The 57,671-nt window shown below is 37.6% G+C and carries 42 protein-coding genes and 1 tRNA gene (2 of these 43 cut by a window edge); 24 read left to right on the top strand and 19 right to left on the bottom strand.

Going from position 1 to position 57,671, the window contains the following annotated elements; translation table 11 throughout:
• Both LVD47_RS14400 and LVD47_RS14395 read right to left on the bottom strand, forming a co-directional pair.
• Positions 1-322: the beginning of a hypothetical protein gene (locus LVD47_RS14400; RefSeq protein ID WP_236977914.1), read on the bottom strand. It extends 404 nt beyond the left edge of the window; 322 of the gene's 726 nt are visible here — the first part of the coding sequence; the start codon lies at positions 320-322; the stop codon falls past the left edge of the window.
• Between the two features lie 11 nt (positions 323-333).
• The gene (locus tag LVD47_RS14395; RefSeq protein ID WP_236977912.1) at positions 334-2,505 is read right to left on the bottom strand and encodes a trypsin-like peptidase domain-containing protein; all 2,172 of its coding nucleotides are present in this window, start codon (positions 2,503-2,505) and stop codon (positions 334-336) included.
• An 857-nt stretch (positions 2,506-3,362) separates the two neighbouring features.
• Here LVD47_RS14395 and LVD47_RS14390 point away from each other — a divergent pair.
• Positions 3,363-4,298 (top strand): ribose-phosphate pyrophosphokinase, encoded by a 936-nt coding sequence (locus LVD47_RS14390; RefSeq protein ID WP_236977910.1) that lies wholly within the window; start codon positions 3,363-3,365, stop codon positions 4,296-4,298.
• 210 nt (positions 4,299-4,508) lie between these two features.
• Here LVD47_RS14390 and LVD47_RS14385 read toward each other — a convergent pair whose 3' ends face one another.
• Positions 4,509-6,062 (bottom strand): hypothetical protein, encoded by a 1,554-nt coding sequence (locus tag LVD47_RS14385; RefSeq protein ID WP_236977908.1) that lies wholly within the window; start codon positions 6,060-6,062, stop codon positions 4,509-4,511.
• Positions 6,063-6,602: 540 nt separating this feature from the next.
• Between LVD47_RS14385 and LVD47_RS14380 the strand changes: the two genes are divergently transcribed.
• On the top strand, positions 6,603-7,640 hold the full coding sequence (locus LVD47_RS14380; protein WP_236977906.1) for an outer membrane beta-barrel protein: 1,038 nt from the start codon (positions 6,603-6,605) through the stop codon (positions 7,638-7,640).
• A 446-nt stretch (positions 7,641-8,086) separates the two neighbouring features.
• Here the strand turns inward: LVD47_RS14380 and rpsU are convergent, their stop codons facing one another.
• The 4 genes from rpsU to LVD47_RS14360 all read right to left on the bottom strand — a co-directional run bounded on the left by rpsU (position 8,087) and on the right by LVD47_RS14360 (position 9,853).
• Positions 8,087-8,278: a 30S ribosomal protein S21 gene (gene rpsU, locus LVD47_RS14375; protein WP_236977896.1), complete on the bottom strand. Its 192-nt coding sequence runs from the start codon at positions 8,276-8,278 to the stop codon at positions 8,087-8,089.
• A gap of 40 nt (positions 8,279-8,318) precedes the next feature.
• Positions 8,319-8,391, bottom strand: a tRNA-Lys gene (locus LVD47_RS14370).
• A 155-nt stretch (positions 8,392-8,546) separates the two neighbouring features.
• Positions 8,547-9,479: a ribonuclease Z gene (locus LVD47_RS14365; protein WP_236977894.1), complete on the bottom strand. Its 933-nt coding sequence runs from the start codon at positions 9,477-9,479 to the stop codon at positions 8,547-8,549.
• Positions 9,476-9,853, bottom strand: coding sequence for an STAS domain-containing protein (locus LVD47_RS14360; RefSeq protein ID WP_236977892.1), 378 nt, complete (start codon positions 9,851-9,853; stop codon positions 9,476-9,478). The genes LVD47_RS14365 and LVD47_RS14360 overlap by 4 nt, the downstream gene beginning before the upstream one ends.
• A gap of 423 nt (positions 9,854-10,276) precedes the next feature.
• On the opposite strand from LVD47_RS14360, the gene LVD47_RS14355 reads away from it, so the two are divergent.
• From LVD47_RS14355 to LVD47_RS14320, 8 genes are all read left to right on the top strand, one after another.
• Entirely contained in the window at positions 10,277-12,802 is a 2,526-nt protein-coding gene (locus LVD47_RS14355; RefSeq protein ID WP_236977890.1) for an ATP-dependent Clp protease ATP-binding subunit, read from the top strand.
• 115 nt (positions 12,803-12,917) lie between these two features.
• The gene (gene infC, locus LVD47_RS14350) at positions 12,918-13,517 is read left to right on the top strand and encodes a translation initiation factor IF-3 (protein WP_236977888.1); all 600 of its coding nucleotides are present in this window, start codon (positions 12,918-12,920) and stop codon (positions 13,515-13,517) included.
• 76 nt (positions 13,518-13,593) lie between these two features.
• Complete coding sequence (rpmI, locus tag LVD47_RS14345) at positions 13,594-13,791, top strand: 50S ribosomal protein L35 (protein WP_236977873.1); 198 nt, start codon at positions 13,594-13,596, stop codon at positions 13,789-13,791.
• A 72-nt stretch (positions 13,792-13,863) separates the two neighbouring features.
• Entirely contained in the window at positions 13,864-14,208 is a 345-nt protein-coding gene (gene rplT, locus LVD47_RS14340) for a 50S ribosomal protein L20 (RefSeq protein ID WP_236977872.1), read from the top strand.
• Between the two features lie 93 nt (positions 14,209-14,301).
• Complete coding sequence (gene queA / locus LVD47_RS14335; protein ID WP_236977870.1) at positions 14,302-15,366, top strand: tRNA preQ1(34) S-adenosylmethionine ribosyltransferase-isomerase QueA; 1,065 nt, start codon at positions 14,302-14,304, stop codon at positions 15,364-15,366.
• 90 nt (positions 15,367-15,456) lie between these two features.
• Entirely contained in the window at positions 15,457-15,678 is a 222-nt protein-coding gene (locus tag LVD47_RS14330; RefSeq protein WP_236977860.1) for a DUF2795 domain-containing protein, read from the top strand.
• 75 nt (positions 15,679-15,753) lie between these two features.
• Positions 15,754-16,428: a (d)CMP kinase gene (gene cmk, locus LVD47_RS14325; RefSeq protein WP_236977858.1), complete on the top strand. Its 675-nt coding sequence runs from the start codon at positions 15,754-15,756 to the stop codon at positions 16,426-16,428.
• A gap of 17 nt (positions 16,429-16,445) precedes the next feature.
• On the top strand, positions 16,446-16,775 hold the full coding sequence (locus LVD47_RS14320; protein ID WP_236977844.1) for a YegP family protein: 330 nt from the start codon (positions 16,446-16,448) through the stop codon (positions 16,773-16,775).
• A 757-nt stretch (positions 16,776-17,532) separates the two neighbouring features.
• Here the strand turns inward: LVD47_RS14320 and LVD47_RS14315 are convergent.
• The gene (locus LVD47_RS14315; RefSeq protein ID WP_236977842.1) at positions 17,533-19,116 is read right to left on the bottom strand and encodes an FMN-binding glutamate synthase family protein; all 1,584 of its coding nucleotides are present in this window, start codon (positions 19,114-19,116) and stop codon (positions 17,533-17,535) included.
• Positions 19,117-19,379: 263 nt separating this feature from the next.
• Between LVD47_RS14315 and LVD47_RS14310 the strand changes: the two genes are divergently transcribed.
• From LVD47_RS14310 to LVD47_RS14300, 3 genes are all read left to right on the top strand, one after another.
• Positions 19,380-19,589 (top strand): putative signal transducing protein, encoded by a 210-nt coding sequence (locus LVD47_RS14310; protein WP_236977840.1) that lies wholly within the window; start codon positions 19,380-19,382, stop codon positions 19,587-19,589.
• Between the two features lie 419 nt (positions 19,590-20,008).
• Entirely contained in the window at positions 20,009-20,539 is a 531-nt protein-coding gene (gene msrA, locus LVD47_RS14305; protein ID WP_236977838.1) for a peptide-methionine (S)-S-oxide reductase MsrA, read from the top strand.
• On the top strand, positions 20,536-20,943 hold the full coding sequence (locus LVD47_RS14300; RefSeq protein ID WP_236977830.1) for a methionine-R-sulfoxide reductase: 408 nt from the start codon (positions 20,536-20,538) through the stop codon (positions 20,941-20,943). The genes msrA and LVD47_RS14300 overlap by 4 nt, the downstream gene beginning before the upstream one ends.
• An 82-nt stretch (positions 20,944-21,025) precedes the next feature.
• Here the strand turns inward: LVD47_RS14300 and LVD47_RS14295 are convergent, their stop codons facing one another.
• Positions 21,026-22,330 carry an aspartate kinase gene (locus tag LVD47_RS14295; protein WP_236977828.1) on the bottom strand — a complete coding sequence of 435 codons (1,305 nt, stop codon included), beginning with the start codon at positions 22,328-22,330 and terminating at the stop codon, positions 21,026-21,028.
• A gap of 333 nt (positions 22,331-22,663) precedes the next feature.
• On the opposite strand from LVD47_RS14295, the gene LVD47_RS14290 reads away from it, so the two are divergent.
• From LVD47_RS14290 to LVD47_RS14280, 3 genes are all read left to right on the top strand, one after another.
• Complete coding sequence (locus LVD47_RS14290) at positions 22,664-25,174, top strand: PIG-L family deacetylase (RefSeq protein ID WP_236977826.1); 2,511 nt, start codon at positions 22,664-22,666, stop codon at positions 25,172-25,174.
• A 21-nt stretch (positions 25,175-25,195) separates the two neighbouring features.
• Complete coding sequence (locus tag LVD47_RS14285) at positions 25,196-26,881, top strand: sodium:solute symporter family protein (protein WP_369427806.1); 1,686 nt, start codon at positions 25,196-25,198, stop codon at positions 26,879-26,881.
• 110 nt (positions 26,882-26,991) lie between these two features.
• Positions 26,992-27,660, top strand: coding sequence for a response regulator transcription factor (locus tag LVD47_RS14280; RefSeq protein ID WP_236977822.1), 669 nt, complete (start codon positions 26,992-26,994; stop codon positions 27,658-27,660).
• 330 nt (positions 27,661-27,990) lie between these two features.
• On the opposite strand, the gene LVD47_RS14275 is transcribed toward LVD47_RS14280, so the two are convergent.
• Complete coding sequence (locus LVD47_RS14275; protein WP_236977820.1) at positions 27,991-29,259, bottom strand: alginate export family protein; 1,269 nt, start codon at positions 29,257-29,259, stop codon at positions 27,991-27,993.
• 222 nt (positions 29,260-29,481) lie between these two features.
• Between LVD47_RS14275 and LVD47_RS14270 the strand changes: the two genes are divergently transcribed.
• The 3 genes from LVD47_RS14270 to LVD47_RS14260 are packed head-to-tail and all read left to right on the top strand — an operon-like array spanning position 29,482 to position 35,823.
• Positions 29,482-30,813, top strand: a complete 1,332-nt coding sequence (locus LVD47_RS14270) for an MFS transporter (RefSeq protein WP_236977818.1) — start codon at positions 29,482-29,484, stop codon at positions 30,811-30,813.
• Positions 30,814-30,852: 39 nt separating this feature from the next.
• Positions 30,853-34,371, top strand: coding sequence for a nitrate reductase (locus LVD47_RS14265; RefSeq protein WP_236977816.1), 3,519 nt, complete (start codon positions 30,853-30,855; stop codon positions 34,369-34,371).
• A gap of 9 nt (positions 34,372-34,380) precedes the next feature.
• A complete protein-coding gene (locus LVD47_RS14260; RefSeq protein ID WP_236977808.1) occupies positions 34,381-35,823 on the top strand; it encodes a rubredoxin in 1,443 nt (480 codons plus the stop codon).
• A gap of 121 nt (positions 35,824-35,944) precedes the next feature.
• Here the strand turns inward: LVD47_RS14260 and porV are convergent, their stop codons facing one another.
• The 3 genes from porV to LVD47_RS14245 form a co-directional block, all read right to left on the bottom strand.
• On the bottom strand, positions 35,945-37,153 hold the full coding sequence (porV, locus tag LVD47_RS14255) for a type IX secretion system outer membrane channel protein PorV (RefSeq protein ID WP_236977806.1): 1,209 nt from the start codon (positions 37,151-37,153) through the stop codon (positions 35,945-35,947).
• A 153-nt stretch (positions 37,154-37,306) separates the two neighbouring features.
• Positions 37,307-41,065, bottom strand: coding sequence for a type IX secretion system sortase PorU (porU, locus tag LVD47_RS14250; RefSeq protein WP_236977797.1), 3,759 nt, complete (start codon positions 41,063-41,065; stop codon positions 37,307-37,309).
• Positions 41,066-43,042, bottom strand: a complete 1,977-nt coding sequence (locus tag LVD47_RS14245; RefSeq protein ID WP_236977789.1) for a hypothetical protein — start codon at positions 43,040-43,042, stop codon at positions 41,066-41,068.
• 217 nt (positions 43,043-43,259) lie between these two features.
• On the opposite strand from LVD47_RS14245, the gene LVD47_RS14240 reads away from it, so the two are divergent.
• Together LVD47_RS14240 and LVD47_RS14235 are read left to right on the top strand one after the other, a co-directional pair.
• Entirely contained in the window at positions 43,260-44,759 is a 1,500-nt protein-coding gene (locus LVD47_RS14240) for an SUMF1/EgtB/PvdO family nonheme iron enzyme (RefSeq protein WP_236977787.1), read from the top strand.
• 199 nt (positions 44,760-44,958) lie between these two features.
• Complete coding sequence (locus LVD47_RS14235; protein WP_236977779.1) at positions 44,959-46,302, top strand: UDP-N-acetylmuramoyl-tripeptide--D-alanyl-D-alanine ligase; 1,344 nt, start codon at positions 44,959-44,961, stop codon at positions 46,300-46,302.
• On the opposite strand, the gene LVD47_RS14230 is transcribed toward LVD47_RS14235, so the two are convergent.
• Positions 46,283-47,299: a hypothetical protein gene (locus LVD47_RS14230; protein WP_236977777.1), complete on the bottom strand. Its 1,017-nt coding sequence runs from the start codon at positions 47,297-47,299 to the stop codon at positions 46,283-46,285. The genes LVD47_RS14235 and LVD47_RS14230 overlap by 20 nt on opposite strands.
• 115 nt (positions 47,300-47,414) lie before the next feature.
• Here LVD47_RS14230 and LVD47_RS14225 point away from each other — a divergent pair, with 115 nt between their 5' ends.
• Positions 47,415-49,211: an OmpA family protein gene (locus LVD47_RS14225; protein ID WP_236977775.1), complete on the top strand. Its 1,797-nt coding sequence runs from the start codon at positions 47,415-47,417 to the stop codon at positions 49,209-49,211.
• 341 nt (positions 49,212-49,552) lie between these two features.
• Here the strand turns inward: LVD47_RS14225 and LVD47_RS14220 are convergent, their stop codons facing one another.
• The 3 genes from LVD47_RS14220 to nirB form a co-directional block, all read right to left on the bottom strand.
• Positions 49,553-51,409 (bottom strand): sensor histidine kinase, encoded by a 1,857-nt coding sequence (locus LVD47_RS14220; protein ID WP_236977773.1) that lies wholly within the window; start codon positions 51,407-51,409, stop codon positions 49,553-49,555.
• Positions 51,410-51,544: 135 nt separating this feature from the next.
• The gene (gene nirD / locus LVD47_RS14215; protein WP_236977764.1) at positions 51,545-51,922 is read right to left on the bottom strand and encodes a nitrite reductase small subunit NirD; all 378 of its coding nucleotides are present in this window, start codon (positions 51,920-51,922) and stop codon (positions 51,545-51,547) included.
• A gap of 43 nt (positions 51,923-51,965) precedes the next feature.
• Entirely contained in the window at positions 51,966-54,479 is a 2,514-nt protein-coding gene (gene nirB / locus LVD47_RS14210) for a nitrite reductase large subunit NirB (protein ID WP_236977762.1), read from the bottom strand.
• 294 nt (positions 54,480-54,773) lie between these two features.
• On the opposite strand from nirB, the gene LVD47_RS14205 reads away from it, so the two are divergent.
• Together LVD47_RS14205 and LVD47_RS24315 are read left to right on the top strand one after the other, a co-directional pair.
• Positions 54,774-55,031 carry a DUF2683 family protein gene (locus LVD47_RS14205; protein WP_236977748.1) on the top strand — a complete coding sequence of 86 codons (258 nt, stop codon included), beginning with the start codon at positions 54,774-54,776 and terminating at the stop codon, positions 55,029-55,031.
• A 126-nt stretch (positions 55,032-55,157) separates the two neighbouring features.
• Entirely contained in the window at positions 55,158-55,286 is a 129-nt protein-coding gene (locus LVD47_RS24315; protein WP_439652021.1) for a type II toxin-antitoxin system YoeB family toxin, read from the top strand.
• 197 nt (positions 55,287-55,483) lie between these two features.
• Here the strand turns inward: LVD47_RS24315 and LVD47_RS14200 are convergent, their stop codons facing one another.
• Both LVD47_RS14200 and LVD47_RS14195 read right to left on the bottom strand, forming a co-directional pair.
• Positions 55,484-56,347: a DUF4249 family protein gene (locus tag LVD47_RS14200; protein ID WP_236977747.1), complete on the bottom strand. Its 864-nt coding sequence runs from the start codon at positions 56,345-56,347 to the stop codon at positions 55,484-55,486.
• 78 nt (positions 56,348-56,425) lie between these two features.
• Positions 56,426-57,671: the 3' portion of a TonB-dependent receptor gene (locus LVD47_RS14195; RefSeq protein WP_236977745.1), read on the bottom strand. It continues 1,076 nt past the right edge of the window; the window shows 1,246 of its 2,322 coding nt (coding positions 1,077-2,322); its start codon lies beyond the right edge, outside the window; the stop codon is at positions 56,426-56,428.

The raw sequence follows: 57,671 nt of genomic DNA, 5'->3' as shown, positions 1-57,671 counted from the left end.
ATGTACAACTCTCACCCTGCAAATTAAAACAGTGATCCACTAACCTTTCAAAAGTCTGATGTTCCAAAGCATACCCTAAACCCTGACTAATTGAAAAATGGCCAATTTCTAACCACCTCTTTTCCACACGAAGTCCATATTGCCAAGTCCCCCACTTTTCAGGCTGCTCACGCAACAACCGTTCTTCCGCAAAATAGACCCGCTTATCGTGATGCGCCGCAGCAAACTGGGCCGATATCGACACATCGTCCCAAAAGGACTGCCCCTCTGAGGTCATGGACAGTATCATAAAAACCACTATCGATATTATTTGCTTTTTCATGGTTTCCATTTTTACTGCATAATGACGAATCGCTTCCATATTGCATTCCCTTCGTATTCAATCCGCATAAAATACATCCCCGTACCTAAATCGTCGACCGATAAAACCGGTGACGCATTTTCTATTTGACCGAATTCTTTAACCGATCGACCGTTCCGGTCGACTATCGTTACCCGGAATACACCACCGCGATATCCTTTCTTCCAATCAATATGGATTTCGTTCTGCGCTAAGGTAGGGCGAAGTTGCACAGCCAGGTTACTACGATTACCATTCATTAACTCTCTATTCGATTTAGCCTCCTCCTTATCGGCTAATAAGCTACAGTGATCCTCTACTGTCCAGTACGTCTCCTGTTGCAAGCTCCATCCACAGGCATTCCTTGCCCGGATCCGCACGGTCTCCGTAGAAGGCAAAGGATTGGGGTGAGAATAGTCGATCTCCACGTCCGTATAGGGGACAAGGGGACTCCAAACACTTTCTATATACCATGATCCGCTCGCAGATATCAAGTCCCATTCGTATTCTACAATACCATCATCCCCACCTGTGTATACTGTTTCTGCAGAAACTGTCTCGCAAGTTTTTAGTATCTTATTTCCCTGGTAATCCTGTATATCCAATTCCATATAATCGGGTATTCCTATTAATAAAGGTTTGGTAATGACTAAAGGATCGCAACTTGCACCCGTCATGGTAAAGGTCAATGTCGCTTTTCCGTGAGCACTGGCATTTTTCTTCAAAATCGCTGTAGTTCCGGTCCCCGAAGTACTGCTTGAAAACAACCCTGCAGGGGAGACTGACCAGCTTACAGAACTTCCCGGCAAAGGATTGACTAAAGTATAAGTATGATTGTTATTATCACATATCTTATCCACCCCGTTTAAAGCAGGAACACGAATAGTATTGGTGGTCGAGGGATTACCATTGCCTCCCAACCAATTGCTTAACCGATTGTTATTGGCTCCATCACCAGTCCAGGAAATTTCAAATCTGCCAAACGTTGTACTGTCTACCAGTCCGCCTCCATCATCACAACCAATATTATTATCTCCACCTCTCAACTGCCCAATTATCCTCTCATTATCATCCAATAATGCACCCCCAGAAGAACCTGGTTCTACCAATCCATCATCCCATTGCTCGATGTGCCAAAAATTGGTATTGGTAAAAATATCCAACCCGTCGTATTCGTATGAAATTTTTTTAACATCTCCATCTGGATGATGTATTGTTGTCAATTCAGTATCCGGCGGATTTGTCTGCCGATTCCATCCGGCCATAGCCAGGTCTTCGTGTCCCAATACCTCTGAATGAAGTTCAAGCAATGCAAAATCCGTATTGCCCCATGACGCCCTTAAATTTGCTCCACTAAAAGATAACCAGGTAGATGGTTCAACACCTCCACATGTAGGACTTTCATACCCAAATCGAAAAACCCAATTATTCAAATTAGGTGCAGCTGTTACACAATGATTAGCGGTTATCAAATATGGTGTAAGATCCATACATGCATTATTGATCAAAGTGCCAGTGCAATGTTCTGCTGTCCCTACGAAAATTTTACATACCGCATCTTTAATATTATCCCAATCATTGCTTCCTTCACAAGCCACATCATTATTACAATCTTCCGAATCCCCATAATCCCTCACTTCCAACTCCGCTTTCCTGATCCCGTGAATCACATTATCTACCGTAATAGTGAATTCTTCTTTTAATGCTGTAGGCATATACACTGCCACCGTTGCTTCTTCACCAAAGATCTGGTCCGTGGGCAGTATGCCATCGTGCACATGCTTTGGCAAGATTGGCCCCATGACCATATTCCGTGCTTCGCTATACAGCCACATTTCGCTGCCCTCCGGCATATTAACATCCGTAAACTGGAAATTGAGGGCCGCAGCCCTTCGGGAATAAAACCGCATCTTCCACACTGCCGTCCTGCCCTGTTCATACCACTGTCCGTCCTTTTCTGTCAACCCCGCCGGGATCTTGATTCCGAACCGCGGCAATCGCCGTCCCTGTTCCCGGTCTTCTTCCAATACCTTCGCCACATCGACCCGGGGCAAAGTAATAGCCTCCGGCTGCTCTGCCGTATATCCCGGGATCATCTCGCTAATATTCTTTTCAGTGCCCAAAATCGTTGTTCGTACCTGTGCGTGCAATAAAGGAAGACTCATACCAAATAAAAGACACACAACCGCCCCCCCTTGCCATTAAAAATTCGGATAAAAGTTTTTTTGTTCTCATAATTTAAAATTTTTTAAGTTTTATAGAGTTTCGTATAGTAATTAAGAATAATAATTTCTACATAACTTCATGAATAATACGGAAATAATTGCTAAAAAAACTAAACACAAACATCTAATTTTCAATTATTTATATATTTTAATAAAACCATTTATAAAATTCATCCTCTCCGATACGATCTACGTTCGAAAAAATGGATTAGCTTCTTTCTGTATTTTACGACCCGGTCTTTTTTCTGTATTTCCCCGATCCCTTATGCCCTGTCAATCTATTCGTCTTTACCTTCCGATCCGTATTTACCGCATAATCCATCTCCTTACTCCGGCCTTCTCGCACCCGCCGACCGCGTGCTTGCGCTCTGTAGTGCTACAGCACGTAAGACGTGTCGCCTTAGCTTTAGCGGTGACACAAACTTTAGTGTAAGCGGCAGGCTTCCAGCTTTCCGTTCGACGCTGTCAGGTCTTCGGACTTCCTTTACTTCAGTCACTCCAAGTACTTCACGGACTCTAAGTACTTCTTCTCTCCAAGTACTTCATGATCAAGACGTAATAAATCCAACAAAGGTTGGTGGGTATTCCTATTTTTCAAAAAAAAATCAAATTAATCCGTAAATCCAGAGGCTACACTGTAGGAAATTTTTTGGCTCACCAATCCCACTATCCGTAGCTTGTCCTTCCCTGCGCCAGACTCCGGGCTTTGGGCTTCGGACACTTCAAACTAACCAACTTTCCCTATGATTAATGAGATGGAAATACTATTTTTGTTGTAAAATTAATAAATTGGATCAATGGTTGATATAAAGTTGTTCTCGGGACAAAATTCAAAGTATCTTGCAAAAAAAATAGCTGATTTTTACGGACAAAATCTATCGAGGCTAGACATGCAGAAATTCAGTGATGGTGAGATGCATCCCATTATCCAGGAATCTGTACGGGGCGCTTATGTGTTCCTTATACAATCCACTTTTTCACCTCCTGCTAACATTCTTGAACTCTTATTGATGATCGATGCGGCAAAAAGGGCATCGGCGGGATATATTACTGCAGTTATTCCCTATTTTGGATATGCGCGACAAGATCGAAAAGATAAACCCAGAGTTCCCATTTCAGCGAAATTAATTGCCAATTTACTACAAGCGGCAGGTACCAACCGGGTAATGACGATGGATTTTCACGCAGACCAGATTCAGGGGTTTTTCGATATTCCGGTAGATCACCTCAGAAGCGAAGCTATATTCATGCCATATTTGGAAAAATTTGATATGTCCAATATTATCTTTGCTTCCCCAGATGTAGGGGGTGTAAAGAGGGCAAGAAAATATGCTAAAGTATTCAATACTCCTCTTGTCATCTGCGATAAATACAGAATTAAAGCAAATGAAATTGCCGGGATGACGGTAATCGGTGATGTTGAAGGAAAAGATGTGATATTAGTGGATGATATGGCCGATACAGCTGGGACTTTGTGTAGGGCTGCCGACGCCCTTATCGAAAAAGGCGCCAATAATGTAAAAGCCATATGTACGCATCCGGTTCTATCGGGCAAAGCGTACGAAAATATCGAAAATAGCAAACTATCGGAAATGATAGTGACTGATACGATTCCATTAAAGCAGGAATCACCAAAAATTAAGGTCCTGGAAGCCGGCCAGCTTTTTGCACGCGCCATCAGGAATACCCACGAACACAAATCGATTGCAGCTCTTTTCCTGGAAGATGTATGATGAGTGAGTTGGATGTTTAGAATGCTGGTTCGTTAAATTAAATCCGGATTGTGGATCATTATTGGTAAAAAACTAATATTTAGACGTACCTGAATGGGCTAAGTCGAAGTATTTTCTCCATAATTATTTTACAATACACAATTCCAAAAGTATATCGACCTGAAAACCGAAAGGTATTTCTACTTCCCGAACCTCAATTAAATCCAATTCCTAAATAAAGGTACTTCCAGCGTTCCTTCTTTTGATAATTTCTATTGAAGTACCAGTCAATTTACTCTCAGCCCAAATTTTAGCATCCAAATATAAAAGTGCTTTCCCCTGGTACGTGTCCTTGGTATAATGTTCCAGATCTTCAATGAGCTCTTTATACGCTTTCCGGGTCATAGAATGGTTAGGCCGTAATCTCGTTCTGACAAATTTCATCAATATTTCCTGCACTTTATTCTTTTCTTTCATTTTCTCAAAAAAATTGGACGCCGATTTTATTAAATGGGTTAAAAGAGCAAAATTTTCTTGTTCAAAATGACTTAAAATAAATAGCAACCAACTGTAGCACTGAATGTCCTCTCGCAAGTGTTTTACATTCAGGCTGAGAATTTTATTAAGATACTTTATTGCATCTCCAAATTCTTGCCTGGCAAAGTGGGTCCAGGCAAATTTATAATAAAATTGAAGTACTCTATGATTGTCAATATGTCTTTCGTACTCGTCTAGTTTCACCTCTATCTCACGCTTTAGGGATATGCTTTTATCAAATCTACCATTGAGATTTGCAAAATCCAGCTTTGCATAATAGTTGTATAGGAAATAGATAATTTCTGAAGTTTTATTGAAATTTTCTTTTTCGCGTTGGTAAAATAAATCAAACTGATCCAAAGATTTTTCATATTCTACTACCCTATTGAGGTGGAATTGCGCCGTCATTTTGTAGTGCATGCCCCGCATAAACAAATCCGGATTGACTGATTGCATATTATTGAATTCTTCAAACATTTCCACCCATTTGGTGGCGTGTTCCAGACAATTTTCAAAGTCTAAAAGTATATAATGCAACCATACATAGCTTTGATGTAAATATACTTTTTCAAAAAAACTTAAATTTTCATATTCCAGTACAGGGAGGTTTTCTTCAAAATAATCTAACACCGCCTGGCCTTCATCACGGTTTCTGGCATGTCCTCCTTTAATATAAAGGCCATGAATCTTCAATTTCAGATTTGTCAAACCAGAAAGAGATGAAATTACTTTATTCGTTTCGTCTGATTCTTCAATTAATCCTTCGATTTTCCCCTTTATACCCCGGCTCCTGGTAATGTGTTTTTCCTCTATTCGCTTTTCGAATTCAAGTATTTCAAAATGCAAAACATCCTGATGTGATTCTTTTGCAATTCCCTTTACTCTTTCCAGGATTTTGAGGCTCTGCATATACAGTCCTTTTGCATAAAGAATCCTGGCAAAATCCAATTGTTCTCGAATTTCAATATCCAATTCTTTACTTATGTAAATATTACGCAGTGAAGAAAGAATTTGCGTATATAAGTGTCTTTTGAGATTAGACAACTGGGATTTACCAATTCCTTTAGCCTTGTTCATAATAACCTGTTCATCGTAATGTTCGAGGTTATCAAGTATATCGTATAATTGTATGAATTTACTTACTCCTTTATTATGTGATCTTTGGGCAAATAGCTTAAAACTCCTCTTTTCGGACTTATTCATGCTTTTTACCAAACTAAATAATTGTTCCGAATTGGATATAGGCATAACAAATTTATTTTCTCAATCAGTTGATTTTTAGAATATTAGAACACCATTCCGACTGTTTTGGAATAACAGCATCCACTAATTATTCCTTTTTTTACACCAAACGGGGTTCTATTTTAGCTTTCGTAATCAAAAAAGCATAGGGTTTATAGAAACCGTATCTGTAAAAATTAACTAATTTAAATTTTAGAAACCATGAAACCAACTTCGACAATTGAGATAGCTCTCTGTTGGCTCCACTACGTATTCCAAAATTCCGCCCGAAATTTTCTCATCAAATTTTAAAGACTTAAAGATAAGTCTAAATTTTAATCTAGAGGCCAATTTACAAAGTTTTTAGAACAAGATCGTTTTGCGGTCTATGCACATGGAATGGGTTATAGTATATCTCTCTGATTGCATTCCCACATTATAATGTATTGCATTTCTTAAAATAACTTTCTGTCTAAATAACAAAATTTTTAGGCGTGGTATTTATTGTGACTATTAGTCAACATGGTAGGATTCAATAATTAATTCAATAAATTATTCAAATAAACTATGAAAACCTTAAATCTAACTGTATTACTTACTATTATCTACACCTTCAGCTTACAAGCACAGGAAGCAACTTCACTGCCATTTGAAATGTCAGGATCAGTAGACTTATATTATAAATACGATTTTAGTGGGTACGAACCGGAAGATGGGTTCGGTAATATTGGAACAAGTTTTGGCGCACAAAACAATTCCATTTCTATTGGTATGGCCAATCTGATTTTACAAAAAACAACCGGAAAGGCTTCCTTTGTAGCAGACCTCGCTTTCGGTCCAAGGGGTCAATCTGGTTCATTACTTAATGGGTCAGATGGCAACAGTTTCCATATTCAAAACCTTTACGTATCATATGCACTTTCTGAAAAAGTGAGTTTGACCGGGGGTTTTATGGGTACTTTCGTAGGATATGAAGTCATTAGTCCTGTTGATAATTTCAATTATTCGACTTCATATTTATTTACATCCGGTCCGTTTCAAAATGCGGGAATTAAATTAGAATATGAAATTAGTGACGCCTTTGGACTGATGGTAGGATTATTCAATGATTGGAATGTATATCAGGATTTCAATGGCTTAAATGATTTTGGCGCTCAATTAAGAATATCGCCAGTAGAAAACTGGGATGCTTATTTTAATCTAATTACCGGTGAATTTAGTGGTACTGAGTTTGATTTAACTACAACGTATCAAATAACAGACAATTTCTTCGTAGGATTAAATGCCGCTGATTATACGGCTGCAGATAGTGATGCAGGATTCTCAGGAGCTGCTCTGTACCTGCAAGTAGCCACTGCTCCCTGGTTGGACCTGGGAATCAGGGGGGAATTATTCAAAAACAAAGACTTTTCAGATGACGGAGTAGATATTGAAGGAGAAAGAATAACAGCATTAACAATAAGTGCTAATTTAAAAGCAGGTCCCCTGACAATTATACCTGAATTTAGACACGATTTTTCCGACCAGGAAATATTTTATGAATCGGCTTCACAACCTAATGACAAGGCTGCACAATTCTTAGTTGCAGCGGTATACTCTTTCTAAAACATGTTTATAGCAATGGATTTGGAAAAGATATACAAATAAATTTTCTGCTCCCGAAGAAACTACTATTTTTTCGGGAGCAGTTTTTATTAAAGCATATTCCATTTAGAAGAATTTAATTATTAAACAATCTACTATTTGAACAGCAACAGCATTCCATACTTTGAAAAAAAGTAATAGAAAATACTTCAATAAAATTTACCTGACAGAAGATACTACAAAAACGAGTACACTAAAAGAGTTTAAAATAAATAACCCATAGATAAGGGCAACTAACCATTTACTAAACGACTGTGCACCCATAAACTTTATAACCATCCGGAAAATCGATTTATTTTTTTAAAGAAGTATCCATAGCAAGCCCATCCCCATATTTTATACAACAAAAAGAGGCTGAATCTAAAATTAGACTCAGCCTCTTTTCATTTACTCTTTCGTATATCTCCTTACGAATTATTTTGGAGATATTCTTCTTTGTACCGGGCATTAAGCACTTCATTCCTTCTTTCAACAGAAGGCTTTGTAAAATGCTTTCTTTTTCTCAATTCTTTAAGAACACCTACTTGCTGATATTTCCTTTTATATCTTTTCAGCGCCTTATCAATTGAATCGCCATCTTTTACATCGATTACTAACATCTTTTTCTTACCTCTTTAGTTAAATTGATTAGTAAATATGTGATTCCGCTGGGGGTCGAACCCAGGACCCCTTGATTAAAAGTCAAGTGCTCTACCAACTGAGCTACGGAATCATCCACTTCTTCAAAGCGATTGCAAAGATACAATCTAAAAGTCAATTACCAAATGACGTACTGATTTTTTTCAAAAAAAGTTTCATAAATTTCTTTACCACCTTCTTTGTCTTACTGAATTTCAAGGAATTATCAGACATACTTTTTTTTTAAGTTTATACCTCCGAAATACGTCCATCGTCAAAGATCAAAAACGATTTGCCATTACTAGCCAAAAAAACATCTTTAAATATTACTTCCGCTTCAGATCTAAAGGATTCAAGCGTTTTGTAACGACTACTAAAATGTCCCAAAATAAGTCCTCCTACTTGTCCATTCATAGCACAGGTAGCAGCTTCCTTCGCTGTAGAGTGATATCGTTCTGTTGCAAGCGCTTTATCTTTCTCCAAAAAAGTTGATTCATGATATAAAGCAGTAGATTTTTCAATGTATTCCCCACATTGGCTAAAGTATTTTGTATCTGAAACATATGAATAAGAAATTGGAGTCCGGGTACGTTCAAAAAAAGACAAGTCCCAATTAACTCCGTTAACTTTGATGGTCTCCCCATCTAGCAATGACTTTATTTTCGAATCTGTCAATTTATATTTTGCAATCTTTTCCTTATCCAGGTATACGCGATTCATTTTTTCTACGATCTGGTATCCATAGGTAGGAATTCTATGTTCTAACGGGAAAGAATACACCTTAAAGGTATCTTTATCAAGTACCAACTCTTTCGTTGTTCCGTCTATTTCAATTATTTCTACCGGATAAGACAATTCATGTCCTGTTATTCCAATAGTATTATCAACAAACCTCTTAATCCCCACAGGACCTACTATACACAGAGGCAACGTCCGGGAAAACAAATTATAAGAAGTTAAAAGACCAGGAAGGCCATAAATGTGGTCCCCGTGTAAATGCGAAATGAGAACGTATGAAATTCTGGTCTTTTTTATGCGCTGTTCTAACATCCGCAATTGCGAACCTTCTCCACAATCAATTAAGAGGCTGGTCCCTCCAAGATCCAAAACTTGCCCCGAAGGAAATCTGTTGCGCGTTGGTACTGCTGAATTTGCTCCTAATATATTGAGGATCCAATTCATTCTTCTTCTGAAAGGAATTCCTTTTCTAATTGCTCCATCTTTACATAATCGATTGATTCATCCACCGTCGGTATAATTACAAGAATTTGATCTAACTTTGAAATTTCAATTAATCGCTTGACCGCCGTATGTTTTGCTTGACTAATTATAAATAATCCTGCATCTCTCCACAATCGATTCCCTGTCAAAATGGCACTCAGGCCTGACGAGTCGACATATTCCACTTCCCCAAGGTCAATAATTATATTTTCCACCCCTTCATTCCTGAAGAACACAAGCTCTGACTTCAACTGGGGTGCATTCAAAGAATCAATAGATTTCTCTTCCAGCTTTAAAACGGTGTACAATCCCCCTTTATTCACACTGTATTTCATATTGGTATCAATTTTGATGATTATAATACGTAAAATTATGATTTTAAAATAAATCCGGCGTTGAGTCCCTCACATTTAAGTGAAAACAGATCACAACTTTCGGACAAACTGAAAAATAAATAGCTAGTAATAAATTACTCAAAACAAAGCAAAATTACAATGAATTTTTATTTAGAAGGTTAGAAATCACAATTTCAAAAATTTACATTTTCATATAGACTAATCTTTTCGGAAAACGTATAAAGATTGACACCGAAATTAGTTAAATTTAAGTGTTATTATCCCTGAAAGGGTTTGAGTAATGATTGTATTCTGATTTATCCTTCAGGAATAGGGCTTGTGCAAAGAAAATGTTAATATGAATAGGGATTTAATCCTTTACAATATTTTATTGTTTCTTAGAATAAATGTATATTTCAGCATATGAAAAAATTTTCGCCAGAAGTTAAAAAAATACTAAGCAAGAGCAAAGAAGAAGCCAAAAAACTCGGTCAGGGTTTTGTGGGGACTGAACATATTTTGCTTGGTATTGTAAGAGATGAAGATAGTCTGGCAACTAAAGTTTTTGAATCTTTAGATGTAGACCTCGAAGAATTGACAGATTATTTAGAAAAATACAGTAGCAATTCTCAAGCTAAAATATTGCCTGATGGTGATATTCCTTTTGATAAGCATGCTGAGAAAATTTTAAAGTTCTCTGTCCTAGAAGCCAAGGTTTTCAAAAACCAGGAAATCTCTCCAGAGTTAATTGTTTTGTCTATTTTAAAACACCAGGAGAACAGGGCGTCTAAAATTCTCAAGCAGTTTGACATAGACTATGATACGTATAAAAATGAGCTATATTATCTAATCAATGAAGATCAGGTAGATATAGATATTTATTCCCAGTCGGCTTCAGATGAATCTTCCTTTGAAGATGAAAGTAGTTCTGCCCGTGGATTTCAAAAAAGAAGCGGTCAAAAATCCACTACTCCGGTTCTGGATAATTTCGGAAGAGATATCACAAAACTTGCTGAAGAAGACAAGTTAGACCCGATTATAGGAAGGGAACAGGAAATTGAACGTGTTTCTCAAATACTAAGTAGAAGAAAGAAGAACAATCCCATTCTAATAGGGGAACCCGGTGTAGGTAAGACAGCAATTGTAGAAGGACTGGCGCTAAGGATCCAGCAGAAGAAAGTATCGAGAACTTTATTTGATAAAAGAATAGTGATGCTCGATCTAGCAGCTCTTGTAGCGGGTACAAAATACAGAGGGCAGTTTGAAGAACGCATGAAAGCTATTATGAATGAACTCGAAAAGAACAAAGACGTAATTTTGTTTATCGATGAAATTCATACTATTGTAGGTGCCGGAGGAGCAACAGGGTCCCTGGATGCTTCCAATATTTTCAAGCCTGCGTTGGCCCGGGGAGAATTACAGTGCATAGGGGCTTCGACGCTCGATGAATACCGTCAATATATAGAAAAGGACGGTGCATTGGATCGACGATTCCAAAAAGTCCTGGTCAATCCTCCTTCCGGAGAAGAAACGATTAATATCCTCAAGAATATTGCTCCCAAATACGAAGAATTCCACAATGTGGAATACGATGAAGAAGCAATTAATGCTTGTGTTCATCTCAGCGAACGATATATCACAGATCGATTTCTACCTGATAAAGCCATAGACGTGATGGATGAAGTAGGCGCTAGAGTGCATTTAAAGAACATTTTTGTTCCCAAGCACATTGAAGAGATGGAGGCGAAAATAGAGGAGATCAAGGAAATGAAAAACCAGGCCGTCAAAAATCAACAATACGAAAATGCGGCCGAACTGCGCGATCAGGAATCCAAAATGATCAAACAGCTGGAAGATGCAAGGATAAACTGGGAAGAAGAATCCAAAACAAAAAAGTATCCTGTAGACGAAAAAGATATTGCCGAAGTAGTATCTATGATGACTAGTATACCTCTAAATAAAGTGGCGCAAAGTGAAAGTAAAAAACTCATCGGCATGAATGAGGATTTACAAAAAATGATCATTGGGCAGGATAATGCCATTGACAAGGTAACGAAAGCCATCCAGCGAAACAGGGTCGGGTTAAAAGATCCTTCCAAACCCATAGGTACATTTATTTTCCTCGGACCTACAGGAGTTGGAAAAACAGAATTGGCCAAGGCACTTGCACGTTATATGTTTGATAGTGAAGATTCTCTCATTCGCATTGATATGAGTGAATACATGGAGAAATTCAGCATCAGCAGATTAATAGGGGCGCCTCCGGGCTATGTAGGTTACGAAGAAGGAGGACAACTCACCGAAAAGGTAAGGAGAAAACCATATTCTGTTATCTTGCTTGATGAAATTGAAAAAGCACATCCGGACGTTTACAATATTTTGTTGCAAGTATTAGATGATGGGCAGTTAACAGACGGACTGGGCAGGAAGATTGACTTTAAAAATACATTAATCATCATGACTTCCAACATTGGAGTCCGCCAACTGAAAGATTTTGGGATGGGTGTTGGATTTGCTACCAAGTCCCGAGTGGACAGTTCTAAAGAGCACAGTAAAAGCGTAATACAAAATGCTTTGAAAAGAACTTTTTCTCCCGAATTTTTAAACCGGATTGATGATTTGGTAATTTTTAATTCCCTGGAAAAAGAGCATATTTTTAAAATCATTGATATTACACTTAACGACCTTTACAATAGGTTGTCACAAATGAAATATTCGATAGAATTGACATCAAGGGCAAAAGACTTTGTAGCCAATAAAGGTTATGATCCTCAGTTTGGAGCAAGACCATTGCAAAGAGCCATACAAAAGTATATCGAAGACCCATTAGCAGAATTCATTCTGAATGAAAATCCGGAAGAAGGTTCCGTATTTGAAATGGATTTTAATGACGAAACAGAAGATAACGAAGAATTGACAGTTCGTTTGAAGAGCAATGTCAAATCATAAGTTCGAATCAAATAAAAAAATAGCTGCTTATTTTGATATAGGCAGCTATTTCTGTATATTATAATAAGTAAATGCTTACATTTGCATTTATATTTTTAAAATAAACTATTTAAATTTGGCAAGAAGAAATTCACCTGGCAGAGGAAGAAATTACAGATCTCGAAGAGATACACAAGAACATCGAATAAATGAACACATCCGGGTTCCTGAAGTACGGTTGGTAGGAGACAACCTTGATGAAATTGGAAAAGTAATTGGACAGGATATCGAGTCCGGCGTATTCAGAACAAATATTGTGAAGGATTGGGCGCGGGAATTGGAACTTGATTTGGTTGAAATTTCGCCAAAAGCAAAGCCTCCTGTTGTGAAAATTATTGATTATAATAAGTTTCTATACAACAAAAAGAAGAAAGAGAAAGAAATAAAGAATAAAGCCGCAAAGACCGTAATAAAAGAAATTCGCTTTACTCCCAATACGGATGATCATGACTTTAATTTCAAATTAAATCATGCAAAAGGTTTTTTGGATGATGGAGCAAAAGTCAAAGCATACGTTCATTTTCGAGGTAGAAGTATAGTTTTTAAAGATCGTGGGGAGCTTTTATTACTCCGTTTCATGAAAGAATTAGAAGAATACGGAGCAGCTGAAAATCTTCCTAAACTTGAAGGGAAAAGAATGATTGTCATTATTTCCCCCAAGAAAAAGAAAAAATAATTTAAAAAGAAGAATATTTATCCTTCTTTTTCATACCTTTGCACTCCATTTTGCAATAAATTGAAAAATTAAAGCCATGCCTAAGGTAAAGACGCATTCTAGTGCCAAGAAAAGATTTAAAATCACCGGGTCCGGAAAGGTGAAAAGATTTCAGGCTCGTACTTCTCACTTGATGAGAAAGAAAACGACAAAAGCCAAGAGAAATCTTCGTGGCTCCTCATTGGTGAGTACAGCTGACGAAGCTAAAGTGAAAAAATTACTTTGTATAAACTAATTATTTTAACCCAGGAAAAAGTGGCAAAGTGATCATTTTGCGTCACCCCTTTCTTCCGGAAAATTTTAAATTATGCCAAGGTCAACAAATAAAGTAGCCTCAAGAAAAAGAAGAAAAAAAATATTAAAGCAGGCCAAAGGGTATTTTGGTGCTCGGTCTAAGGTCTATACAGTAGCTAAAAACGCCGTAGAGAAAGGATTGCTCTATGCCTATAGAGATCGAAGAAATAAGAAAAGAAATTTTCGCAAACTATGGATTGCTCGTATTAATGCAGCCACCAGGAATGAAGGTCTTAGCTACAGTAAATTCATGCACGGCTTAAAAGAAAATAACATCGAACTTAATAGAAAAGTTTTAGCAGATTTAGCAATGAACGAGCCAGAAACTTTTCGTGCATTAGTTGCTAAGGTAAAATAGTTTATCTTCGCAGGATAATGGAATAAAGGTGTCTTATCAAAATATTGATATGACACTTTTATAGTTTTTATACACATCAAATTATTGCTATAGATGAAAGCCAAATTATCTCAATTCAATTACAATCTTCCAAAAAAATTAATCGCTAAATACCCTTCAAAAGAACGAGATGAATCGCGTTTAATGGTAGTTAATCGAAAGACAGGGAAAATAGAGCACAAATTATTCAAAGACTTACTAGATTATTTTGAAGAAGACGATTGTTTTATCTTTAATAATACTAAAGTATTTCCGGCAAGAATGTATGGTCGAAAAGAAAAGACCGGTGCTAAAATTGAGGTATTTCTTTTAAGAGAATTAAATAAAGAAGCAAAATTGTGGGACGTTTTAGTCGATCCCGCCAGAAAAATACGGGTGGGCAATAAACTGTATTTTAACGATGAAGATGGTAATGAAAAATTAGTTGCTGAAGTTGTAGACAACACTACAAGCAGAGGACGTACAATTCGCTTTTATTTCGAAGATGATGACGAAGAGTTTAGAAAGATCCTCTACAGCCTGGGCAATACACCCCTGCCAAAATATATAAATCGTCCGGCAGAAGAAATAGATGCCGAACGATATCAAACAGTATTTGCCAAAGAAGTCGGTGCAGTAGCAGCCCCGACAGCAGGACTTCATTTCAGTGAAAGGCTCATGAAGCAAATAAATATCAAGGGAATTCATACACCCGAAGTTACCCTTCATGTAGGATTAGGCACATTCAGAGATATAGACGTCGAAGATTTATCCAAACATAAAATGGACGCCGAATATTTTTATGTTCCTGAAAAAGCTTCTACTCTTGTAAATAAAGCAAAAAAAGACCGAAAAAAAGTTTGTGCAATAGGGACTACTTCTATGAGGGCAATTGAATCAGCAGTGTCTGCAGATTCCTACCTCAAGCAAGCAGAAGGTTGGACCAATCTTTTTATTTATCCACCTTATGACTTTCACATTGCCAATTGCATGGTGACCAACCTGCATTTACCAAAAACAAGCCTTATGATCATGATCTCTGCCTTTGGAGGATACGATCTGATTATGGAAGCGTATGAAGAAGCAGTAAAAGAGGAGTACAGATTTTTTAGTTATGGCGATGCAATGTTAATTTTATAATTATTTTTTTGGATGTCAGGAACTATTTGGTTTTATTTTTGATATACTTTATGTTATGTTATTAATTCAACGTAAAAATTAAATAGATAAATGTATTGGACCTTAGAGTTAGCTTATCATCTAGAAGATGCACCTTGGCCGGCGACGCGGGATGAATTGATCGATTATGCCATTCGATCAGGCGCACCTCTTGAAGTAATCGAAAATCTTCAAGAAATGGAAGATGAGGGTGAAATTTATGAAACTATAGAAGATATATGGCCTGATTATCCACGAAAAGATGATTTTCTTTTCAATGAAGACGAATATTAAAAATAAATTATCTAGCCGTTTTGATTCCAAAACGGCTTTTTTGTTATTTTTATAAAAAATATTTCCTATATTTAAATGCCCTGTTATCAAATCAGTGTAGATGGATACGCAGCATGCGGTAAAAGCACCCTGGCTAGATCTTTAGCCCGGGAATTGAATTTTCTATATATTGATTCAGGCGCAATGTACAGAGCTGTATCCTTATTTTTTTTGAATCAGGAAATCAACCCATTAGATAAAAATATTACTTCATTGATTGAAGAATTGGATATATCATTGTCATTCCCAAATAATGAAAGCCGAGCTATCGTCCATTTAAATAATCGTGACGTTACCGATGAAATAAGGACTCAACAAGTTAGTAACCAGGTAAGCCAGGTAGCAGCTATTCCATCTGTGAGGAAAAAATTGGTAGCCCTCCAGCAAAAATATGGTGAAAAAAACAATATTGTAATGGATGGAAGAGATATAGGGACAGTTGTATTTCCAAATGCTGTCCTGAAACTTTTTATCACTGCTGAAATGGAGACTAGAATCATTAGAAGGAAAAAAGAAATCGAATCGAAAGGTAGGGAAGCCACTTATGATGATATAAAAAACAATCTAAAAAGCAGGGATTACCTCGATTCTACGAGGAATGACAGTCCTTTAAAAAAAGCATCGGATGCCGTACTTTTAGATACAACCAATTTGACCCGTAAAGAACAATTGTCAATGGTACTGGCACTGGCCAACTGCAGAATTCACTAATTTAAATACCTAATAACATGAAATTTGAAATTTTTGAAGGGAAAGACGGAAAACACTATTTTAAACTTGTAGCTGAAAATGGCCAGACGGTCTTAAAAAGTCAGGGATACGCATCAAAAGCTTCTTGTAAAAATGGGATTGAATCCGTTCGAGAAAATGCCCAGGTTGAAGATCAATTTGATAAAAAAACCGCTAAAAACGGAAAAGATTTTTTCAATCTATTGGCAAAAAACAAACAAATCATCGGAACAAGCCAAATGTATGCGTCAAAACAGTCTATGAACAATGGAATTAAATCTGTTGCCAGACTTTCAAAAGAAGCGCCGATAGAAGAACGAAAAAGCTAAAACTTTAACCAGTCAGGGCTGACTATCGTCTATTAAATACTTATAAGACAATTCTCCGTTGAATATTTGTTCTGATAGATATCCCCAATTATTGTATATCGATATTCAGCCCCTTATTCTAATCCTCCGACCGGATAGGTATCTCTGATTTCTCCTCCTATGACAGTCATCAAAACATGCGTTTGAGGTAAATTATCATCCGGACATAAAAATATATCTGTATCCAAAATTATAAAGTCTACCCATTTTCCCTCCTCGATAATTCCTGCCTATCATCCAAATTAGAAGCAAAAGCATTCCATCTCGTAACGGATAAAATGGCTTCTGCCCTACTCATGCATTACTATGGCACAATTGGTACATCCTTCATTTGCTTTGTACGAGATATAGAAGCAAAAATATTTACAAAAGGATTAATACTCTCCACCGGATTATCCGTTCCATTATCAATAATGGATCCAGAATCTAAAAAACTATTCCAGACATAAGCCCGTCCCCTACCCTGGATCGGACGAAAGATGCATCCGGATCCGCTATTAAACTATTTTCAATTTTATTGAATTATTTATAAAAGCTATCGCCTTTAATGCAGACATGCGAAAAAACTACTCCGTTGTCATTCTGACTATATACACTGGCATTTGAAAATAAAATTGACGATGTTGTCTTTTCTTCATCCATCGTTTGACAATTAAGTATGGGAACAGTAAAAAACGATGATCGTATTTCCTATAAATTTCGCCGTCCTGTCGACATTTTAAAACTTATCAACGGAAGCTCTGCTAAAAGCGGACTTCCATCTCCCGGGGATTTCCTCAAATTCAAATGCACCATGTGAAACTGTAGGATATAAGTCTTCAAAAGAGAATATAGTCCTGTGATCGATTCTCCTAAATACATCCATTCGAGTTATTTCGGACAAATCTTTTTTCCCGGCGGCCGCCATTAGTTCCACGAAATTATGTACTGTTTCCTTGTGGAAATTAGCAACTCGCTGAACTTTATCCGGGACTTTGAGCCCGGCGACTAATTCGGGGTCCTGAGTTGCCACACCGGTTGGACAAGTATTTTTATTGCATTCAAGTGCCTGTATACAGCCTAAAGCCAACATCATACCCCTGGCACTATAGCAAGCATCAGCACCCAAGGATAAAGCCCGAAAAATATGAAATGAAGTCATAATTTTGCCACTAGCTAAAATCTTAACCTGATCCCTAAGTCCGAAACCACGTAACATGTCGTCGACAAATACGAGCCCTTCCTTAAACGGCATACCTACAGAATTCGAAAATTCCAGTGGCGCCGCACCTGTCCCTCCTTCTCCCCCATCAACAGTAATAAAATCAGGATAAATTTCCATTTCTTTCATTGCTTTACATACTCCTATGAACTCAGAAGGATGTCCTACACATAATTTAAACCCTACAGGCTTGCTTCCGGAAAGATGACGTAATAAACCGACAAATTCCAATAGCCCACGTGGAGAGTCAAATGCAGTATGATATGTAGGTGACAATACATCAGTCCAAGGATCAATTCCCCGGATCAGCGATATTTCTTCAGTATTCTTCTTGGCTGGTAATATCCCCCCATGTCCGGGTTTTGCCCCCTGAGAAAGTTTCACTTCAATCATTTTGACCGTATCCATGCCTGATTTGTCTTGAAACATCACAGGATCAAATTTACCGTTCCGATCCCTGCAACCGAAGTATCCGGTTCCAAACTGATAAACTAAATCTCCACCATATTTTAAATGATAAGGACTAATTCCTCCTTCCCCTGTATTGTGTGCAAAATCCGCTTCCTTGGCCCCACCATTTAAAGCTAAGACCGCATTTTTACTCAAAGAACCAAAACTCATTGCAGAAATATTCAAAATGCTGGCGGTATAGGGTTGTTCACATTCTTTACCCCCTATCTTGATTCGTGGATTCTGCTCCAATACCCCGGGATCAAGGGAAGCAATACTGTGATTTAACCATTCGTAGCCTTCACTATACACATCCAATTGGGTTCCAAAAGGATGAGTAGAAATTGTCTTTTTTGCCCGCTGATAAATAATAGACCTATACATCCTGGGAATAGGTGTTCCATTTGTATCCGATTCTATAAAATACTGGTAAATTTTAGGTCTTAATTCTTCGAATAAATACCGCCCTCTTCCAAGTATTGGAAAGTTGCGCATTATAGCGTGCTTGCTTTGGAACATATCGTAATACCCTACAAACACCACAGGGATTAAAATTAAATATGCCCAAATAACAGGTGGCCAAACAAAATAATAAATGGCAAAAACTATAAGTAATGAGGATACTGAAAAAAATACAAATTCGTTTCTCATATAATATTTGTACTTTACATTAAATGGAAATTTAAATTACCGTTTTAACGATATAAATTGTAAAAAAGCCCGTTTTACAAGACCTAAAAACACTTTTGGAAATTAACAATTCACTTAGATACTCAGGGTTATTCCTATTTCCCTTAAACCACAGGAAATTTATTGGAACAATTTAGGAATAATAATTATAATTACATAAACGAGAATTAATGTGATAAAATAAGGACCGGTGAAATAGTATCGTCCAAAAAAAAGTAAAATATATGAAGTTAGTGTATTCAACCCAAGATCGGATTGTAGCGAATATCATCAAAAATGAATTGGAAAGTCAGGAAATAGAATCTGTTTTAATGGATAAAAAAGACAGTGCAATTAATAGTTTTGGCTACCTGGAAATATATGTAGTAGATGATAAGCTGGAAATCGCCAAAGGATTAATCGATGAGATTCTTGCCCGTGATGAAGAAGAATGACCGAATGAAGTCCGAAACCATGTGGAGGACCAGGCGTACTAAATGAAATGTTCGTAATAATCTTATTTACGCTTTTGACAAGACCGAAAACGGCGTGCTACGTCTCGGAAACACATTCATCCTAACTACATTTTGTAAGAATGGATTTTGTGGTAAAAAGGTATCGTTTGAAGTTGTATAATCACGAATGTTAAATTTTATTATATGTGCTTGATTCTTCCCGATGGAGCAAGACGAACCTCATTTTGAGATTCATCCCCATAGGGCTTGACTGAAAAACAGGTGATTCCGAATGCTTTCTGGATGGGGGAGCAATGTCATGTCAGTAACATAACAAGTTATTTTAAACGGCTTCAATATTATATATTAATATTCCAAACATTTTAGCAGTCTATTTATTTCTATAATAAAACACAAATATGGGAATAGCTACTTTCGGAGGAGGTTGTTTTTGGTGCATTGAAGCTGTATTTAAAAAAGTCAAAGGGATTCAAAACATAACCAGTGGATATGCCGGTGGAACAGACCCACATCCTACCTACAAATCAGTATGCTCAGGGACAACTGGCCATGCAGAAGTTTTACAGATTGAATTTGATGAAACTATAATTTCGTATGAAGATCTTCTAAAGATATTCTGGACTGTACATGACCCTACTACTCCCAATCGCCAGGGGAATGATGTAGGCACACAATACCGCAGCATTGTATTATTCCACAACGAAAATCAAAAAGAAGTAGCCGAATCTGTCCGGGATTCAATTGCATCGCAAATTTGGGATGACCCTGTTGTTACCGAAATTGTTCCATTACAGGCCTTTTATCCCGCCGAAAGCTATCATCAGGATTATTACACTAATAATCCTAATAACAGATATTGCCAAATAGTTATTGAACCCAAGGTAGCAAAACTTAGAAAAGTATTTATGGATAAATTAGCAGAGGTATGAAAAATCTATCGTTAAATAATGATGAAAAAAGAGTGCTGTTTGAAAAAGGGACGGAACGACCTTTCACTGGAAAGCTATTAAACAACAAATCCGAAGGTCTGTATTTATGTAAAAATTGCCTCCAGCCGTTATATACATCCAAGGACAAATTCGAATCACATTGTGGTTGGCCAAGCTTTGACGACGAATTGGAAGGGGCAGTTGAAAAGGTTGCAGATGCAGATGGCAGGAGAACTGAAATCGTTTGTTCCAATTGCAAATCACATTTGGGTCATGTATTCAAGGGGGAATATCTCACACCAAAAAACTTGCGACACTGTGTCAATTCGCTTTCTCTTTCATTTATTGAAAAAGAAAAGTATCTGGATGGCAATTATGATAAAGCCGACTTGAAAAGAGGTTGATAATTTAACCACTTCCAAAGGCTTGACATCACTCCAACATACCTGGGTATCTTAATTCCGTATAGGTTATCTGGGATATATACTAATCATCTTTTCTTTTAAGCAAAGGAAGTGCTTTGAGTACTAATTGTACAGTCTTTGGTATCCTTTCTTCAAATAACACTATTTTACCCTTCTTAATGGCATCCACTACAGGTTCCTGATAATGTCGTATCGTGATTAACTCAAGATTCTTTTCATCTTCAATATCAAATTCCTGACTAATCTCACTCAAAAAAGCATTAATGCGATCTGGACGATCCGTAACGCATACGGTAAAAGAAATAGCCGTATTACGCATCAGGTTTACTTTAATCCTATGCCGGGAGAACAGTTCAAATAATTTGCTGAGGTGATGTTCAGCCACAAATGATAGATCCTTCGTACTAATAAATAGTAATCGCTGGTTTTTCTCCACAACTACTACAGGAGGATACCTCAAATCGCCTGTACCGGAAATCAGAGTTCCCACAGAGTCAGAATCTTCAAATGATTTAACCCATAATGGAATATTTTTATTCTGTAGGGGTTTTATCGTTTTAGGATGAATAACTTTGGCCCCATAGTAAGTCATTTCTATTGCTTCCAGGTATGAGAGTTTGTCAATTAGGGATACATTTTCAAATAATTTGGGATCAGCGGTTAGAATGCCTGGAACATCTTTCCATATTGCCATATAATCGGCATCGGTACAGTAAGAAAAAATTGCTGCCGAATAATCCGACCCCTCTCTCCCTAAAGTGACGGTATTACCATTTTCATCCCCTCCCAGGAAACCTTGTGTAAGTAATACCTTGTTATCCTTAAATCTTGGAAGAATCGATTTTTGAAATAACCAGGATGTTTCATTCCAATTGACCCTCCCTTCTCTATAGGTATTGTCTGTTCGGATTACTTTCCGGGAATCAATCCAGTCAGGCTTTAAATTGGTTTTTTGATTCAGATATGAAGCGATTATACGAGTAGAGCATAATTCACCAAGACTCACAATTTGATCATATATAAAATCATAGGAATGAACGTCTTGTTTAATTTGATGTAGGAAATTCTCAGCATTTGAAAAAAGATTATTTAACTCTTCCAGGTGTTGATCCCTTTCCAGACCAAGGTCATTCACTACTGCATTATGCTCTTTTTTTATTTCGAGTAAAAGCTTAATACCTTTCCCTGTTTGTTCAAATGTTTCTTCCACAACTTTTTCAAGGGCATTGGTTGATTTGCCCATAGCAGAAACCACTACTATTATATTCACGGCATCGCATTTACCAATAATATTCCCCACATTTCTGATAGAATCCGCATCTTTGACCGAAGCTCCTCCAAATTTATATACTACCCTTTCAACCATTTTACCTGCAAATCTTTTTTGAAACGCAAATATAAAATATTATAGCACCAATGAAAGGATAAAAGTGCCTACCTAACCTTAATTACTATAGTTTAATAGTTTAGTCCTGGCAAATCATCGATTTTGCCCAATAATTACTGTAACCATCAATCTTCATTCCCTGACTTATTATAATATTTTGTTATTAAGTATATATTTTAATTTGATATCCTATCTTTTCAATATTTTAATCTTCAATAATTAATTTCATGTATTCTAACTAAGTAAAAGTATAGCTAACGCTTGTAACCTGAATTAATAAAATATCTATTTTTGACTGAATTTGAAATCAATATGAAAAAGAAAAAATTACTTTTTTTACTTTTCAACATACTATTTCTTGCACTAACAAACAGCATTGCCCAAAAGCCCATTGAAATAACTTCTTCTGAAATTTACGCTAAACTACAAAAGTTAGGTAACCTTGGGTCAGTACTGTATATTGCCGCTCATCCTGATGATGAAAATACCAGTGTAATATCCTATTTCAATAATTACAAACACTTTAACACTACGTACTTATCATTGACAAGGGGTGATGGAGGCCAAAACTTAATAGGACCTGAAATCAGAGAACTCCTGGGTATAATCAGGACACAGGAATTACTGGCAGCACGACGAATAGATGGTGGGAACCAGGTTTTTTCAAGGGCCAATGACTTTGGATATTCAAAGGGTCCGGAAGAGACTTTCAGAATTTGGGATAAAGACTCTGTTCTATATGATATCGTATGGGCGATACGATGCCTCAAGCCCGATATTATTATCAACAGATTTGACCATCGGACACCCGGCACTACCCATGGCCATCATACGGGTTCTGCAATGTTGAGCTTTGAAGCATTTGATATGGCGGGAAACCCTGACATTTTTCCAGGGCAACTAAAATACACAGAGGTATGGCAACCCAAAAGATTATTTTTCAATACTTCCTGGTGGTTTTATGGAAGTAGGGAAAAATTTGAAGAAGCCAATAAAGATAATTTGACATCACTGGATATTGGTGCTTATTACCCTTTACTCGGACAATCAAATAATGAAATATCCGCTAAATCCAGAAGTCAACATCGCTGCCAGGGTTTTGGAAGATTGGGATCCAGAGGTAGTGAAATTGAATACTTTGAGTTTTTGAAAGGAGAAAAACCTTCTGGAGATCAACCTTTTGCTGGAATTAACACATCCTGGGATAGGATAAACGGAGGATCAGAAATCCAGGCTAAAATTGATAGGATTATTCAATCTTTTAATTTTGAAGCCCCACATAAGATCATACCTGACTTAATGAATCTTTACCAATCCATTAAGATGTTGGACCACAACCCCTATAAAGAAAAAAAACTTGGGGAATGCAAAGAGATTATTCAGGCATGTACCGGATTATTTCTTGAAGCAAAAACAAATAACCACAAAATTGTCCCCGGCGAGGAAATTATGATAGATTTCGAATTAATTAATAGATCAAACTCAAATATAGATGTACATAAAATAATAATTCTCCCGGTTGATAAGGAAATTGAATGGAAGGAGAAATTGCCCTTTAATCGTGTTTTATCAAAACAAATTTCTGTTACCCTTCCATCGAATGCAACCTACACAAACCCTTATTGGCTAAACCAGGAAGGCACATTGGGCTTATATTCTGTCCAGGATAAGCAATTAATTGGCATGCCCGAAACACCTCGATATTTATCGGTTCAATACGAATTGGAAATTGAAGGGGTAAAAATCCTTATTGATAGAGATGTTGTTTTTAAATCCGGTGAACCTGACAAAGGTGAAGTATATAAACCTCTCGAAGTCATCCCGGAATATACCATTGAAATGCAAAACCCGATACTTTTTTTTAGTGAAGAAAATAGAAAGACCCTTAATGTAAAAGTTAACCACCACATCAATAATGATAATACTGATACACTGCTATTAAAGTTACCAGATGGGTTTATTGCGGAACCCACTTATCACCTATTATCAGGAGAAAATTATCAAGACCTTTTTTCTTTTGAAATTACTGCTCCGGAAAAAGAGCAAAAACAAGAAGTTTTAGCAGAAATCCATACGAAAGATGGAAATATTTATTCTAGAACCATGCATTCTATTTCATACGACCACATTCCTGAACAAACGGTATTGCAGCCGGCTGCTACCACTTTGGTACGGCTACAGATTAAATCTACCGTAGACAAAATCGGTTATATTCAAGGAGCAGGAGATCGAATTCCGGAGTTTTTGAAAGAAATTGGAATTCAATGTGACCTGTTATCATTATCAGATATACCAACTACCGAATTAAACCAATACGATGCTTTTATATTTGGGATCAGAGCTCTTAATACACTTGATGGAATTGACAATGCAATGCCAGCACTGCTGGAATATGCCAAAAACGGAGGGAACCTCATTTTACAATATAATACGAATCGAGGAGTCAAAACAGAAAACTTTTCCCCATATCCACTTACGATCTCGCGCGACCGTGTAACAGATGAAAATTCCCCTGTTAAAATTCTCGATCCGGACCACCAGGTTTTGAATACACCCAATTCAATAAATGAGTCTGATTTCAAGAATTGGGTGCAGGAAAGGGGGTTATATTTTCCCGGCACCTGGTCAGATAAATTTGATACTGTCATTGCTTTTAAAGACCCCGGTGAAGAATATCTTCCATCCGGATTATTAATAGCTCCCTACGGAAAAGGCAACTACGTATATACAGGGATCAGTTGGTTTAGGGAATTACCGGCTGGAGTTCCCGGAGCCTTCAAGCTTTTCGTCAATATCCTTTCGTTATCAACAATAAATAATTAAAAGACTAACCCCATGAATACTATTTCAGTTATTGATTGGCTCATACTGTCAGGTACTCTTCTACTAATTGTTGGGATAGGAGTCTGGAAAAGCAGAAAGGATAAGGAACTGGATGGATTCCTTCGCGGAGGTAATGAAGCCTCCTGGTGGACAATTGGATTAGGTGTGATGGCTACACAGGCAAGTGCTATCACATTCCTAAGTACCCCAGGGCAGGGATTTGCCGATGGAATGGAATTTGTCCAATTCTATTTTGGCCTTCCCATTGCAATGATCATATTATGTATAACATTTATCCCTCTCTACTATAAATTAAAAGTATATACCGCATACGAATTTCTTGAAAAAAGATTTGACGTAAAAACACGAACATTAACTTCCTTTCTATTTCTGGTCCAAAGAGGCCTTGCGGCAGGTATAACCATTTATGCCCCAGCCATAATTTTATCCACTATAATGGGTTGGAATTTGAAATTAACTTGCATGGTAATTGGTGTCCTGGTAATTATATACACAGTTAGCGGAGGAACTAAAGCTGTCAACGTCACACAAAAATACCAAATGGTAATAATTATGACGGGCATGTTTTTAGCCTTTTATATTCTATTAGACTCACTTCCTGGAGAGTTGGGTTTTAGAGACGCATGGGAATTAGCATCACTCCACGGAAAAACACAATCAATAGATTTTTCTATTGACTGGAATAATCGATATACTTTCTGGAGCGGGATTACAGGAGGTCTTTTTTTAGCATTATCCTATTTTGGAACCGATCAAAGCCAGGTGCAAAGATACTTGAGTGGTCAATCCATCCGGCAATCTCAAATAGGTCTGATGTTCAACGCTATCTTTAAAATTCCCATGCAGTACTTTATCCTTATGACCGGGGTTATGGTTTTTATTTTTTACCAGTTTAATTTATCACCCTTATTTTTCAATCCCGCAGGTGAAGAAATTGTAAAAACGAGTGATTATGCGAACCAATATTCCAATTTAGAACGTGAATATGAAGAAATTCACCTGGAGAAAGCACAACTTTCCCAGGAATATCTCAAATCCGGTGATGAAAATATAGGAACTGAAATCCAATCCCTTTCTCAACAACAGCTGCAGCTCCGGGAAGAGGCAAAAAGTCTAATTTCTCAGGCAGACCCGGTGGCGGAAACCAATGACAAAGACTATGTATTTATCCATTATATCATCAACAATTTACCGATTGGAATAATTGGTTTGTTGCTAGCAGTGATATTTTCAGCTGCAATGTCTTCTACAGCTGCAGAACTCAATGCCCTGGCTACAACGAGTGTCATAGATATTTACAAACGTCTTCTAAAACAAAATCAAAGCCCATCACACTATCTTAAAGCATCAAAATTATGGACATTATTTTGGGGGCTTGTGGCTATCCTTTTCGCCACTTTTGGAACCTTAGTTGAAAATCTCATCCAATTGGTCAATATTATTGGATCCATATTTTATGGTACTATTTTGGGAATTTTTCTGGCTGCTTTCTATATAAAATGGATTAAAGCAAACGCAGTATTCGTGTCAGCCCTTATCGCAGAAAGCATTGTTATTTATTTGTATTTCACTACCGATATAGGCTTTCTTTGGTTCAATATTATCGGATGCGGACTAGTAATTTCTTTTGCCCTGATTTATCAGTTTTTTGAGAATTTAGGTAAACCGGTAATTCAAAATCAATAAACTATAATGAATATTTTCTTGCGTAAGAATATGTATACGAACAATATACTTAGGCTTATTTCACTCTAATAAAAAATACGTACTTTTGAATTCGATTCAACTCAATATGAATGGAAGATAAAATACAAGTCGTATTGGCAGATGATCATATCCTGGTCCGGGATGGAATCAAAGCCCTGTTGGAAGACGAAAAAGATATTGATGTAGTTGCCGAAGCTTCAGATGGGCTGGAAGCCATGGAAGTTATGAGCAAAATTTCTGCGGATGTTTTGATAGCTGATATCCGCATGCCGGGCAAAACCGGGATTGAAGTAATCAGTTCTTTAAAAAACTCTGGGGCTCCCGTACACACATTGGTGCTTTCCATGCATGATTCAGAAGAATATGTATTACAATCCATTGATGCAGGAGCAGATGGGTATTTACTTAAAGGTTCCAGCAAAGAAGAATTTATTAAAGCCATCCATACTGTTCATTCGGGAAGCAAATACTTTAGTGGTGATATTTCAGCCATATTGTTGAAAAATTATAATAGCCCGCCTCAACAACAGGAACCTAAAGAGGAAGAAAAATCACTTCGGGAAGAATTTGGAATTACCAAACGTGAAAATGAAATCCTCAGTCACATACTCGATGGCAAAAACAACAAAGAAATTGCCACCGAACTAAAAATAAGTAAGAGGACAGCTGAAGTACACAGATTCAACTTGATGAAGAAGCTAGATGTCAAAAATCTTGTAGAGCTTACCAAGAAAGCAAGAGAATTAGATCTTTTTTAATCCGCTGAGCTGTGATTTAAGTGTTACGAACAACCAGCCAGGTTGGATTCTTTTGAAATCTTTCATGCAGGAAGACCAATATATTACTTACAGCTCCAGATTCATTGCCCAGGCCTTGCGATCCTTTCGTTTACGTCTCCTGGATGTTTTTTTCTTCCCCGCTTCCGTTTTCTATTAAGAAATTTCCTGGAATTGCCCCGTCTCCTGTCAAGGAATACATGAAAAAACATACCTAATATAATTAATTGGTGATATCAAAATAGTTGTCAATTGCCTGCAAGATAGGATTTTAAGCCTACTGTATTGATTTTCTGAACTTTAAAACTGCTTTCAATCCTTTTTAATTAGCTTCGGTTTCAACGTAAGCATAGCCCACCCCCAGGATGCCGTCTTCCTGGGATCCATAGTTTCTTTGACGACTTCCATACCACGTGCAAAAAACATTTGACTATAACCAAGTTTCAAATTTACATCAGGTGTAATATTATAACTAAATACTAAATCTAATTCATTTCCAAGAATATTATTATTCGTCTTTGAATAATTGGAACCTTTGATCCTGGTATCTGATATAAAATGATGTAAATGAAGTACCCATCTGGTACGTTCATTAATTGAAATATGGGTTTTGAAATATGGATTTACAAGTCCGAAATTCTTATGCCCGTTTCCGACATAAAAATAATCCATTAATCCATAAAATTTGTGATTGGTACCATACCACGGAGTAAAAGCTTCAAAAGAATCTGTGTTAGGATTATCCCCCGAAAGCCAATCAATTCCGATGGTAGTCCCAACATTGTTGAAAGAATGATCGAGAGATATGGCCGCCAGAAAACCTTTTATTTTCTTGAATCTACCATTTTTACCAGCTTGATAGTGCCATTCACCTTTGAAGGTACTTTCTCCTATCTTATGAGACACATTCACCCCGATAGACTGATTATAATTAACAGTATCAGGAGCTATCTGCATACCCTGGTTGAGCAATAAAACTGAAATAGAAGATTTTTCAAATAATTTTTTTATCCAGGTATAATGCAATGTTTTGTAGTTATTCGTACTGGCATAAAATGTATTATCAAGCTTCGCTGGTTCCGGTGTATAACTATCCTGATTAAAAGCCAGTCCGAGGTGGACACTCCAGCTCTTATTCTCAAAAATATACCTTAGTAAATCGTGGCTCCGACCTTGCTGGGCCCAGTCTAAACTACCTAATATTCTTGCATTATCATAGTCCAGTATTTGCCTACCCACAATCACTTTATTCAACTCATTCATTTTAATAGTGGCCCACGCCTGGTTTACATTCATTAGCGATGGATCTACCTTATAAACCTGATCCACACTTCCCCAGATCCGTACATCCTGGATTGATACGCCAACTTCCACTTTCTTGGATTTATATCCACCAACCAACCTGGTTCGCTGTTCCGTAAAAAATGCTGGTTTCTTTCCGGTTTCAAGGGGCTCCTTAAATCCATGGCGAAATTCGGATCGCGGCCTGATTTCACCCGACAAACTTATTTGGGCTACTAAAGCTTTTGAAAATACGACTATAAGTATCAAAGCGCTAAAAAGAGCTAGTAATTGCTTCATAAGAAATACTATTGATTATTGAACGACACAATATTAAGTATATTTACTTAATTTACAAAATTATTCTCAATTAATACTATTATTATAATTTGCTATTTTTCAATCTTTTATATACAAAAAACAATAATTTATTAGATATAATTTAATTTCATTTTTGCAATAATACGTAATTATACTTACTTTTGAAATATTAACAACTTTTAGATATTTAAATCGACACCTATGAAAAATTATTCGGGCAAAAAGGCTACAAAAATTAAATTATTTAGTTTTGCTCCTCCCTCCATGAGAACTTTTCACATAACCTGGTTTTCATTTTTCCTTTGCTTTTTTGGCTGGTTTGGCATTGCCCCATTAATGGCTATAGTAAGGGATGAATTGTCATTGACAAAGGATCAAATCGGAAGTACTATTATTGCGTCTGTGGCGGTTACGGTTTTTGCCCGGTTGGGTATCGGATGGCTTTGCGACCGCATTGGTCCGAGAATTACGTATACCTGGTTATTAATAATTGGTTCCATACCGGTTATTTCTATCGGATTTAGCAATAGTTACGAATCTTTTTTAATTTTTCGACTGATAATAGGTGTCATAGGAGCATCTTTTGTAATTACTCAATACCATACATCGGTAATGTTTGCTCCCAATGTAGTTGGAAGGGCAAATGCCACTACTGCCGGCTGGGGTAATATGGGAGGGGGAGTTACCCAAATGGTAATGCCACTAATTTTTGCTGGTTTTGTTGGCCTGGGTTATACCGATGCTCAATCCTGGAGACTAGCTATGGTCGTACCCGGAGTAATTATGATCATAATGGGAATAATATATTATAAATATACTACGGACAGGCCTGAGGGAAACCTAACCGACCTAAATTTTAAAAATACCGTAAAAACCAATCAAATCAGATTCTTAGATGTTGTAAAAGACAAAAGAATCTGGGCTCTGTTTTTAATCTACGGCGCTTGCTTCGGGGTAGAATTAACAATTAACAATATTGCAGCCATTTACTACATGGATTATTTCACACTTGACCTTAAGACTGCAGGTTTGATCGCGGGATTATTCGGCACAATGAATTTATTCGCTCGTAGCCTGGGAGGGTATTTTGGAGATCTGGCAGGCATAAAAAAAGGGCTTAAGGGTAGGGTTATTTTCTTATTCAGTGTACTATTGCTCGAAGGGGGCGCCCTGATCATCTTTTCACAGATGACTGTTCTGGCAGCTGCCATAGGCGTTATGATTCTTTTCAGCCTTTGCGTCCAAATGGCTGAAGGAGCAACCTATTCGGTAGTTCCCTTTATCAATAAAAAAGCAGTGGGTACTGTAAGTGGTATTGTAGGTGCAGGTGGAAATGCAGGAGCCGTTGCCGCTGGATTTCTTTTCAAAGCTGAAAACATAACCTACTCTACTGCCCTTTACACGATTGGAATCGTCGTAACAGTGGTTTCATTTCTTGCCCTGGTGGTACGCTTCTCAACTGAAGAAGAAAGAGTCGCTGAAAAAGAAATGAAAGAATCTTTAACCGTAAAGTTGGTTTCTATAAAAAAATAAGTAGTTTTACGTATACTCTGATTACGTAAATATAAATCGATGAATACACCACTTAAAACTACGTGTTCGTATTGCGGCGTGGGATGCGGGATTGAAGTATCAAAAGATCAAAACAACCGTGTATTGGTCAAAGGAGATGAAAATCACCCTGTCAACCGTGGGATGTTGTGCTCAAAGGGTAGAAATCTTCATCATGTAGTTAATGATACTTCGGATCGAATTCTATATCCGCAAATGAGATGGAGCCGATCTCATCCCATGGAAAGGGTACAATGGGACGCAGCTTTGAACAGAGCTACCGCTGTATTCAAATCCCTAATAAATAAATATGGCCCTGATAGCGTAGGCTTTTATGTATCCGGTCAATGCCTGACGGAAGAATATTATATTGCCAATAAATTGTGTAAAGGCTTTTTGGGAACCAATAATATTGATACCAATTCGCGTCTCTGCATGAGTTCTGCCGTTATGGGATATAAAAAAACCTTTGGGGAAGACAGCGTACCGGGGTGCTATGAGGATATTGAACTGGCAGATTGTTTTGTAATAGCGGGGGCCAATCCCGCATGGTGCCATCCTATCCTTTTTCGAAGGCTGGAACAGCATAAAGAAAAGAATCCCGATGTAAAAATTATCGTAGTTGATCCAAGAAAAACAGATACTGCCGCAATGGCAGATCTCCATTTGCCAATTATACCGGGTACAGATATAGTACTATACCATGCTATAGGAAAACAATTGCTCAAACGGGGTTTAATAGATTATCACTTTATCAAGAACCATACTCAAAATTTTGAATCCTATACAGACCACATCAACAAAGTCTCTATAAAAAGGGCAGCAGCAATATGTGGAATATCGATTAACGACCTAAAATTAGCAGCAGACTGGATCGGTAAGTCAGAAGGATTTATCAGCATGTGGGCCATGGGCTTAAACCAAAGCATAATGGGAACGGATAAAAATTTCGCTTTACTATCCCTTTCATTATTAACAGGCCAGGTTGGAAAACCGGGATCCGGACCATTTTCATTAACCGGCCAACCCAATGCCATGGGGGGACGGGAAGTAGGTGGGATGGCCAGTTTACTAGCAGCACATAAGGATTTGTCCAACCCTGAACACAGAAATGAAGTTTCAGCTTTCTGGGGCGGGAAAGAAATCAGTGGGAAACCGGGTTACACTGCTACCGAAATGTTTGATGCATTGGAAAAAGGGAACCTTAAAGCCATTTGGATCGTGTGTACAAATCCGATGGTGAGTCTTCCCGATTCAAGGAAAGTAGAAAGGGCACTGAAGAAAGCTAAATTTGTCATCGTTCAGGATATTTCTCATCATTCGGACACAACCCAATTTGCCGATCTATTATTACCGGCAGCCGGATGGCTGGAAAAGGAAGGCACAATGACCAATTCCGAACGTCGAATCTCTTACCTGCCCAAAGGTATAAATCCACCGGGAGAAGCTTTACCCGACGTGGAAATTCTTTGCCGATTTGCTCAAAAAATGGGGTACAAGGGATTCGACTACTCCAATAATGAAGAGATATACAAAGAATATAGTTTACTTACAAAGAATACCAATATTGATATTTCGTACCTAAACTACGATCGACTTCGAACCGAAGGAACTTTTCAATGGCCTGTTCCGGACTACAAGCACCCGGGAACCAAAAGATTGTTTACGGACAATCAATTTTATACTTCTACGAAAAAAGCTATTTTTAATATACCTGCCCAGTCCCATTACCAATCACCCAAGGAGGATGACGACTTTCCACTTATTCTGACTACAGGACGGATTCGCGATCAATGGCACACTATGACCAAAACCGGTAAAGTTTCACGGTTAAAGAAACACTATTCGAAGCCGGTTCTTGACATAAACCCTGTAGACGCTTATATAAACAGACTTAAAGATGGGGATGTCGTTGAAGTAAAGAGCAAAAACGGGGTCATTCGGGTTCGATGTAGAATAACGAATAAAATACGGGAGGGAGTTGTCTTTATCCCCATGCACTGGGGGAAGCAACTCAACTATGACCTAAACAGGGCCAACAATGTTACGGAAGAGAAATTGGATCCAATATCCAAAGAACCCGATTTTAAGTACACCATGATTTCAGTAACCAAATACAAAAAACCTGTCGAAAAGATTTATATTATCGGTGCGGGAGCAGCTTCCTTTAGGTTTGTACAAAATTACAGGGAGCAAAATTCAACCGATGAAATCCATGTATTTTCTGGAGAAGCCAATCCATTTTATAACCGAGTATTGTTACCTGAATACATATCCGACGATTTGACCTGGGATGAATTAGTCAAAATTAAAAAGGAAGAACTCAATAAATTAAATATCATATTACACTCAGAAATTTGGATCCATGCAATAAACCGATCAGATAGTACTATCTTGGATTCCCTTGGAAATTTACACAATTATGATCGCTTGATTATTGCCACCGGAAGCAAGGCTAATGCTCCCATGGAAGTTCCTATACATGCCCCGGGTAGGTTTACCTTGAGGAAAAGAGAAGATGCCGAATACCTGAAAAAACACCTTTTTGATATATCACTGCCTCCGGAAGAAAAGCACGTTGTGATAGTTGGTGGGGGGCTATTGGGACTGGAATTGGCAGCCGCACTAAAAAAAACTAATATCAGGATTACCATTGTCCAGAGAGGAAGCCGGTTGATGGAACGCCAGCTAGACGGGATCGCCAGTAAAATTTTAGCCGAAAACGTACAAAATCGCTCTATCAAAATTTACTTTGACAATGAAGTCAGTACTGTTTTTGACTATAAAGACAGCCGGGAATTAATGATCACACTGAAAAGTGGAAAAATTTTGCAGTCGCATGCAATCGTCTATGCCATAGGTACCCAACCTAATATAGGTATTGCCAGGAAATCTAAATTGCGTTGTGGCCGAGGGATAAAAGTCAATCAATACCTCCAAACATCTGATCCAAGTATTTTCGCTATAGGGGAAATTGCTGAATTTAGGGACGAAATGTATGGAATAACTGCCGCAGCAGAAGAACAAGCCAGTATACTGGCCAACTTCATAGCTGGGGATGTAAGCAGCATCTACAGAGGTTCTATACCCATGAATATTTTAAAATTTCAGGACTTCAAGCTATGTAGTATCGGCAAAATAAATACCCCTAAAAACGATGACTCGTATGAAGAAATCGTTTTGATGGACATAAGAAAGAGTTTTTACAAAAAGTGCATTGTAAAAAATGATTGCCTGGTGGGAGCCATTTTGATAGGAGATAATAATGAGTTTGCCGAATTCAAATCCCTGATTGAAGATAAAACAGAATTGTCAGACAAACGCGAAAAACTATTGCGTGGAAACGGCCCCCAAAAAGAAGTAAAAGGCCAATTGGTATGTTCCTGTAATTCCACCGGAGCAGGGAATATCAAAGAAGCTATTGAAGGTGGGTGTCTTGATTTTAATGAACTTTGTGCAAAAACAGGTGCCGGATTGGGGTGTGGTAGCTGCAAACCGGAAGTAAAAGAAATTTTAAATGAGGCTTTGTTCTCAGTGTAAATCCATTAAATGAAAAAGAGTTTGGCCAGATTAGCAGTTAAGGGTGGTGTTATATCACCTGGCGAACTAAAAGAGTGCATTGACCTTGCTGAATCGGTAGGAATGAATGCTATATCTTTCGGTTCACGGCAAGATATCATTTTACCATCGAAATTACCTGATAAAATCCCAAATCGTTCCAACGAACCGGAAATCATACTACCAGAATTAAAAGGCAATGAAAACATCGTATCATCATACGTTTCAGCAGATATATTTCCGGCAACTTCGTGGCTAACCAGTTCCCGCTATTTATATATCCTGGAACAATTTAATTTTCATTCCAGCCTGAAGATTAATATAACTGACCCTCTCCAAAGACTGGTCCCATTATTCACAGGCCATTTGAATTTTATAGCCTCTTCCCACGATGACTACTGGTATCTCTATATTCGACTGACAGAATGGGAAAAAATGGAAATGTACCCGGCGTTGATCAACAGTTGGGATATGGGAAAAATAGCCTTTAATATTGAAAAGTTGCTTAAAGAAGAACCCGATTCCATAGAAATGATCTTTGAACTTCTCAATGACCTGGTTATCACAGAAAACAGAAATTTTGACAAACCACTTGACATCCCCTACCATCCCTTTCCCTATTACGAAGGGATGAACAAGCTAAATCTCGACAAATATTGGCTGGGCTTATATTGGAGAAACAATCTTTACGATCTGACTTTCATGAAGAATATGTGCGAAAGGTGTATGGAAAACCAAATTGGTAAAATCTGTATCACCCCATGGAAGTCCTTCATAATAAAAGGCATACCAAAATATGAAAAACTGGAATGGGAAAAATTCCTGGGGTCTTTTGGTATTAATGTACGGCATTCACTATTGGAGCTGAATTGGCATCTTCCCGTTGGGGACACCGAAGCACTGGACCTGAAAAAATTTTTGGTAAGGACCTTCGATCAAAATGATATTAGCACCTATGGATTGACTTTTGGGGTCACCGATTATTTGCGTGAAGATTTCTACTTCACTTCAATAGTAATTGAAAAAAATCAATCACCCAAAACAGTTTCCAGTTTCCAGATCCGAAATACTTACAATGTACTTTATGCCGAAAATTTTGATCCCAATAATAGAGAATATATTGTATATGTTCAGGATATTGACAAAATTGAACTCCCCATTGTTTTAATGGAATTAAGTAAAATGTACTTCAAACAATTGGGCTCAACAAAGAAAAAAAATGAATCGAAAAAGGAAGAAATAAAAGAAATAGAAATATTTGTACATCAATGCCCCGATTGTATGACCATTTATGACCCCGAATACGGAGATGAAACCCAGGATATTCCTCCCAATGTCCCTTTCAGTGAATTGCCTGAGGACTACTCCTGCAATCTATGCAACACCGCCAAAAGATCTTTTATCGAAAAGCCTATAGTCAAATCAATGGATTGAATCATTCGCTCCACAGTTGCTTAATTACTTACTATTTCGTTGCCTGATCATGTAAAAGCAAATAAAAAAGCCACAATATTTGATACATTGTGGCTTATAAATAGTAATATTTTCTTAAACATTATAACCTTCTTCTTCCGCTAGCTTCCCCGAAATCAAAAAGCAATGAAAACCGCAGGGTCTTATCAAGAGGTGAACTGGCTTGTAACGTATTTTGAGTAGAAATCAAATAAGAAAAGTTGATTCCTACAATATTATATTTGATTCCCATACCAAGAGTTAGATACTTTCTATTTCCTTTCAAAGGGGATTCATAAAAATATCCAGCCCTTACAGCAAATTGATCTGCATACCAATATTCTGCTCCCACTGAGTAGGTAATCTCCCTGAATTCTTCAGAGGCGCCCCCCGGACCATCACTAAATGATTTAATCCAGGATTCAAATACTGGTAGGGTGGAATACTCACGTCCTAATGCAGTATCTATTTGCGGAGCAGGTACTAATAATTTATTAAGGTCCGCAGTCAATGTCAATTCATTGTAATCATCAAAAGCAACTTCATAAGCAAGTCCCAATCCAATAGATGCGGGGATATAAAAACTTCTATCTTGAACATATGATATCTTAGAACCCAAATTTCGCAATGACAACCCTATGTTAAAATTCTGGTCATAATACCCTTCAAAGGGTACTTTATAGAGAAATGAAATATCAGCGGCACCAGCAATTCCCGGTTGAATTTCAGTCCCGTTTACAAATTGATCAGCAGCCAGGTTCGAATAAATTAATTTACCCCCAACACCCATACTGAAATTTTCTCCCAGTTTTCGGGCATAGCCCAATTGAAGGACAAATTCATTGGGATTTCCAAAACCTTGGGAATTTCCGTTGGCATCAGTATAATTAATTTCACCCAGGCTAAAATAACGAAGGGATCCTGTAACAGCCTGAAGTTCATCAATCTTAGTATATCCGGACACATATCCAAGAAATACATCGTCTAGCCCAATATTTTTGAGCCAGGGTGTATAGGTTAATGAAAGCCCTGCATCTTTTTCCGCAAACGCTAATCTGGAAATATTATAGGCAATAGCATTGGCATCACCTGAAAGAGCAATTCCAGCATCCCCCATCGCTCCACTCCGGGCATCAGGTGTAATCCCAAGGAAAGGAACAGCTGTAGGAATCGCATTAGGGCATGGTGAACCATCGGGCAATTGGGCTAAGCCGGTTTCTGGGTTAATTTGACAATCTCCGGCAACCTGTGCCCAAAGTGGAGATTGTATGATCAAAAAGAAGGAAAAAAGTAGTAATTGTTCTTTTCTCATATCGGTTATTCAATAATTAGCTTTTAAAGGAACGCAAATATAAGCTTCTGTATTTTGAATTGGCCAAATTAATATGAACATCTTTTGAAAATGAACAAAAACAGTCTACCAGGAATATACTACACTGTATTTACGGATTTATATATAGGGCTATTAATTCAAGATAACCATCTTTTGAAAATCACTGGTGAGGGCTGTACCATTGCTTATTCCGTTCTCAATGACCTTAGTTTTGTAGAGATATACACCATTTGCTAATTTCTGTCCCCAGTCGTCTTTCCCATTCCAAAATATGTTGCGGATCATCTGTCCGGCCGAATTGCGTTGTTCCATTAATCGGTGAACTAATGTACCCGAAACAGAATAAATATCAATTACAATATCCAAATCACTTCCAATCAAAGGATTCTCAAACTGAAATTCTGTACGGTCAAAAAAGGGATTGGGATAATTATAAACATTCCTGATTTCTAATTCACTCTTGTTCACAAAGAACTCCACTGTTTTTTCGGAGAGGTTATTATGGCTGTCCCAAACTTTAATGGTCAGCGTATGCTTACCCGGTTCTAATTCACCGATGGGATACTCTACTGATCCGGAAGTATACGAATCAAGGTCATATGTAAAATAACTATTCAATACGGTTTCATTTGTAGTTTCCTTATCTAAATAATAAACCAGGTCATGACCGATTCCATTTCCACTTACATTTATACCACTCTGATCCTCGATGTCAATAAGCAATAAGGGTTCTGAGTTTACTTCATCTCCTTCCATAAAACTACGATCTTCCAAAAAAATATCCATTTTCGGACCTGAATTATCATTAGCAATAGCATTATCTGCTGTCCCTCCGATCTGTACATCTTCGAATACTCCCCAGGCATCTCTACTGCCACTTGCTTCTCCATAAAATGAAAATCTACCCTGCCCCAAGGAATAATCTATATCTTTGGGTATGATAAATTCAAATGTAAATTCTCCATTTTGCGCGCTAGCTCGACCTTTATACAATACATTTTGCCATTGACTAAAATTCCGCGGAGAATTACTGGTTCCCTGCCCCAATGTCCGAAAGGTTTTCTTTTTATCAAACAGGACCGGATATACTTCTCCATTAAAATCCTGAAGCCATTCACCAGTGGAAGCATGCACTGTTCCTTCGACAGTCACTTTCTGTAAAGCCCCTAAAGAAAGAGAGTCATTGTTTTCAACCGTTTCTCCATTGATACGGTTAATCTGGATTTGATGTCTGGGAATGCCTATTGCCATAGCAGGGTCACCAAGGAGAGTAAACTTCCGGGAGTTTATATCAAGTGTATCTGACCGATTAGCGTTCTTTGACAACCGAAGCCATTCACCAATTTCTAAAGTCGTGTTGCTATTCTCATACAACCTGTTGAAAACAGAATTCGTGAGTCTGTCGTTGGAGCTTGCATATACTACCCGGGTCGTTGTAAATAGAGCTACAGCCCCCTTTTCCGGAATAGTAAGTGCATATTCACCAGCTGTAACTTCCCGTGGATCATCATAGCCGGCAAATGTACAAGTAGCCGTTACCAATACAGGATATTTCAAATAATTATTCCACTTCTCGAGATCTCGTTTTGATAAGATAGCTTCATCAGCCCAGCCACTAGATCCTCCATGCCCTTGATAATTTATTAATAATTGGCCCTCAAAGGCATTATTATTAATAATCTCATTGATCCTCGGTGCTCGGACATCATTGGATCCAACTTCCTTTTCATATGCATCTATATAAGCTTTATTGATCTGAAATCGATTTTCACGCTCTTCCATTTCATCTGTCAAATCTTCGGTATATCCCAAAAATAAATTTGAATTTCCATCATCGGCTACAAACAAGGATTCATTGCGCCAGGGACCAAAACGGTTGGGATTTGACTCATAATCTATTATTTTCTGTACAATTATTTCAGCTTCGGCTTCCGTTCTGACTGGTAATCGCCCAATTGAAATATCCAACGCACCTTTTAGGTCTCCTCCTTCGCGATCATCCATTAGTGCATAAAAGTCATCCGATGGGAAAGCCTTTACAGGATCCCAGGAATTATAGGTCTCAAAAACAGGAACATAATTCTCATTTGGATACCCAATTAATGAAGAGGTATTCTTGTAATCAAAACTTCCATCTCCCATGAGCAAAACACGAATATTTTCATTTCCTCTTTCATATAGCATTTTAATAAAATTCCTTATAGCCCCCGGATCAATTTTACCTGAGGAAAATTCATTAAATATTTTTCTGACTTCTACGGTTTCAACTTCAAAACCATTTTGCTCCCTTCTGAAATTGGCTAACCGCCGTGCTGAATTAGCAAATTTGTGATGGTAAATCACCAGGTAATCCACTCGATCCAATGCATGTAGGTTCTGATTTCCCACAGGGATAATTTGCTCAATTCTGCGCGCCTGGCCAGGTTCAAAAAGTACAAAACCATTGAGCCCAGGAAAATTATCCCGAGGTCCAATAACCACGGAATTCCCGGAAGAAACGGCAGGCACAGAAAAACAATTATGCGGATCAGTGATATTCCAAACCTGTGGATCAGATGCACTACCGGCAACATCAAAGTTTACCTCTCGCTCCTCCGAAGCAAAATAGAGAGGAGCATTCAGAAATTCAAGCCTTTTTTCAAAACCCAGTTCCATAAAGTCCAGATATCCAATTCCGGAACTTCCCCCTGCCTGAAAATCCATTGACCAACTTTTGCTAGTAAGCAATAAACTCTCTTCGTATTCAATATGTCTCGAACTCAAACTGTAAATATCCCCGGTATTGACTGAAAAAATTGTTCTTTCAAATTGGCGCCCACCAACATCAAAAGTAATCCGTCCGGTATTATTTAAACGTCCGGCAAAAGCACTTTTAAACCGGGCTGGTTCTTCCAAAATGATAGGTATATCTCTCAATAATTCAGAAAAATCAATTGAATTACTTCCCGTATATTTATTCGAATACCATATTCTTCCGGACCCCTGAAGATTTACAACATCAAGTAAAATATTGTAATTTTCTTCCTCGTAACGAAATACGTCTTTACCTTGAGAAATGGAAATCTTTCCATTATCTATTTGGTCGGAAGATTTACCAATTCTTTTCCCTTCTTCCACTCCATGTCTTAGAAAGTAATAATTAGTATCTGAATAAATATTGTGATTTACCTCCGGAAATCCGGAACCAGAATTTACTTCCTTTACATCTCTACCTTCCCCCCAAAAATAAATATCATCTGTTTCTGATACATAAATCGGGACCTCAATTAAGTCGTCAATTTTTTCGCTTCCCACCATAAGAGGCAATGAAGAGTTATGCCCACTAAATAATTGAATTTGTTCTACATTTAATGCTTCATTCCCCCATTGCTGAGTCAGATCGGCAAAACTGATGGTATAAATACCTGAACTTGAAATCGGTATTTTCAACAAAGTTCCCTGGGAAAGGATCGACTCATTGGAAAATGGGTTATTTCTAACACTTCCCCGAGCTCTTTTCGATGTGATCTCAATTTTCAACCTGCCTGTTTGAAGAATTTGTACTCCACCGGTACCCATTGAACGCAAGGGATATAGAAAAACAGTACCATATGTTTTACCCCGTTCTATCTCTGAATACGTTTTTACTTGAAAATAGGATTGCAAGGTTTTTGGCGGCGAAAAATGTGAAATGTGCTTTTCCGTCCCTATCGAAAGTGATGCAATAATGCTGTCCCCCCGTGAAATTGGAAAGCGGTAAAACAATACAGGTAATCCGGAAGCATCAGTAGACTCGTTTAGGAGCTTTAATTCTCCATTCTGTTCTTTCCATTCCAAATCTATATCTATAATCTCCTGACCATAGATGTTTTGAAATATTAATAGAATAAATAAAGTAAAATATCTTATCATTTATTGCAACTGGACTTTTAAGTCATCAATCCAAAAAGTTTCCTTATTGTAATTCCAAATATAAAATACCAAACTCCTTGATTTAGTATCCATTGAGGATATATTTAGCTCCACGTCAGTATTTACCCACTCCTCATTTTTCAACGCTTTAATATAATTAATGTTATGTTTTTCCTCTCCCCCTTTTCTCTCCACCCCAACTATTGCCAACCTGGTATCCTTAGAATGGATAGATTTAAATGAGAATTTTGCGCTCTTAATTTCTTGAGCTACATTAGGAATAAGAAGTGTGGCGCTATATATACTTGAACTATCTAACATTTCTGATCGAAAGCCACTTGCTGACTTTTCAATAGTTAGTTGCTCATCACGCCAAAACCAAAAATCATTTTTGCTCTCATAATCAAAATACCAATCCGATGATTCATTTGAAGTGACAATATCGCTTTCAGTTTCTAAATTTTCAACCTCTTTAATATTTAAAAAATACCCAATAACAACGGGCAATAAAACCAATAATGTACCCCATAATAAACCGGGATTTCCAGAAAAAATCAATACCAGGAACACCATAATGATAGAGATTGAAAAAAGATACCAGATCATTGTATCTCCGGGCCAAAACTTCCAGTCTACCACATGCAGGCCGATGGGAATATTTATTTTCATTCGATCAAAGGCTGTCCTCACAGTGGGCACCAGTTGATGGTCAACATAGACTCTCCAAGCCGGATGGTAAAAGGTATTAAAAACCAATTCTTGCTCCTGGCGGACTGACAGGAGGCCAATATTGAAATGATTGAAATTTGAATTTGGATGCAAGAAAACCTTATCATTAAAAATTTTTGTAAATGGAAGACTTTTTTGCCGCAGCGAACTAAAATAAAACAATGGATACCTTGAAAAATCATACTTATCGCTATTTAAAGTATCCCTCAAGGCGGTTGGATGTACCTCAATACTCGAATCACCATTTAATTCATTGAATACGTAACTGGTGTCTGCATCCAAAACAGTTGAGGGATATTTATTTACCTTATTATTAATACCCAATATTACGATCGTTTGAAGGCATCCCGCCAGTACAAGTATAATTACTTTTAAATTTGCCGAAAAATTTAAAATTTCACCTGATTTATTATACAAGAATTTTAATAAAACGATGATTATCAGCGGTAAAAGAATCCCAATAAATAGAATTAAATTAAATTTTTCAATTCCTAAATAACTATTAAAGGGTTCAAAATCACTATAGAATATCCAATATTCATAATACAATTTTAATCCAAATGAACTACCGGCCAGTACCATCAATGATGGACGAAATATCCTGAAATTGAATTCCCCCTGCAAAGCGCCAATAATAATAAAACACGAAAGAAGAATTCCATTTAAAATAAGGGAGTAGATCTGGGAAAAAAAAGTCATTTGAATGAATACAAGGATAAAAACCCAATAAAGAAAACTTTTTTTCCCAGAATAAATATATCTGTACAAACACCATATCAATGCTGGAGCTGTAGACATTACTTCAAGTCCGTCCCCCCCCTTTTTTAAAACAATGATGAAGATCAATGCCAGGAAATTAAAACTTGCTAAGGCATTTAAAATCCGATTCCTGGAAAGCAAAAAACAAAATTGATAAAAACCAATTGCAGCAAATGTAAAGAGGAGGTACAATATGCAATGTAAAGCGCGATATGGAGTATCAATGAAGTAAGTGATTATAAGGTAAAATGGGTTCCAGGTGGAAGGATATACATACAAAGGAATTTCCCCGGAATGGAAACTTGACCAAATTGGTAGACTCCCATTATGAAAGTGATGTTGGATTTGAACGATACGATGTATTGCATGTGAAAAATAACCTGAACCGGAAGAGCTTGAAATCAACAACTCACCTAAAGAGGGTCCTATCAAAGAAATTAAAAATGATACCAATAAATAAAAAGCAATATCTTGATTTCTTTCTGACAAATTTTAAATTTGTATGGTTAAAGCATTTTGGCCTGTTTCCAATTTATTTACTATCCCCCAATATGTATGAAGGGTGGATAAAGGAAAGTCATTAGTTTTTCTATATTTGCAATTTATTTTCGTTCACAAAATAAGAAATAAAAATAGCCGTTTAGAAGTTGAATGTATAATTTAGTTTGAACCGGCAAAAGAACGCTTAAGTTAAATAATAATATCGATGCATAAATTTTTGTATTTACTTTCGGTTTTCTGTTTAATAGGATCTTTGTCATCCTGTAAAAAAAGTAACCGCTCATCTACTACAGGATGGGTATATAATAGCGAAGAATGGGGTGGTTTCCAGAAATTGGATTACGATGGCCAGATTACAGGTCCCAATTTGGTACTTATTGAGGGAGGAACTTTTACAATGGGAAATCCGCAGGAAGACGTCATGTACCGGTGGGATGCAGTTCCCAGAAGGGTCACGGTTTCTTCATTTTACATGGATGAAACAGAAGTAGCGAATATAGACTATAGAGAATTCGTATATTGGAATAGCCGTGTATTTGGTGAACAATACCCGGAAAGGGTTATGGAAATTTTACCTGACACGATGGTATGGAGGGAAGAATTAGCTTATAATGAACCCTATGTTGAGAATTATTTCCGACATCCGTCGTATGATGAATATCCGGTTGTGGGGGTTAGTTGGCAGCAAGCAAATGAATACTGTAAATGGCGTACTGACAGGGTTAATGAATACCTATTAATCGAAAAAGGTATATTAAATCCTAACCCTGAACAAAAGAATGCGGACAACTTTAATACTGACGCATATTTAGCCGGACAATATGAAGGATCGGTAAAAGAAAATTTAAAGGATTTAGGAACAGGGGGAGAACGCCCCGTAAACTATAGTGATGGGATCATGCTTCCAAGCTACCGTTTACCCACGGAAGCTGAATGGGAATATGCAGCGTATGGATTAACAGGAAATTTGGAATCCGAAAATAATGATCTGATAACGGATCGAAGGATTTATCCATGGGACGGGAATACCCTCCGTTATAAGTGGCGCGGAAAAGCACAGGGGCAATTCCTGGCAAACTTCAAAAGAAAAGGAGGTAACTACATGGGAGTAGCAGGGAACCTCAATGACAAAGCTGCTATACCGGGTCCCGTCAGGAACTATTATCCCAATGACTTTGGTCTGTATAATATGGCAGGTAACGTTAGTGAGTGGGTAGCTGATGTATATCGTCCTACACACAGTCTGACATTGCGGGATGTCGACAATCAAGATCTCAATCCGTTTAGAGGGAATGTCTTTAAGACTGCAGAGAGAAATGAAGATGGATCCCGAGTAGAAAAAGATGAATACGGCCGTTTACAGGAACGTCCGATGACAGAAGAAGAACTCAAAAAAATAGAATCTATTGATGTTGTAGATGCAAGAGATTATCTGGATGGAGATGAAGATTCAGGTGCCGACTACGTATTTGGAGAAAATTCTCTCGTCTCAGACAGTTCAAGGGTAATCAAAGGCGGATCCTGGGCCGATCGCCCTTATTGGCTGAGTCCGGGTACAAGAAGATTTATGGGCCAGACCAAGGCAAGTAGATCGGTTGGATTTCGCTGTGCTATGACCAGGAATGGTCCTTCAGCAGGAAATGACAGTAAAGGAGGCAATGTATTTAAAAAGGCTTCCAAAAAAAGAAATAGAAGACGATACTAGAATGAATACTTAGTGTAGCCGTCTTTTCTACAGAAATTAAATTTGAGGCCTTCAACTATTGAGGGCCTTTTTTATTGCAAAAAAACAGCAACTATTCTTTAGAACGGATTTTACTACCTACAAATAGAAAAATGCAACAAACAGATATTTGTTTAATCTTCTCAAGCCCCATTATATTTAATTAAGTCCGTATTATTACATGATGCATAATAAATCAGAACAAAATATTGTCGACCAAGTATACGGTATATTTATCAACAGTAAAGGAGTATCTATAGATACCAGGACACTAGAAGCCGGACAAATATTTTTCGCCCTAAAAGGCAACAATTTTGACGCCAATAATTTTGTAAAGGAAGCCGCCGAAAAAGGGGCTATAGCTATAATTTGTGAAAAGTCCCCACCATCAATAGATCTACCTCATATTTTTGTCGTAAAGAGTCCCCTGGCTATTTTACAGGATTTAGCAACACATCACATAAAGCAGTTTGATGCGCCTATACTAGCTGTTACAGGAAGCAATGGAAAAACGACCAATAAAGAATTAATATCTAAAATATTGTCAGAAAAGTACCAGGTACATAGTACACCGGGAAACTTTAACAATAATATCGGCTTGCCCCTGACAATCTTGCAGGCTCCGCCGGAAACAGACTTTTTCGTCCTGGAAATGGGAACTAATCATTTTGGTGAGATAAAAGACTTATGCAGAATTGCAGAACCTGATTTTGGAATTATTTTAAACATTGGCAAATCCCATTTGGAATACTTACACTCTATCGAGGGTGTTTTAAAAGCTAAGTCAGAATTAGCAGATTATTTATTTGCAAACAATGGTAAGCTATTTGTAAATACCGAAGAAAAAAGTATCGAATCATTAAAATCACACCCGGTAAATAAAATTCTTTTTGCATCAAAAAATTTATATAAAAACATATCATTAGATAACGTCCGGAAGTCTCCTTTCCTACACTTTGTACTTATCGACAATCTAAAGAATATTAGGGTTGCCATTAAAACTAAATTAATAGGTGATCACAATTTAAATAATATAAAAAATGCCGTATCAATTTCTTTATTTTTTGACATTCCATTACAAAGTATAAAAACAGCGATTGAAAAATTTGAACCCGGATCAAATCGTTCGAGAATTGTGCATTGGAACAATAATACTGTAGTTTTAGATGCATATAACGCCAACCCTACAAGCATGTGGGCCTCCATTCAGGCTTTCGATTCGTCCTTTACCAAACCAAAAATTCTAATTATTGGGGAAATGGGAGAATTGGGTGCGGTCGCAGAGGAAGAACACACGGATTTAATTTCTAAAATCAATTTGTCTCAAGTGGATGAAATTCATCTAATCGGACAAATTTTTCAACACGTAGAGATACCGACTTCAAAACCCTTCTTTCTTTACGCTAATACTGACGAGTTTATCCTACAAACCAAAAAAACTATAGAAAATAAAAACGCCAACATATTAATAAAAGGATCAAGGTTTTTGCAATTAGAAAATATAATCAGGCCTCTAACCCTCTAAACACATCATATAACTCTAGTAATCTATAGGGAATATTATCATCTGAAGCCTTCAAATACTCCTCATAAGTAGAGGGAATCCACTGATGATGAGAATATTTTCCCGGAACCAAAAAAGGCAATTTATGGTACCATTTTCCTGTCAATATATCTTTAATAAAAGATATGTTTTCCGATAAATTAGAAGATTGAATCACAAATTCATGCCCATGACCAGCAAGGTCATCAGGTGCTATCAACCTCTTTTCAACTGCCCCCAGATTATAATACCAAAGTAATTGGGATATGGCATTAAAGGTCACACCATTAACATCCCTGTCAAGATTATCCAATCCATACACAATAAAATACTTATTGATCGGACTCTGCCCCGCCATAAAGGCAATCTGATTAATTTCTTCCGAAGTAAGACCGCTTGGATTAATTCCATCCTGGGCAGGGGCATCGCAAAATTTTAATGCGTTTACATTAAGTATAATAAATTCACTGTCAAACAGATAAGGGAAAGCAGATGAAAGATCATTCTTCAAAGCTCCCAACCTTAGGGAAAAGACTGAATCAGGATAATTTGATAACAAATGTTGTTGTTCAGCTAAAAAATTATGGTGAATTGTATTTTTTTTTGTATTATTTAAGAAATACTTAATTAACTCACAAGAATTAGTATTTTCACTAATAATAGAATATATATAGCGTCTGGATTCATTGGCAATAGCATTGGACACCAACCTTAATGATTCCCTGGAATCAGAGATATAACAAATTTTACCTTTTAAATGACTCCATTGATTAAAAATAGGAGATAATTCATAAGGATCATTAATTTGTTGGTCCCAAATTAGTGTGGAAGTGTTAAAGTTTAATAAGTCCAGTGACTCTTTGAATTTATTTCCGTACTTATTCTGTAAATTGGACAGAATGATATTTTGATAGTTATCATTGAAATTTATATTGTTTGTCGGTTTTTTCAAACCGTTCAATATTTTATTCAGATCCATTCTTTGAAAATTTTAACATTACATTAATTAATTATAAAGATTGGAATAGATTTTATATTAATAAAGAATCAATTATCTTTGTAAAGAAAATATTTTTTGGTAAATAATACACCCTATGACACGCATTTTTTACTTCTTTATTCTCAGTTTATTTGCACTATCTTCAGTTCAAGCCCAGGACGAGTCGTCAAATGAACGAGTTTCCGGCATTTCGTACGGATCACAAATGATTGATGATAATAAAACGGTAGATCCTGAACAAAATGGTGAATGGAGATCCGGTGACTATCCATATTCTGCCAAACCAAAAGATATGTGGGAGCTGGGTGTGAATGTTGGACATTCATTCATAAGTGGAGACGTAGAGCCACAATTTTTAAGCGGGATAGGGTTTGGTGCACATTTAAGAAAAGCAATTAATTACAATATTTCAGTTAGAGCTTCTGTGAATTATTACAGTGCTCGTGGACTTGACGCCAGGCCTACTGGAATAAATGTAATAAAAAGAGAAAAGTTCTACCGTCAAAATAATCTTGGAGGGAGATTCGAGGGAGTTAGTAATATTCACAGAAGTTATAAAACACAAGTTTGGGGTGGTGGAATCGAAGCAGTTATTAATATGGGAAATATCCTGTTCCACAGACCATCGACCAAATGGAATTTTAATATTGCCGGTGGAATTGGTTTCGAAGCACCCACTACGACTTTGAATCTGTTTAATGGTTCGTCTAACTACAATTGGGGGAGTGTAACTCAGGGATTAAATCTTACTTCAAAAGAGGATCGAAAAACAGCAAGAGAAAGGATCGAAAACCTACTCGATGATTCATGGGAAACAGATGGTGGTGTATCCAATACTATAAAAGCTTTGGGCGATGACAAATCTATTTATCCAACGTTTTTGGGAAGTGTAGGAGTATCTAGAAAAATAAATGACCGTTTGAATATTGGATTGAGACATCAAGTGGTATTTGCGGATAACGATTTGTTGGATAGCTATGAATATAGAGACGCGGTAGACCAATCCAACAATCTAGATTTATTGCACTATACTAGCTTGAGTTTGAATATAAATTTAGGATCATTTGATAAAAGGACTGAACCTTTATATTGGTTAAATCCACTTTCTTCCTCTCTAATGGATTTGGCAGAAGTCAAATCACGTCCCGAATTGGATTTAACGGATACGGATGAAGATGGGGTAATTGATATGCTTGATCAGGAACCGGATACCCCCAGTGGGGCACCAGTCGATGTTAGAGGCGTTGCATTGGATAGTGATGATGACGGCGTAGCAGATTATATGGACAAAGAGCCATTTTCCAATCCTGGATTCGATGTGGATGAAGATGGAGTAGCTATTATGCCTGATCCTGGTTATATGACTGAAGATGAAATTAATTCTTTGGTCAATAGCAAATTGGATAATATAAGAACAGAGTGGTTCTTACCTATGGTTAATTTTGACTTAAATAAATACTATGTAAAACCAGAATTTTACGGAGCACTTCACCAGGTGGCTACTGTAATGAATACTCATCCCGATGTAAAAGTTCTGGTCAAAGGATTCACCGATAACCGAGGTAATGAGGATTATAATAAAGTTTTATCATATAGGCGAGCAAATGCCACTATAGATTATTTAGTGGATAGATATGATATTCCGAGAGAACGCTTCGTGATCCAATATGGAGGTGAAGAAAATACACTCATACCTGAGTTAGAAGATAATCATAGCCTGGAAAAAAGAGAAGAAATGCAGCAGTATCTGAATAGAAGAGTAGAATTCTATATTGCCAAGCCTGGAGATGAATCAATGGCAGAACCAGATGGTCCCGATGCAGGGGAAGGAACGCCTGGTTCATCAAGATCTGGATCTAAATACAGTGGAAATAGAAATTCAGGATATTAAAAATAAAATATTAAGTTATTTTAGGCGATTGAAGCATTCTTCAATCGCCTTTTTTATTCCCCCCCTATTGGTATCAAATTGTACATTTTTGCTATCTATCCGCATTGAAGCCGAATTTACAAATACAGACTCCATGGTTCCCGGAATATACTAAGTGATTTCCCCGGAAATCGAATAATAAGCCATTTCAAATATTTCTGATGTGTTGGATTAAGGGAAATTAAATTACTACAAAAAATCCCTGGCTCAACATTTTTGGGTTGAATCACTGAAAGTATTTACAAATACTCTTCATATAACATGAACCAATTGGAATGAGAACAAATTTAATAACTGCCTAATCATATTGGAATATTCAAGGTGATTCTGGTACCTTCCCCTGGAATTGAATTTATAAAAATCCGGCCATCTATATATTGGGTACGCTCCCGCATAAAGGACATTCCCAGCCCGGGAGTAGTCCCATCATTTGCATCTGATATTTCCCGCACCTTAAATCCCTTTCCATTGTCATCAATAATCAAACTCAATAAATGTTCACTATGCGAAAGGGTCACCATAATATGCGATGATTCTGCATATTTTATAGCATTGTTAATGGCTTCCTGAACGATTCGGTAAATATTAATCTCTTTTAAGGACTCCAATCGAAGATTAAAATCACTCTTGTTAAGAAAAATAATTTCCTTCCCTGTCAATCGAGACAACTCGCGTGTAAGCTTTTGCAATGCAGGAACAATTCCATGATCTGTTAGCTCTGGCGGTGCCAGATTAAATGTTGCTGTCCGTACTCCTTTAATAATCGAAGTAGTGAGCTCTTTAAGATTTTCTATTTTGGAAGCAGCTTTCTCAGGTTGATCCAGATTTATACTTTCCAAATTAAATTTTAATCCAGTTAACATTTGCCCAATCCCATCGTGAATATCTTTTGCAATTCGATTCTGTTCATTTTCCTGGTTTTCAATAATCTTACCAGAGATCACCTTTTGCTGGTTCATCTTCTCTTCAAATGTTTCTTTATTTAATCTGTCGATCTCAAATTGGGCCTTCTTACGTTCCGTAATGTCCATACATATTAATAAAAGTTCAGATTTTTCTTTAGATATAAACACCGGGATCAATGACATTTCCAACCAAATCTCCTGGTCTGTACGAGTTAATTTCATCTCTCCTTGCCAACCTCTCCTCTGATTCTCCGATATTACACTTTCGATCGCCCTCTGCTCTGATTCCTTACTAGCGATTAATTTCGAAAAAAGTTCATCTTTTCGCTTCCATTTATGTATGGGGTTCTCCCTTCCGTCATAATAAGAAGTACGTAAATCAAATAGATTTGAAAATTTGGCCCCGAGATGGATTACCCTACCGTCAGTAGTCAACCTCGCATATAATAAGGCCTGGTCCATGGCATAATTTAATGCGCGTAATTCACGAACAGAACGTTCTCGCGCATTACTCATCTCATCAGCTTCTCTGGCCATTTTTTTTGCCTTATCCTCTGCAACGAGTAACTTTTTCATAGTTGCTTTTACATCAAAAGCTACCGGTTTAAATATAAAAAGGAATTCCGCCAATAATACCAACAAAGTAAAAATCAACAGTCCATACTCTAATTTCCTCAGCTTGGCAACTTTACGTGCAGCTTCTTTTTCGTATTGGTCAGTGATCGCATCCATCCAATACAAAAATTCATTCTCACTACTGAGGACCGGGTAAATCAAACTACTTACAGAATCCGACGAAATGTTTATATTATTTTCTATCTCCGCCAATGTTGTACCTAATGCGTTGGAAATGGAGGTGAAATAAGGATTAATCCTGGAAAATAATTGAAGAATTTGATTACTGTTTTCCTTAATAAGGAAAGACTTCCTGTCAATATTTTGCAATTTTTCATGTGAAGAATTCCAAAGAGTTAACGTTGATTTCAAAGTATCGATGATCTCCTGTCTCCTGACATTGTCGGTAATGGATACCAACTTCAATGATTCCTTTGTCAACTTCTGACTCAACATACGCTGGCGCCCGGAAATATTAATAACCTTGGCATCTCCCTCCTGCCGATCCAGAAAGTTTTGTATCAAAACCTGACTTACAATTGCAGACAACGCTACTGCACCCAATGCCAATTTGTACAATCGGATCAACCTACGAAAGGTCCCGATATCTGGAGATGAATTTTTCCGGGCTGGTTCCATATCAGTACAAAGTTACAAAATCAAGGTGAGTACCGGGAAGTAATTAGATTCCGTGAAGTACTAAGAGTGAATTATGAGCCCACCTACCTTTAAGTACTCATAACTTCCAATTTTAGGCACTTTTTCCTTACAAACCTATTCCGAAAACCCCACGAATACAGCTCCATCAGCTATCCGAACAGGATATGTGGCTAATTTGTAATCCTCCCCTTCCATATTTGTTCCATTCTCCAGTGAAAAAGTCTTTTTGTGCAACGGACACGCAACCTTTGGAATCTGATCTTTATCTCCAATCATACCTCTAGATATAACCATTTCCATTTTGTGTGGACAAAGGTTTTGACAGGCATACCACCTGGACATGGTTGTAAAGTTAAAGACTGCAATTTGCTTTTTTTTATATTTAATACATGCACCACCGTTGGTCGGAAAATCATCTACCGTTCCGGCCTTAACCCATACTTTCACTTTATCCACACCTATAGTTTGATATTCGTTTAATAAATCTTGCATTTTGCTTTATTTTGAATTGGAATTTCGTTTTCCGATAATCATTTTATTTCCAGGGTCTTGGCATCTTTTGATCCCTCATCGGGACAAAAACTATATTGTCATCTGTATCATCCGAATTGACAAAATGCTTGAAACGTTTCATCATTTCCGGGTCTTCTATGGCTTGCTTCCACTCACACTCATAAGAATTGATCAATCCCTGCATTTCTTTTTCCAGATCTTCTGCAATTCCCAGACGGTTTTCCACCACAACTTGACGAACATAATCGATACCGCCTTCCACTTTTTCTAACCACTTGGAAGTCCTGGTAAGGGGCGCAGCTGTTTGTATGTAAAACATTAGAAATCGATCAATATATTTTATGCATGTCTCATTATCGATTTGCTCTGCGAGTAATTGGGCATGCTTGGGATTCGCCCCTCCGTTTCCACCGATATAAAGATTCCAGCCCCCTTCAACGGCTATTACTCCAAAATCCTTGCACCTGGCTTCTGCACATTCACGTATACAGCCTGATACACCTCCTTTTATTTTGTGGGGAGAACGAATCCCTTTATATCTATTTTCAAGTTCTATAGCAAAACTCACACTTTCGTCCATTCCATACCGACACCATGTGGAACCGACACAGCTCTTGACCGTCCGCAGTGCTTTGCCATATGCATGACCACTCTCAAATCCAGCATCGATCAATTCTTTCCAAATGAGAGGTAATTCTTCCAATTTGGCACCGAACATATCAATCCGTTGTCCGCCAGTTACCTTGGTATACAGATCGTATTTCTTGGCAATCCTTCCCATTTCAATTAATTTATCAGGCGTTATTTCACCTGCCGGTACTCTCGGAACCACCGAATAGGAACCATTGCGCTGTATGTTTGCCAGAAATCGATCATTGGAATCCTGAATAGAAACCTGTTTATTTGCTGTTTCATTATAAATACTGGCAAAAATAGAGGCCAGGGCGGGTTTACAAACCTCACACCCATGGCCTTTTCCAAAACGCAATATAGCTTCCTCAAAACTAACTATCTTATGAACCTTGATCAGGTCATAAATTTCCTGTCGATTATATTCAAAATGCTCACAAACTACTTCTTTCACTTCCTGTCCCATGGATTTCAAGGTCTCATTGACCAAATCTTTCACCATAGGCTTGCACCCGCCACAACCGGATGTAGCTTTGGTAGCAGCTACTACGTCACTTAAATTACAGCAACTTCCATCGGTCAATGAATCACAAATACGCCCTTTGGTCACATTTTCACACGAACATACACGTGCAGAATCCGGAAGTTCCAGCACACTATCCAGGATGACACCTCCATCTCCACCTACCGAACCAATTATCAAGGTCTCGGGATCCTCTGGCAATCGCAATCCATTGATATATACCTGGTGAAGAGAAGAATAATCGGATGAATCTCCTACCAGTATACCGCCCAATAATTTTTGCCCATCTGACGAAATATTGATTCTTTTGTACACCCCTTTTTGTTTATTTTCATACACAATCGGAGTAGTATCTTCGTCCTCTATAAATGGTTCCCCAAAACTCGCTACTTCTGTTCCTATCAACTTCAACTGTGTCGACATATCAATTTCGGGCGGCATACGTTTATCTTCGCCTGTCAATTGATTAACCACTACTTCCGCCATCTCATATCCCGGTGCCACCAAACCGTATATCCTTTCATTGTAAATTGCCACCTCTCCTATTGCATAAACCCCAGGTGCTGAGGTTTCCATTTTATCATTTACTACGATACCTCCGCGGTCTCCTACTATAACACCAGCTTTCCTGGCTAATTCATCCCGTGGTCGAATTCCTGCTGAAATAACCAGCATACTGCAATCCAGCGCAGTATCATCTTGAAATTTTAGCCCTTCAATACTTTCCTCCCCGCTTATAAACTCAGTTTTCCGATCCAGGTAAACACCAATATCGAGTGATTCAATTTTTTTCTGTAACGTTTTACTGGCTCCATCATCTAACTGCCGGGGCATCAATCGGGACGCAAATTCTATAATATGAGCATTCAAACCCAGGTCTTTTACAGCTTTAGCAGCCTCCAGTCCCAATAATCCCCCACCCATTACGGCTGCTTCCCTGCATTTTCCTTTTTTCAACTTTTCGCCGTAATCTTTTATGGCATCGAGATCTTCAATCGTCCTGTACACAAAAACCCCCTTTTTTTCCACCCCCTTAATCGGTGGCACAAATGGTATAGAGCCGGTCGCCATAATCAGATAATCATAGTTATACTGTTTGCCTTTATGTGACAATATTGTTTTCTTCTCGGTATCAACCTCTGTAACTAACTCTGATGTTTTCAACCGAATCCCCACATCCCCATACCAATTTGGGTTACACAATCCCAGGTCTTCTGCACTCTTCCCGGAAAAATATTCACTTAAATGCACTCTGTCATATGCCGGTCGTGCTTCCTCACCAAAAACCGTAACATTATAGCTATTAAGACCTCCCTTTGCTTCGAGCTTCTCACAAAATTTATAACCTACCATTCCGTTTCCGATGACAATTATGTGCTTCATAATATTGAATTTTGAATAAATACGTAGATAAATATACGTATTATTACTTACTATAAAAATATTTCTACAACTTTTAAATACGTATTTTATTCATTTTCGTATTAAAATGTGAATTCCAACGCACATGTTGATGGATCTTACCTATAGATAACAGCTTTCAATACTGCAATCGGGTATTGATTCTCATAGGTTCTGTATATCTACGTCCTTTTCATTCTAGTGATTATTACATATTTTAGGGATTGGGAAACTACTTAGCCATTTGTCCCGTTAACTTAATAAATTGTAATCACTATGAAGACACTTACCGTACATCCCCAAAATAAAGAACAGGCCAAAGCCATCGAAGCGGTATTAAAAGCTCTGAAGATACCCTATGAAAAACTTAATCACCCTGAAAAATTCGACTCACGGTCCAAGTCTCAAGTTTCTGAATCCAATGAGCTTTACAACCCGGATTGGGAAAAAATGATGAAACAGAGTGCAAAAGAAATCGAAGAAGGTAAAGGCATAAAAATGAGCATCAAAGAATTAGAAGATTTGTGGAAATAATATTCTCTCCGACAGCCAGAAAACAGTTTGAATTATTTGTTAAAGCAGGAGACAAACGAATAGTAAAAAAAATTACTCGACTAATTAAAAGTATTCAAAAAGATCCATACTCTTGAATAGGAAAACCTGAGGAACTTAAGTATAATTGGTCGGGCTTTTTTTTGGTCTCGTAGAATAACCAGAGAACATAGGTTTATATACAAAGTTTATAACAACAAAATAGAAATATATTCCGTCAAAGGCCATTACAAGTAATAATCCCGGAAACTTTCCCAAACCCGACCTCTTTTAATCGCGCATAAGACACCTGTACAGAACTGCAAACATTATAGATTTGACAAACTTTTACAGGACATATATCATTGAAAATGCCGGGAATTCTGCAAAATACTTGTGTGTTTCCGTCTCTTAATGATGTTTGTCAAACCTCTAAAAATCATTCAGCTACAGCACTACCTCCTAATCTCCAATCTTCGCTTAGTCTCGCTAAATACACCAAAAACACCCTGCGCATTGTCAAAATTAGAATAAACAGGACGTACTTGTTGAAATATATCTTCACCTGAAAAATATAATTCTTCCAGATCCCGAACAAATCGCGTAAGGTCTGTGGGCAAATAAGTAATGTAGACATCAACATGATCTGCCAACATAGGTTCTCCTCCTTCATTGAGATAATCCCTGCTCAATCTAAATAGCAATTCCTTTTCTTTCGTCCAAAGCCCATCATTAGTATATTCAACACGTGTACTGATCTTATTCCAAAAGTTGACCTCCTGAGTCTGCCAGTTTGAAATTTGCTTAACGGGCTGCATCATACTGTCGAGCAACACAGGGTAAACAGATACTGCTTCTACTTTTTGCTCAACTTCACCCAAACTAATCCCCAATGCATAATCATCCATAAAATGGGAATCCTGAGTGGCGTAAATAGTCTGAACTTCAACAGGGTCAGGTAAACGACTATCGGATGAGACATATTTTCTTTCGTGGGTCAAGTCGACGACCTCCATAGCGTAATCCATCCCCGCACTTAAATCAAGATTTTCTGCGGGAATACTAAATTGATCTGCGCTATCCTGCTCAAACATTGCTACTCTTTCGCCATTCTCTATAAGATATACTTCCATCTTTGGCAATTGAGGAACATCCACATCATTGTCACCCAGTGGCTGGTTGTACCGTATAATAGCACGTGCTCCGGATAAAGGGCTCACCAGGCCTTGAATCACCAATTGCGGTTGATAAATCGGCGCGTCAAGGGGAACCTTCCGGCTCATTTCGCAACTGTATGTCAAAAAGATAACAATTAACATAAGCATACATTTTGCGCATTGATTGATCCTGAAAAATTTAGTTTTGATTATATTTTGTCTTTTCATCGATCCATTAATTTATAATTCAAAGCCAAAATGCACAGATGGGATAATCGGGAAAAAGCCGTGAACTTCCAGGTGCTCGTCATCATCAATCGAAACATAAAAAGGATTGATCTGGTTATACGCATTGTAAATACTTATACCAAACCATTGTTTATTCCCCCTTTTAGTAACATATTCCCGGTCTAAATTCAAATCCAGGCGATGAAAAGCCGGCATCCTGTAATTGTTAATATCATTTACTACCTGGTACCCCCCGGCCAGATCATTACCGGGACTGAAACTACTGGGGAGCGTAAAGGGTCTCCCGGTACGGTAATTCCAACCTGCTGACAATTTATATCCTTTCCCCCACATATACATAAGCAGGATACTGGCATTGTGCCGGAAATCAAAATCAGCGCTAAATTTTTCACCCCTGTTGAGAGTGGGAAACCGGATCCTGGAATGGGCATACGTATAGGCAACGGAAGCATGTATCCTCCCCACCGTTTTTTGTAATAAAACTTCAGCCCCATAAGTGGTATTTCCCCCGTCCCGGTGAAGAAAATTTTCATATTCCAGAACATTTAAGTCTTCATCGGTAGAAGGAATAAACCGCACCAACCCCTCCTGTTTTTTATAGAAAAGCTCTGCCGAAAAATTGTCCAGCCATCGGTAATCGGGATTGACAAAGTATCCCATAGACCATTGATGAGAAATGGAAGGTGGAACCTCTTTGTCCGAAGTAGTATAAAACTCTCTGAAAAAGCCGTCCAGTTCGGTAAAACCTAATAGAGTGGTATATTGCCGCTGCAAATTATATGAAAAATTCATGGTGCTTCGGGAAGTAAGATCATACATGATCAATGCTTTGGGTTCAAGAAGAAAATCATCATAATCCGCATACAAATAATACGGTAACCGTAATCCCGCTTTAACTTTCCATCTTTCATTGATTTGATACATCCCATCACTGTAAAGGGCCAACGTCTGTGCATCTGACCGCTGTGCAGAACCGGAAAAAGAATCTACCGTAGACACCTGGTCACCATATCGGAATTGATGGGACCGGTCCAAAAAAAGATCGTAGTCTAATTGCTCAAATTCCGCCCCATATTGCACGTCCCACTTTCTACCAAGCTTACTATTTCCATGTACGTCCAATTTCAGGGACCTGATATTATTACCGGAATTTCTCCGTATTATATTTGTTTCGGAATACCCCGAACCTCCGTAAATTTCCCAATTGTCAACAATATTATCATCGAAAACATGCTTA

Origin of the sequence: Membranihabitans maritimus, from assembly GCF_021729145.1 — a bacterium.
In the GTDB taxonomy this organism is placed as follows: Bacteria; Bacteroidota; Bacteroidia; order Chitinophagales; family Saprospiraceae; genus Membranihabitans; species Membranihabitans maritimus.
The sequence above is the reverse complement of the archived record's forward strand: the minus strand, read 5'-3'. Positions and strand labels throughout refer to the sequence as shown.

Coding starts and splice junctions, on each gene's coding strand:
- LVD47_RS14395 (WP_236977912.1), bottom strand. CDS start 2,505: ATGAGTCTTCCTTTATTGCACGCACAGGTACGAACAACGATTTTGGGC.
- LVD47_RS14390 (WP_236977910.1), top strand. CDS start 3,363: ATGGTTGATATAAAGTTGTTCTCGGGACAAAATTCAAAGTATCTTGCA.
- LVD47_RS14385 (WP_236977908.1), bottom strand. CDS start 6,062: ATGCCTATATCCAATTCGGAACAATTATTTAGTTTGGTAAAAAGCATG.
- LVD47_RS14380 (WP_236977906.1), top strand. CDS start 6,603: ATGAAAACCTTAAATCTAACTGTATTACTTACTATTATCTACACCTTC.
- rpsU (WP_236977896.1), bottom strand. CDS start 8,278: ATGTTAGTAATCGATGTAAAAGATGGCGATTCAATTGATAAGGCGCTG.
- LVD47_RS14365 (WP_236977894.1), bottom strand. CDS start 9,479: ATGAATTGGATCCTCAATATATTAGGAGCAAATTCAGCAGTACCAACG.
- LVD47_RS14360 (WP_236977892.1), bottom strand. CDS start 9,853: ATGAAATACAGTGTGAATAAAGGGGGATTGTACACCGTTTTAAAGCTG.
- LVD47_RS14355 (WP_236977890.1), top strand. CDS start 10,277: ATGAAAAAATTTTCGCCAGAAGTTAAAAAAATACTAAGCAAGAGCAAA.
- rpmI (WP_236977873.1), top strand. CDS start 13,594: ATGCCTAAGGTAAAGACGCATTCTAGTGCCAAGAAAAGATTTAAAATC.
- rplT (WP_236977872.1), top strand. CDS start 13,864: ATGCCAAGGTCAACAAATAAAGTAGCCTCAAGAAAAAGAAGAAAAAAA.
- queA (WP_236977870.1), top strand. CDS start 14,302: ATGAAAGCCAAATTATCTCAATTCAATTACAATCTTCCAAAAAAATTA.
- LVD47_RS14330 (WP_236977860.1), top strand. CDS start 15,457: ATGTATTGGACCTTAGAGTTAGCTTATCATCTAGAAGATGCACCTTGG.
- cmk (WP_236977858.1), top strand. CDS start 15,754: ATGCCCTGTTATCAAATCAGTGTAGATGGATACGCAGCATGCGGTAAA.
- LVD47_RS14320 (WP_236977844.1), top strand. CDS start 16,446: ATGAAATTTGAAATTTTTGAAGGGAAAGACGGAAAACACTATTTTAAA.
- LVD47_RS14315 (WP_236977842.1), bottom strand. CDS start 19,116: ATGAGAAACGAATTTGTATTTTTTTCAGTATCCTCATTACTTATAGTT.
- LVD47_RS14310 (WP_236977840.1), top strand. CDS start 19,380: ATGAAGTTAGTGTATTCAACCCAAGATCGGATTGTAGCGAATATCATC.
- msrA (WP_236977838.1), top strand. CDS start 20,009: ATGGGAATAGCTACTTTCGGAGGAGGTTGTTTTTGGTGCATTGAAGCT.
- LVD47_RS14300 (WP_236977830.1), top strand. CDS start 20,536: ATGAAAAATCTATCGTTAAATAATGATGAAAAAAGAGTGCTGTTTGAA.
- LVD47_RS14295 (WP_236977828.1), bottom strand. CDS start 22,330: ATGGTTGAAAGGGTAGTATATAAATTTGGAGGAGCTTCGGTCAAAGAT.
- LVD47_RS14290 (WP_236977826.1), top strand. CDS start 22,664: ATGAAAAAGAAAAAATTACTTTTTTTACTTTTCAACATACTATTTCTT.
- LVD47_RS14280 (WP_236977822.1), top strand. CDS start 26,992: ATGGAAGATAAAATACAAGTCGTATTGGCAGATGATCATATCCTGGTC.
- LVD47_RS14275 (WP_236977820.1), bottom strand. CDS start 29,259: ATGAAGCAATTACTAGCTCTTTTTAGCGCTTTGATACTTATAGTCGTA.
- LVD47_RS14270 (WP_236977818.1), top strand. CDS start 29,482: ATGAAAAATTATTCGGGCAAAAAGGCTACAAAAATTAAATTATTTAGT.
- LVD47_RS14265 (WP_236977816.1), top strand. CDS start 30,853: ATGAATACACCACTTAAAACTACGTGTTCGTATTGCGGCGTGGGATGC.
- LVD47_RS14260 (WP_236977808.1), top strand. CDS start 34,381: ATGAAAAAGAGTTTGGCCAGATTAGCAGTTAAGGGTGGTGTTATATCA.
- porV (WP_236977806.1), bottom strand. CDS start 37,153: ATGAGAAAAGAACAATTACTACTTTTTTCCTTCTTTTTGATCATACAA.
- porU (WP_236977797.1), bottom strand. CDS start 41,065: ATGATAAGATATTTTACTTTATTTATTCTATTAATATTTCAAAACATC.
- LVD47_RS14240 (WP_236977787.1), top strand. CDS start 43,260: ATGCATAAATTTTTGTATTTACTTTCGGTTTTCTGTTTAATAGGATCT.
- LVD47_RS14235 (WP_236977779.1), top strand. CDS start 44,959: ATGATGCATAATAAATCAGAACAAAATATTGTCGACCAAGTATACGGT.
- LVD47_RS14230 (WP_236977777.1), bottom strand. CDS start 47,299: ATGGATCTGAATAAAATATTGAACGGTTTGAAAAAACCGACAAACAAT.
- LVD47_RS14225 (WP_236977775.1), top strand. CDS start 47,415: ATGACACGCATTTTTTACTTCTTTATTCTCAGTTTATTTGCACTATCT.
- LVD47_RS14220 (WP_236977773.1), bottom strand. CDS start 51,409: ATGGAACCAGCCCGGAAAAATTCATCTCCAGATATCGGGACCTTTCGT.
- nirD (WP_236977764.1), bottom strand. CDS start 51,922: ATGCAAGATTTATTAAACGAATATCAAACTATAGGTGTGGATAAAGTG.
- nirB (WP_236977762.1), bottom strand. CDS start 54,479: ATGAAGCACATAATTGTCATCGGAAACGGAATGGTAGGTTATAAATTT.
- LVD47_RS14205 (WP_236977748.1), top strand. CDS start 54,774: ATGAAGACACTTACCGTACATCCCCAAAATAAAGAACAGGCCAAAGCC.
- LVD47_RS14200 (WP_236977747.1), bottom strand. CDS start 56,347: ATGTTAATTGTTATCTTTTTGACATACAGTTGCGAAATGAGCCGGAAG.